The following is a 57671-nucleotide window of genomic DNA, read 5'->3' as shown; positions in this document are numbered from 1 at the left end:
CGACTCCGTCCTCATGCTCGACCTGCGCCAGGCCCGCTCCGGTGTGCCGCGGCTCAGGGAACGACGCGCCACGCCCCTGCTCCGCGTGCCCGCGCCGCGCCACGGACTGCTGCTGGTGCCGTGGCGGGACCTCACGTGTCTGCTGCGTCATCCTCACCGCCTGGGGTGGGCCCTGGTCTGGAGCGCGCTCGCGGTGGTCCTGACCTCGGCGGCCCCCGCCCTCACCTCGGCCGAGCAGCAGCTCGTCGTCGTGCTGTCCCTGGCCGCCGAGTACCTGGCGGCCGCTCAGCTCACCGAGCCGGCGCGGCTGGAGAGCGATGACCCGCGTCGCTCGACGAACCTGCCCTGGACGTTCACGTCGCTGGCCGTACGGCACTCGTTGGTGCCAGGAGCCCTCCTGCTCGCGATCACCGGGGGCGGCGCGGCGGTGTGCGCGCTCGGCGGTGGCGGGACGGCGGGCCTCCTGCCGCTCCTGGCGTCCGTGCCGGCACTCGTCGCGGCCGCCCTGGTCAGCTCCTATCGCGGCGTCATGCCCATGCACCTGATGATCGGTGTCAACACCCCCATGGGGAACACCGGGCCGTGGCAGGCGATGGCGTGGTACCTGCGCGGCCCGCTGGCGGCCGTCGCCTTCCTGTTCCCCGTCGTGCTGTCGGCGGCCCGGGGCCACGCGTACGGGCCGGCGCAGCTCGTCTGGAGCCTGGCGGTCGGCGCGGCAGGTCTGTGGTGGGTCCGCCACACGGCTCGCCGGCTCCACGGTGCGTAGCGAAGCGCCCGCGTCGGCCGTGTCCTTCCGACCCGCCGGAGAAGGGAGCGAGGAGGGGAACGCTGGCCGGATCGACGGCCTGGAGGGTCCGCTCCGCGTGCTGCCTGCCGTTGGTCTGCGTCCGCGGAGCGGCGGTCGGCGGTCAGCGGCGGCGGATGGCGGCCGGGCGGCGTGTCAGCCGGGTTCGGCCGGCGCGAGCGCCCGCCACTCGCGGGGCGAGACGCCGTAGGCGGCGCGGAAGCTCCGGCTGAAGTGCGCCGGGTTGACGAAGCCCCACCGCTGGGCGACGGCCGACACCGTCGGGGCGGTACGGCCGCGGCGGCCGAGTTCGCGGGCGCAGGCCTCCAGGCGGCGCCGCTGGATGAGCCGGCTCACCGTCACCCCCTCGTGCTCGAAGATCCGGTGCAGGTACCGCACCGAGATGTGGTGGGCCCGCGCGATGCGCTCGGGAGACAGCTCCGGGTCGCCCAGCCGGTCGTCGATGTACTCCCGCACCCGCCGGACCAGGTGCCCGTGGGGGTCGTCCGGCCCGTCCGCCGCCCGTCCGCCGGCCAGTTGGGCGACCAGTGCGCTCACCAGGTCGGCGACGCTGCCGGCCAGGCGGTCGCCGACCGCCGCGGGGAACGAGTGCGCGGACGCGGCCAGGACGCCGAGGAAGGGCGCGAGCACCGGCCCGCAGCCGTCCAGGGCGCTGACGGTCGCCCCGGCCGCGTGCCGCAGGTCGCGCTCCGGCACGCCCAGCAGCCGGCGCGGCACGTGGAACAGGTGGGTGCGGAAGCGCTCCGGGTAGTCGACGGCGTAGGGCCGTGCCGTGTCGTACAGCACCAGCCCTCCCGGCAGCGCCTCCGCGCGGCGCCCGTCCTGTTCCAGTACGGCCCGGCCCGACACCTGCACCCCCACCCCGACCAGCGGCTCGGCGCCCGGGGCCCGCGCGATCAGGTCGGCCGTACAGGAGAGGCGGGCGGCGTCCGCCTCCAGGGTGGAGATCCTCACGTGCCCGAGCCGGTGCGACTCCACGAGCCCGTCGAACGGCCGCCCGGTGAGCGGGAGTGCCTCCACCGGCGTCAGGGTGCGCGACACCGCCCCGCTCCAGTACGCCGCCTTCTCCTCGTCCGCCACCGCCTCGGTCGTGACCCGCACGCCCATCTGACCGCCCTTCCGCCGAAGTCCTGCGATTCCAGCGTGGACCGCGCCGTCGCCCGGCCGTTAGGTCATCTGACTGCCCTGTCCGGCGGGGCGGGCCGAGGGCCGCCGCGGCGGGTCAACCGCCGTCGAGGGCGTGGGCGAGCGCGGCCCGGGAGGTGATCCCGAGCTTGGGGAAGATCCTGTAGAGGTGGGCCGCGACGGTGCGGGGCGACAGCTGGAGCTGCCGGCCGATCTCCTTGTTGGTCAGACCGGTCGCCGCCAGCCGGGCGATGCGCAGCTCCTGCCCGGTCAGGCCGGCGGGCTCCGCGGCGGATCCGCCCGGCGGCAGGGCCACGGAGTCGCCCGCGGCCCGTAGCTCCGCCTCGCACTGCCGGGCCCAGGGGTCCGCCTGGAGGCGGCGGAACACGTGGTGGGCCGCGCGCAGCGCCTCCCGGGCCCCGGGCCGGTGGCGGCGGCGCAGCCACGCGCCGTGGGCCAGGCGCAGCCGGGCGAGGTCGAAGGCCCATCGCTCGGCGCCCGGGACGGCGTAGGCGGCCCGGTAGGCGGCGTCGGCTTCGTCGTTGGCCGTCAGGGCTGCGGCGGCCACGGCGTCGGCGGCCGCGAGCAGGAAGGCGTGGCGGCCGGAGATCTCCGCGGACCGCGCGGACCGCGCCGCCTCCAGGTGGGCCCGGGCCTCGTCGAGGCGGCCGGTGTGCACGGCGGCCGTCACCAGGTCCAGGACCAGCGTGTGGTGCCACGGCGGGCCGCCGGGCAGGTGCCCGGGCGGGGTGAGTTCGCACAGGTGCGCGTAGGCCTCCTCGTAGCGCCGGTGGGCGAGCGCGGCCAGGCCGCGCAGGTGGGTCAGGCGGTCGAGGACGTGGCGCATGCGGGCGCGGGTGGCGGCCGGACGGATGGCCTGTTCGACCTCCCGCAGTCCGGCCTCGTCGCCCCGGCCGGCCAGGAAGTGGGCGTGGTACTGGCGGAACATCAGGGCGTTGGTGTGGTAGCCGAGTTCGTCGGCTATCTCGGCCTCGCGCAGGCAGACGGCCGACCGGTCCCAGTGCCCGAGCAGGAAGTCCTGGTGGCACTTGGCCTTCGCCACCGAACCGTGGGTGGCGTAGCCGTGCAGCCCGGTGAAGCGCCGCCACAGGTCGTCCTCGGGGCAGTCGAGCGCCGACGCGGTCCACAGCAGGAGCCAGGCCGCGCCGGCTCCCTGTTCCTCGGTCATGGTCTCGGCCGCCGTCCGCAGCGCGTCGGCGGCGTGCGGGCCGGGGTCGGTCCAGGCCCGCAGGCAGAGTCGCCCCACCTCCGAGACGTGGTCCCGGTGCCGTTCCAGAGCGCGCCACGCCCAGGGGTCGCCGGTGTAGCTGGCGGCCAGCAAGAGCTTGAAGTAGGCCTGCTCGACCAGCCCGCCGAAGGTCTCGGCGCCGGGGGCGGTGAGCGCGTCGAGGGCCGCGGGCAGCAGCGCGGCGGAGGACTCGAAGTCGACGTGGTGGCTCTGGTCGACGTAGACGGCCGCGTACGCGAACAGCGGGGCGATGTCCTGCGGCACCGTGCTGGTCCTCAGCTGCGCCACGAGGTCGGCGGCGCGGCGCAGCTGTCCGCCGCGCGCCGACATCACCGCGGCCCAGGTGAGCCGGCGGGTCCGGTCGCAGGATACGGGGCTGAGGGCGGCGGCGCGTTCGAGCAGGAGCGCGCCCTCCGCGTCGCCGCCGCGGCGGGCCAGGTCGCGCCCCGCCTCCTGGAGCCGGTGCGCGAGGTCCTCGTCGGGCAGCAGGGCGGCCGAGGCTTCGTGGACCAGCCTGCGGGGGTCCTCCGGTGCGAGGACGGCGGACAGGGCCTGATGGGCCTCGCGGCGCTGGCTGTCGGAGGCGGTGGAGACCACGGCGGTGCGGACCAGGGGGTGGCGGAACACCAGCTGTCCGGCCTGGTCGAGCCAGGCCAGGCCGTCCGTCTCGATCCGGTCCAGGATCTCCCGCGCGTTCTCGTCCGCGACGGCGCGCAGCCACGCCCCGCCGGCGGACTCCGTGCCGGTGGCCAGGGCTCCCAGCAGGAGGAGGCGGCCGGCCTCGGGCGTCACCGCGCCCAGCCGGTCGGCGAACATCCGCTCCAACTTCCGTCCCAACGGCAGCCGTTCGGGCAGCGGCGCGGCCCCGCGCTGCTGGGCGGCCGCGAGCTGGCGGGGCAGTTCCACCAGGGCCAGCGGGTTGCCGGCCGCCTCGGTCAGGAGCCGGTCCCGGGCGGGTGCGGCGAGGTCGGGGTAGCGGGCGCCCAGCAGCAGGGCCGCGTCCGTCCGGGGCAGGGCCCGTACGTCGAGGGTCTCGGCCGACCAGGTCTGCGCGGACGGCCCGTCCGGCCGGACGGCGGCGGCGATCACCACCGGCAGGTCGGCGCAGCGCCGGTGCAGGAAGGCGAAGACGGTCGCGCTGGAGGAGTCGATCCAGTGCAGGTCGTCCAGGAGGAGCAGCACCGGGGCGGTCCGTGTCGCCTCCTCCAGCAGCGCCAGCGCGGCGGCGCCGACGGCGAACCCGCTCGGGGTGCCGGCCCGGACGCCGAGCGCGCTCTCCAGGGCGTCCCGCTGGTGCGCGGAGAGGGCGCCCGAGTGCTGGAGCATCAGCCGGAAGGCCTGGTGGAGGGCGCCGAACGCGAGGTCCGTCTCCGCCTCCGTGCCGAGCGCCCGCAGGACGGTGAACCCCCGCTCGCGCGCCGCGCGCTCCACCCAGGCCAGCAGGGTGCTCTTGCCCACGCCCGCCTCGCCGCGGAGCACCACCGTGGAACCGCTCGCGCCGTCCACGGCCTGGACCAGCGCCGCGGTCAGCAGCTCGGTCTCCCGCTGCCGCCCCACCAGGACCGGAACACGCCCGTCCTCCGCCACCTCGCTCGCCCTCCTCGGGTCCTGTCGGCCCGTTTCTCCGGGCGCCCAAGGTTACCGTCCGTCAAAACCGTCCGACACTGTGTGGACGGGACGGCCCCGGGCCCGGCGGGACCGGGGCCGGCGAACGGGGCGGCCGGTTCGTGCCGCCGTCGCTGTCCGCCTCACCGAGACGGCGGCCACCACGCTCGCCTGGCTCTTCCACGAACTCGCGCGGCGCCCCCGCCTCCAGGAGGAGCTCAGCCGGGAGGTGCGCGCCCTCGCCGAGGACGGTGCCGTCGCCCCGGACAACCTGCCGCGCCTGGAGCGCACGGGGCACGCGATCAGCGAGACCCTGCGGCTCCACACCCCCAACTGGATCCTGATGCGCCGGGCGGTGGCGCCGCTCCACTACGGCGGAGCCCTCCTGCCCCCGGGGGCGGAGGTGCTGTTCAGTCCGGCCGCGCTACACCGCTCCCCGCGGCTGCACCCCGACCCGTTGCGGTTCGACCCCGCGCGCTGGCGCCGCCCCGGCAACCGCGCCCACCCGGGGCTGTTCCTCCCCTTCGGCGCGGGCCTCCACAAGTGCGTCGGCGAGTCCTTCGCCTGGACCGAGATGCTCGTCGTCGCCGCAGCCGTCCTGGCCCGCCTGCGGCTGAGGCCGGCCACGGCCGCCCCGCTGCGGGAGACCGCCACCGCCGCCACCGTCCGCCCGCGCGGCCCGCTGCTCGTCGCCGAACGGCGGTGAACGCCGGTGAACGGGGTGAACGGCGGTGAACGCCGGTGAACGGGGTGAACGGCGGTGAACGCCGGTGAACGGGGTGAACGGCGGTGAACGGCCGGGGACGACACCGCGTCCAGGCCGGACCGGTCCGGGAGTTCACGACCGCACCCCGTCCTCGTCCTCGGTCTTCGCGGGCTCCGGGGCCACCGACCCGGTCCACGCGGCGTTGACGTTCTCCGGCGTCACCGGCGGGTAGCGGGAGGCGGCGAAGAAGGCGATCGCCGCCAGCACCAGCGCGACGAGGACCACCACCACCCCGGCCGTCCCGCCGATCCCGTTCGCGGCCCAGTAGGCCACCGCACCGGCCAGCGCGGCGGACGGGAGGGTGAGCAGCCAGGCCGTGGCCATCCGGCGGGCGAGCCGCCAGCGCACCTCGGCCCCCTCCCGCCCGAGCCCCGAGCCGAGGATCGACCCGGTGGCCACGTGGGTCGTGGAGAGCGAGTAGCCGAAGTCGGCGGAGCAGAGGATCACGGCGGCGGAGGCCGACTCGGCGGCCATGCCCTGTGGCGGTTCGATCTCCACCAGTCCCTTGCCCAGCGCCCTGATCACCCGCCAGCCGCCGACGTAGGTGCCCAGGGCGATCGCCAGCGCACAGGAGACGATCACCCAGTCCGGTGCCTTCGCTCCGGCCGGCAGGGTGCCGTTGGCGATCAGGGCCAGGGTGATGACGCCCATGGTCTTCTGGGCGTCGTTGGTGCCGTGGGCGAGCGAGACCATGCAGGCCGAGCCGACCTGGCCCAGCCGGAACCCGCGGGTGCGCGCGTCCTCGGCGACCTCGCGGGTGAGGCGGTAGACCAGGAGGGTGCCGAGCGCGGCGACCGACCCGGCGATGAACGGCGACAGCGCGGCGGGCACGATCACCTTGGCCACCAGTCCCTGCCACTTGACGGCCGAGGCGCCGGCCGCCGCCATCGTCGCCCCGACCACCCCGCCGATCAGCGCGTGCGAGGAGCTGGACGGGATCCCCAGGAACCAGGTCGCCAGGTTCCACAGGATGCTGCCGGTCAGGCCGGCCACGACCACCGTCAGGGTCACCTCGCCACTGGCGACCAGGCCGTTGGCGATGGTCGCCGCCACCGCGGTCGACAGGAACGCGCCGACCAGGTTCAGCACCGCCGAGACCGCCACCGCGACGCGCGGCGGGAGGGCCCCGGTGGCGACCGAGGTCGCCATCGCATTGCCGGTGTCGTGGAAGCCGTTGGTGAAGTCGAAACCCAGCGCCGTGACGACCATCAACGCCAGGACCGCGTCGTTGCCGGTCACGGCCCGAACCTAGCCCGCGCCCCCGGACGCGCCCGGTTCGGCGACGGCCCGGCACGCCGGACCGGGAGGAGCCGCCATCCGGTAGGACCAGCACCGGGACACCGCGGCACGGAGCACCATGGGCCCGCCCGCTCGCCTGCGATCGCACAGACCGTCGGCCGCTGAACGTCAGGTCGGGTACGGGCGCTGGACATCACCCGGGAGAGCGCACACGCTCACCGGCGGCGCCCCGGTCGTCCTGTTGCGGGGCGCCCGGAGACGGTGCTGTCCTGCTGGTGTCAGGCAGTGCGAGGATCGGAGCCGATGTGCCCTCCCCCGATGCCGTCGGGCCCCAGGAGGCCGCCGACCGGCTGGCCATCCGCCAACTGGTCGACGCCTACGCGCACCGCGCGGACCGCCGGGACGCCGAGGGCCAGATGGCCCTGTTCACCGAGGACTGCCGCTTCCTGGTCCACCGCCTCCGCCGAACCGACCCAGGAGTTGCGCGGACGCGCCGCCCTCGCGCCGGTCCTCGCCGATCTCAACCGCTACCGGGCCACCACCCACTTCAACGGCCAGAGCACCGTCACCCTCGACGGTGACCGGGCCGAAGGCGAGACCTACTGCCTGGCCCACCACGTCTCGTCCGGTACGGACGACGAGCGCACGATCATGGTCGCGTCCATCCGCTACCTGGATCGGTTCGTCAGGCACGACGGCGCCTGGCTCTTCGCCGAACGCCGGCTGCTGGTCGACTGGACCGAGACCCGCCCCTGCAAGCCCTGACGCCCCGACCCGGCGGCGAAAGCGATGGCACCCATGGCTGAGCGATCCACCGTCCGCACCGTGACCTACGACCTGCTGCGCGCGCTCGGGCTCACCACCGTCTTCGGGAACCCGGGCTCCACCGAGGAGCCCTTCCTCCAGGACTTCCCCCCGGACTTCCGCTACGTCCTGGCCCTCCAGGAGGCCTCCGCCATCACCATGGCCGACGCCTTCGCCCAGGTCACCGGGCGCCCCGCGCTGGTCAACCTGCACACCTCGGCCGGCACCGGCAACGCCATGGGCAACCTCGTGGCCGCGTACCAGGCGCACACGCCCCTGATCGTCACCGCCGGCCAGCAGCACCGGGAGCTGCTGATCGGCGAGCCGTACCTCGCCAACCGCGAGGCCACCCTGCTGCCGCGGCCCTGGGTCAAGTGGTCCTACGAGCCGGCCCGCGCCGAGGACGTCCCCGAGGCCTTGATGCGCGCCCACGCGCACGCGCTCCAACCGCCCGCCGGGCCGGTCTACCTGTCGGTCCCGATGGACGACTGGCAGCGGCCGCTGCCCGGCTTCAACCGGGTGCGGACGGCGAGCCCCCGGGTGGCCCCCGACCCGGAGCGGCTGCGGGCCTTCGCCGGACGCGTGTCCGCCGCCCGCCGGCCCGCGCTGGTCTTCGGGCCCGAGGTCGACCGCAGCGGCGGCTGGGACGTGGCCGTCGCCCTCGCCGAGAAGCTGCGCGCCGCCGTCTACGGCGCCCCGCTGGCCGAACGCGCCTCCTTCCCCGAGGACCACCCGCTCTACGCCGGCCCCCTGGGCCTGTCGGTGAAGGCCGTCGGCGAGCGGCTGGCCGGGCACGACCTGGCCGTCGTGATCGGCGCGGAGGTGTTCCGCTACTACCCCTACGTGCCCGGCGACCACCTGCCCGCGGGCACCGCCCTGCTGCAGATCACCGCCGACCCCCGGGCCGCCGCCGCGGCGCGGGTCGGCGACAGCCTGCTCGGCGATCCCCGGCTCGCGATCGAAGGGCTGCTGGACCTGGTCGAGGAGGGCTCGGCCCGCACCGCCCCGGACCCGATGCCGCGGCCCCGGGTGCTGCCGTCCTCGCCGACCCTTCCGCTCCCCCCGCCCGTGGTCCACGCCGCGCTGAGCCGGGTCCGCCCGCCGGACGCGGTCATCGTCAACGAGTCCACCTCGACCATGGCCGAGCTGCTCGAATGGCTGCCCGCCACCCGCCCCGGCTCCTTCTTCGCCACCGCCAGCGGAGGAATCGGCTGGGCCGTACCGGCCGCCGTCGGCATCGCGCTGGCCGACCGGGAACGCGGGGTCCGGCGCCCGGTGGTCGGGCTGATCGGCGACGGCTCCTTCCAGTACTCCGTCCAGGCCCTCTACACCGCGGCCCGGCACCGCCTCCCGATCGTCTACGTGGTCATGCGCAACCACGAGTACGCGATCCTCAAGTCCTTCGCCCGGCTGGAGGACACCCCGGGCGTCCCCGGACTCGACCTGCCCGGCCTGGACATCGCCTCGCTCGCCCGCGGCTTCGGCTGCCGTGCCGTCGACGTGCGGACGGCCGAGGACCTGGAACGGGAGTTCACGGCGGCGCTGGAGGCCGGCACCACCACCGTCATCGTCGTCCCCACCCGGCCCCAGCCGGCCGTGCTGTAGGCGGCGCGGCGGGGCCCCGACCGTTGGCGCCGAAGACCTCAAGCAGTCGCTTGACAACCGGCGCGGGCCCCTGCTTGGGTCCGGACCGTGGAACGGGACGAGAAGACGGACCAGCGCCGGGAGACCGGCCGCCGCACCCGGGACGGCCTGCTGGCCGCCGCCCTGGAGCTGCTGGCGGAGCGCGGCCAGGACGGCGTGAAGCTGCGCGACGTCACCGACCGCGCGGGCGCCAACGTCGCCGCCGTCAGCTACCACTTCGGATCGCTGCGATCGCTCTGCGACGCCGCGATCGAACACGCGCTGGAGCAGTACCTGGACGCCCAGATCCGGGCGCTCGACCCGCTCGGTCCCGACGCGACCCTCCAGGAGCTGGCTGCGGCGTTCGCCCGGCCGATGATCAGAGCACTGGCCGCCGGCGGGCGGGACCTGGCCGTGATGCGCACCGTGGCCCGGGTCGCGATCGACCCGCCGCAGGGCTGGGAGCGCCTGACCGGCAAGTTCGAACGGGCCCGCCAGGACGCCGTCCGCGTGCTGGCGGCGAACCTGCCCGGCGTCGACGAGCAGGACCTGGTCCTGCGCATCCGCTGCGCCGCCGGCCTGCTCAACTGGCTCGCCCTGGCGCCCGTCGGCGCCGAGCTGGCCACGGAGCCCGCCGAGCGGATCGAGCGGCGGCTGCTGCCTGTCCTGGCCGGTGCCTTCCACGGGCAGCCGTACCCCGGCTGACCTGCGCGGACTCCCTGCCGCCCAGGGCCTTCGGACGACCACTTGACCGGCCCACCGCCGGGTTCCCATAATTTCAAGCAAGCATTTGATTTCCTTCGTGGAAGGGGAAGTGCGATGACCATCGACGCGGAGGCCACGGTCCGGGCCGCCTATCACGCGGCCGAGGGCCACGTCCTCGACGTGCGGGGCTTCATCGACCTGTTCGCCGAGGACGGGGTGTTCAACAACGTCGTCGCGGGCGAGAGCTACCGCGGCGAACACCTCGGCGACCAGGTCGCCTCCATGGCGGCCCTGGCACCCGACATCCACCGCGAACTGCACCGGTTCCACGTCATCGGCGACGTGGTGGCCGTCGAGCTGACGATCGAGGGCACCGTCACCGGGCCGTTCGAGACGCCCGCCGGGACCGTCCGGGCCACCGGCGCCCGGCTCGGCATCCCCACCGCCGACTTCTGGTACGTCCAGAACGGGAGGATCAAGGAGTTCAACTGCTACGTCGGGCTCAGCGTCATGCTCGACCAGCTCGGCGTGCACCCCGACTTCGCCTCCGCCGTCACGGCGTCACCGGTCGCGGCCTCCTGACCTCCGGCCGGGCCCGGCCGGAGGAGGTCCCCTGTCGGCGTGGCGATGAGTCCTGCCGCCGTTCGGGGTCTACATCTCTGGAGGACGACCAGACGACCGGGAGTACAGACATGGGCCTCATCCACATCGAGCTGTTCGCGACCCTCGACCTCGTCGGGCAGGCACCCGGCGGGCCGGACGAGGACCCGGCGGGGTTCCCGTTCGGCGGCTGGCAGGCGCCGCTGCTGAACGAGGTCACCGGGGCGCAGATCCTCGCCGCGTACGAGGGGACGGACGCCCTGCTGCTCGGGCGGCGCACCTACGACATCTTCGCGGCCTACTGGCCGCGCCAGACGGACGGTGCGATCGCCGAGCTCTTCAACAGCGTCCCGAAGTACGTGGCCTCCCGGGGTACGCCCGACCTCCCCTGGGCCGGGTCCACGCTGCTGGGCCCGGACCTGGCCGGCGCGGTGCGGGAGATCCGCGAGCGGCACGAGCACGTGAAGGTGGTCGGGAGCCTGGACCTGGTGCAGACCCTCCTGCGGGAGCGGCTCTTCGACCGGCTGGACCTGTGGGTGCACCCGATCGTGCTCGGCGTCGGGAAGAAGGTGTTCGACGGCGGGGCGGTGCCGATGAACGTCGCGCTCCTCGAACCGCCGGTGGCCGCCCCGCAGGGCACCGTCTACCTGCGCTACGGGCTCGCCGAGGGCACCCCCAGGACGGGCGACATGAGCCTGCCCGACCGCGGCCTCGGGCCCGACGGGGACCGGTGATCCGGTGATCCGGTGGCTACGGTGAAACGCCGGCGGAGTCACCCCGGGTGCCGAGCCGTTCGTGCGGACGGCGCGGCGCCCGGGGGCCTGGGTGCCTGCTACCCCAGGGCGTGAGGGGTGGCCCGGGTGGTGGTCTCACACGGCGAGGGCGCCGCCGACGAAAGTTCGTTCCGGCGGTGACGCCACGAGTTCGACCATCGTGCCCGCGCGGAGGTCGTCGCCGGCGACCCGCGCGATCGCGTCGGTGAGCGCGGCGCCGAGGCGCGCGGTGATCCGGGCGGCGTCGGGGCGCTCGAAGACTCCCGCGCGGACGCCCATGACCACCGAGGCGATCGTGTCCACTGCCGCGCCTCCCTTGGCGAAGCGGCCTGCGGGGACTCCGGCCAGCCGGATGCTCACCAGGTCGCGGGCCCATTCGCCGTAGACGCCGGCGATCGCGTCCGTCAGCGCGACGACCAGCGCGGGTTCGTGGCCCGCCAGCCTGTTCTCTGGAAGGTGGACGGTCAGATGCGGCACAGTGGACCCCGTTCCCTTTGAATTCAAAGCCTTTGCTTTCAAAGCTATCTGGGAGAGGTCGCCGATGTCCACGGAATCGGACGGTCCGGCCGTCGACGAGGCCGTCCGCACCCTGCTGTTGCTCATGCCACGGCTGGTCGGCCGCGCCAAGCGTCTGCCCCTCCCCGCGGCGCTCCAGGGCCTGGACCTGGCACCCCGGCACCTCGCCCTGCTCGCCCACCTGGAGTACGACGGCCCCACCAGCGTCAACGAGCTGGCCACCCGGCTGGAGGTGGCCCCGACGACCGTCAGCCTCATGGTCAGCGAGCTGTCACGGCCGGGCGTCCTGCGACGCACCGCCGATCCCACCGACCGCCGCCGCCGCATCGTCGCCATCACCCCCGCCTACGCCGCACCGATCCGCGAGTGGCTCTCCGGCAGCGCCTCCGCCTGGGAAGACGTCATGCGCGGTCTCACCCCTGCGGAACGCGCCACGGTCATCACCGCGCTGCACGCCTACGAAGCCGCCCTGGAGCAGCCGGGCGACAAGCCCCGGAACGCGCCGCCACGTTAGCGGCATCGAGTGGCCATTCCGGTGGAAGCCTCCCGGGGACCCTGGCGGCCGGGCCGACACGCCGGGCCGGCGGTGGTCGTCGGCGCCGATTCGCCGGTCGCGGCGGCGAGTTGGCGGCGCCACGACATTGGCGGCCCGAGGGGCACGGCCCCGCTCCGGCCGCGAACCGATACTGGGCATGCCGCATCCACCCCACCGCGACCGGCCCCGGGCCCGGTTCCGGCGCGGCGGGCCGGGGTCCCGGGTGGCGCGAAGGGAGCGGGCGTGTCGTTTCTCGGGAACGGTCGCCGACGGGAGTTCAGCCGACGGGGGTTCGTCGGGGCCGCGGCCCTCGCGGGTGCCGGCGCCGCGTTCGGCCCCGTCGCGGTGGCCGCCGGCCCCGAGGGGGCGCGGGCGCAGGCCGGTCCGCGGTCGAGGACGCTGGAGTTCACCGCGGGCACCAACGCCGGCATCGCGCTCTCGCCCGACGGCGAGCGGCTGATCATCGAGGTCCAGGGCGTGCTGTGGGGGCTGCCCCGGGCCGGCGGCACGGCGACCGCCCTGACCGCCCCCGAGCTGGAGCCGACCCGCCCGGTGTGGTCGCCGGACGGGTCGACCGTCGCCTTCTGCGCGTACCGGGGCGGGGGCTTCCACCTGTGGGCCATGGCGCCGGACGGCTCGGACCTGCGGCAGCTGACCTCGGGGCCGTGGGACGACCGGGGCGCGTCCTGGTCCCCGGACGGGCGGCACCTCGCGTTCTCCTCCGAGCGCGCGGGCGACGCGGTGTCCGGCAGCTCGTACGACGTGTGGACGGTGGAGGTCGCCACCGGCCGGCTGACCCGGCTGACCGAGCAGGCGGGGGCCGAGGACTACGACCCCTCGTGGCACCCGGCCGGCGACCGGGTCCTCTTCGTCCGGGCCGACGCCGCCGGCGGGCGGACCATCGCCTCCGTACCGGCCACCGGCGGGCCGGTGACCGTCGAACGCACCGTCACCACCGGCACGGTGGTCTGCCCCGTGGCGTCCCGGGACGGCCGGCTGGCCTACGTGTGGGTCGGCGACGCGTCCGCCGAGACCTCCTACCGGGCGGCCACCTCCTCGCTGGCCGTCGACGGCGAGGTGGTCTCCGGCGACGAGGACGTCTCCCCCCTGCCGCCGTGCTGGACCCCCGACGGCGGGATCCTCTACTTCGCCGACGGCCGGATCACCGACCGCTCCCCCGCGCTGAGCACCGCGAAGCAGGTCCCGTTCACCGCGCGCACCCAGGTGCCGAGGCCGCAATACCGGCGCAAGGCAAGGGACTTCGACTCCACCGCCGAGCGGGACGTACGCGGTGTCCACCTGCCCGCCCTCTCGCCGGACGGGCGCTCCGTCGTCTTCTGCGCGCTCAACGCGCTGTGGCTGATGCCCATCGGAGGGCAGCCGCGCGAACTCTTCCGGGCGGCCCCCGCCCACTACGTGCAGATGCCGTCCTGGAGCCGGGACGGGCGCGACGTCCTGTACGTGTACGACGGGGACGCGGACGGTGACGGCCTGGGCGCCGTGCACCGCCTGACGCTCCGGGACCGCGGCGACACGGTCCTCGCCCGCGGTGGCCGGTTCAACCCGGCGCTCTCCCCCGACGGCACCCGGCTGGCCTGCCAGGACGTCCTGGGCAACCTCCTCCTCGTCGACCCCGCCACGGGGACCGAGAGCGTGATCGCGGCACCCATCGGAGGCAACGGCCTTCCCGGACGGCCGAGTTGGTCCCCCGACGGCCGCTACGTCGCGCTGTGCGACCGCAACCGTCTCAACCACCGCTTCCGCGAGGGCTACAACGTCATCCGGGTGATCGACACCCGCGACGGCTCCGCACGCTCCTTCCTGCCGCTGCCGGACACCTCGGTGGCCGACCGCTGCGACAGCGGTCCGGTCTGGTCGCCCGACGGAGCGTGGCTGGCGCTCGTCGTGGAGTCCGCGCTGTGGGTGCTGCCCGTCGCCCCGGACGGCACGCCCACCGGCGAGGCGCGGCGGATCACCGACGGACCGGCCGACCACCCGTCCTGGTCCGGCGACTCCGCCCGGCTGCTCCACCTCGCCAACGGGCGGCTGCGGCTGATCGGCCGCGACGGCGCCGACCCGCGCACCGTCCCCGTCCGGCTGCGCACCGCCCGCGCCCTGCCGCCGCGCTCCGACGTCACCCGCATCCACGCCGCCTGCCTGTGGGACGGCACCGGCGAGAGCCTCCGCGAGGACGTCGACATCGTCGTCTCCGGCAACCGCGTCACCGCCGTCGAACCGCACCGCTCGGGCGCCCGTCGCGCGGGCGAGCGACTGGTCGACGCCACGGACCACACGGTCCTGCCCGGTCTGTGGGACGCCCACACCCACCCGTACCTGGACACCTACGGCGGCCGCGAACCCCGGCTGCTGCTCGCCTACGGGATCACCGGCACCGCCTCGATGGGCGGCTTCGCCTACGAGCAGGCGCGCCTGCGCGAGTCCGTCGACGCCGGGCTGGTGGACGGGCCCCGCTTCCTGGCGACCGGCGAACTGCTCGACGGCAGCCGCGTCGCGTACAGCATGGGCCGCGCCCACCGCACCGACGACGGGATGCGGCGCAGCCTGGAGCGCGCGGTGGCGCTGGACCACGACTTCGTCAAGACCTACGTGAGGGCGCCCGCCCGGTTCATGGCGCAGGCCGCGCGGACGGCCCACGAGCACCTCGGGGTGCCCTCCGGCAGCCACCTGCTGACACCCGGGGTGCAGGTGGGGCAGGACCTGACGGCCCACCTGTCGGCGACGCAGCGGCAGGAGTACGGCCGGGTGGTCTCCCCCACCGGGCACAGCTACCAGGACGTCCACGAGATCTACCGCGGCGGGGACTTCGCGATCATCATCACCCCCTTCTCCGCCTACCACCTGCTCGGCGACTACCCGGAGCTGGCCCAGGACCCCCGGGTGACCGCGCTGATGCCGCCCTGGGACGCCGCCGGCGTGCGGCGGCGGGCGGGGACGCCGACCACCCAGGCCCAGCGGCAGGCCGTACGGATCGAGATGGACGTCTACCGCAGGATCATCGCCGACGGCGGAGCGCTGACCCTGGGCACCGACTCCCCGCTCGTCCCCGTCGGCCTCCAACTGCACCTCGCCCTGCGCGCCCTGCACCGCTACGCGGGCCTGACCCCGGCCCAGGCCCTGCACACGGCCACGGTGGCCCCGGCCCGGCTGTTCGGCCTGGCGGACGACCTGGGCACGGTGGAGCCGGGCAAGCTGGCGGACCTGACGGTGGTCGAAGGCGACCCGTTCCACGACTTCGCCGACCTGGTGCGCACCTCCTGGGTGATGCGCGACGGTGTGGTCCACCGGAGCGCTGACCTGACGGGCGACGGCGGGCGGGCCCCGGCGGAGCGGCCGCCGGGGTGGGACGAGGAGTGGTACGCGATCGGCGAGGCGCTGCGCCGCGACGGCTGCTGCGCCCCGTACTGAGTTCCCGCACCGGGCTCCCGTGCCCAGTTCCGGTACCGGGCCCATGGTGCGCGTCCCGGGCCGGTGCGCGTCCCCGACCGGCTTGCCCCGGTGCCGTCGTGGGTCCGGCGGCGGGGGCCCCGCGCCGTACGACATGCTCCCGGATACTCCCGGCGGATGACTCCGGGTACCTCACGGGGGCTACGAACGGCACCAGCGCGTTTACATCCGCGGGCCGATTCCGCCACGGAGCCGCGGAACCTAGCGTCGGTCCCATGAAACGCAATCGCCGTATCAGCGCTGTCGCGGTGCTGGCGCTCGCCGCGCTCGTCACCGGAACCGGCGCCGGGTTCGCCGCCACGACCGCACCGCCGGCCACACCGGTGGCCACGCACGCGTTCGAAACCGCACCGGCCGCTGCCACCGCGCCCACGGGGTCCTTCCACGGCACGCTCCCCGCGCCGACCGGCCCCTACGCCGCCGGCGAGGAGGTCATCCACCTCACCGACGCGAGCCGTCCCGATCCATGGGTGCCGTCGTCCGGCCCCCGCCAGCTGACCGTCACGATGGTCTACCCGGCCGTCCCCGGGACCGGGACCCCGGCCCCTTACACGACCCTCGCCGAGGCAGCCGGAATCATCGAGCACGGGAAGATACCGGCGAGCTCCGGCGTCACCCCGCAGACCCTTTCCGGCGTCACCACCCACGCCTTCGACGGCGCGCGGCCGCAGAGCGGCAAGCATCCGCTGGTGGTCCTCTCACCCGCGTACGAGGACCCGCGCATGGTGCTCACCTCGCTCGCGACCGACCTGGCCAGCCACGGCTACGTCGTCGCGCTCGTCGGCCACACCTACGAGGACAACGGCGAGACGCTGGCGGACGGCCGGACGCCGCCGTGCGCGATCTGCGATGCCCCGGCGTGGCTCGACTTCGACGCCGTCGCCGCCGGCCGCGCGCTGGACGTGTCCTTCGTGATCGACCAGTTGACGCACGGCAATACCGCGTGGCCCCTGGCCCACCTCATCGACAAGCACGAGATCGGCATGGCCGGACACTCCCTCGGCGGAGCGGCGGCCGCCGCCACGATGATCGCCGACCCGCGCGTACGGGCCGGAGTGAACATGGACGGCAGCTTCCACCCGGACCCGATGCCCGGCCAGATCAACCGGCCGTTCCTCATGCTGGGTACGGCGGAGAACAACCCGGTCGGCGGCCACGACACCTCGTGGGGGCGGACCTGGGCCGCCCTCGGCGGCTACAAGAAGTGGCTGACGGTCACCGGCGCCGACCACTTCAGCTTCAGCGACCTGGAACTGCTTCATGAGCAGGCCGGGTTCCCGACGCCGCCCCTCGCCCCGGAGCGCGGGGTGGCGATCACCCGCGAGTACGTGACGGCGTTCTTCGACCAGACGCTGAAGGGGATCCACAGTCCGCTGCTGGACGGCCCCTCGCCGGACAATCCGGAAGTACTCTTCCAGCACTAGCGCCACATTGATCCTCCGGGAGTACGTGCGGCTTTGAGCGGGCTGCCGTCGTACGTCCAGCGGTAGGGCCCGGTGTCCTGTTGGTCGTAGGACAAGACGAAGGTGTCGACGGCCGCGGCGCAGTGGATCAGGGTGGTGCACCGTGGTCCGGTGGGGCCGGTCCCGCGTTAGCGCAGGATGCCCGTGAGACCGTCTCCTCCCTTCCGGCACGCGAACGTGCCCGCGCAGCACCGCTCCCATCCGGTGGGCGCGCCCAGCAAGGTCAGTCGTGACCACCGGTCACCGGGCCGCGGGTTCCGGCGCAGCCACAGGCCCACCTGTGGAGCCGTCACGTCGTCAGCGCCTGGAGCGGACGGGCGGATGCGGCCCGGCAGCACGGCGGCGACGTCCTGGGCCGGGTGCCCGAAGAGGTCGACGCCGTCCCACGCCACCGCGCGCGTCGCGGGCGCGCCGGGGGACGCGTCGGCCTCGATGGTGATCTGGGTGAGGCGCTCGGCGCGGTCGGGCCCTCCTGCGGCGATGGTCAGCACGATGTCGCCGAAGGTGGCGACGGTGTTCCAGCTCCGGTCGAAGAGGATGCCGCGCAGCCACGCGTCGTGGGCGTGCCGCAGGTGCCCGTAGTCGGCGCGGGTCAGCGTCATGCACTGTCGTGTCCGGTGGCTGCCGGGTGTCGCCGCGAGCACCGCGCAGGCCTCCTCGGAGGTCATTCCGAAGGTGAGCGTCCCGGCCGCGTCCGGCAGGACCACGCCGGTGCCCGGCAGCAACTCCAGCATCGAACCATTGTGCCCCTCGCGTCTCCTGGCCATGGCCACGGGCCGGACCTCGCGGTAAGCAAGGCCGGAGAGGCCGAGGAGGCCGGTCACCACGGCGGAGCGGGTGCGCGGGACGGCAGGTTCACCACCAGCAGGGCCAGGCCGGCCAGGGTGACGTTGCGGATCGCGGCGTCCAGGCCGTTCCAGGTCTTGGACTGCCACATCGCGAACCACTCCCCGCCGATGCCGATGAAGCCGGCGCCGAACAGTAGCAGCATCAGCAGCAGGCCGAGGGTGCTGAGGCGGCGGGCCAGGTGCGGCCGCAGCCACCAGGCGAGCGTGCCCGCGGTCAGGACCAGGGCGCTCAGCGCCTCCCAGACGATGATCGCGACGTAGGCCGCGTTCTGCAGGGCCGGCGAGGTGACGGAGCGCCACATCAGGTCCTGGTCCTGGAAGGTGGTGTCCATGGCCAGGACGTGCTGGACGAACTGCTGGTTGGTGGCGAAGTCGGTGATGTTCCCGAGGACGACGAGCAGCAGGTAGAGGGCGTTGGTGCCGGTGAGCACGGCCGCGGCGGCGGGCAGCGAGCCGAGGGCGAGCAGGCGGTCGCGGATGGCCCGTCGCGGGCCTTCGGTGCGGGGAGTGGTCGGCATGGCGAAGAGGCTAGGGCCTGTCTCCTTGACGAGCGGACAAGTAGTGGCGTTCCGCCTCTCGCTGATCGTCGTCTCGACCGCGAACGCATCGGCCCGCGCCTGCCGCGTCCAGTGGTCATCGATGCGGTTTCGGTCGCTCATTCGGGTGTCGGGGTGATGGCGTGGGCGAGTTGGACGCGGGAGCGGACGTCGAGTTTGCGGTAGACGCGGGTGAGCGTGGTTTCGACGGTTTTCACGCTCACGGTGAGAGCGGCGGCGATGTCGCGGTTGCTGGCGCCGGCGGCGGCGAGGCGGGCGCAGCGTTCTTCGGCGCCGGTGAGGTGGGGGCGGGCGCCTCCGTGCGCGGAGCTGGGTTCCAGGCGGCGGAGGGCCCGGGCGGCGGCGTCAGCCCAGGGGTGGGCTCCGTGGGCGGTGAAGAGGTCGGCGGCCCTCTGCGCGGCGGTGCGGGCGCTGGCGCGGCGGCGGGCGCGGCGTTCGGTGTGGCTGAGGGCCAGCAGGGTCCGGCCCCGTTCGAGGGGGAGGTGGCGCTGGCGCTCGGCCGCGTCGGTGAGGCGGCGGGCGGCGGTGTCGTGGTCGCCGCGGGCGGCGTCCAGCAGGGCCCGGGCGCGGTCGAGGACGGGCAGGACGGAGGTCCGGCCGAGGTCGGTGGCGGTGCGGTGGGTGTCGGCGAGCAGGTCGTCGGCCTCGTCGTGGCGGCCGACGGCGAGGAGGGCCTCGGCCAGGTCGGGGTGCCAGCGCAGGACGGACGGGTCGCGGACCTGCTGCCGCGTCTCCAGGGCGCGGACTTCCTCCAGCGGTTCCAGGGCTTCCTTCGGGCGGTCGGTGGCGAGCAGGAGGTGTCCGAGGGCGTGGAGGTTGCGGGAGAGGAAGACCTTGTTGTCCTCGTGCCGGGAGGCGTCGATGCCGCGGCGGGCGTGGGCCAGTGCGGCGCCGGTGTCCCGGGCGGCGCCCTCGACGAGGGCTGAGGTGTAACAGGCCGGGGCGGGTGACAGGGCGGTGCGGTCGGTCAGGGCCTGGGCGCGGTGGGCGTAGTCGAGGGCCTTGGCGCAGCGTCCGGTGCGCAGCTCGGCCTCGGCGAGGCTGCGCAGGAGGTCGACGGTGGCCTCGGTGTCCCCGGCCCGCTGGGCTTGGACGAGCAGGGGCAGCAGGGCGGCGCGGGCCTGTTCGGGGCGGTCGTCGAAGAGGGCGTGGCGGGCCGCGAGGTGTTCGGGGGTGGTGTTGACGGTGACGCGTTCGGTGCGCGGCAGTGACAGGGCACGCTCCAGTGTGGCTTCGGCTCCGGGGTGGCCGAGGATGCGCTGGATGCGGGCCTGCATGGTCAGGGCCAGGGCGGCGGTGGTGGTGTCGTCGGCTGTGCGGGCGAGGCCGGCGGACCGTTCGGCCAGGGTGGCGGCCCGATGGGGGTCGCCTTCGTTGACGTTGGCCCAGATGGCCTGGCGGAGCAGGACTTGTGCGGTCAGGTCCGGTCGGCCGGCTGCTTCGTGGAAGGCGGCGGCGAACAGTTCGTCCGCGCTGTGCAGGCGTTGTCCGCTGGCGTCGATCAGGGTCAGGAGGGCGTTGACCCGTGGGGCGGGGCTGGTGTCGTGTGCGAGGACGAGGCGGGTGGCGGCCCGGGCGCGGGGGAGGTCGCCGCAGTGCGAGGCGTCGCGCACCGCCGTCAGGGCCCGTTCGGTGAGGAGGCCGGTGTCCTCGCGCGGGGTGCGCTGGGCGGCGAGGAGGGAGAGTTCGGCGGCCAGCGGGTGTTCGCCGCGCAGCCGGGCGTGGCCGGCGGCGCGGGCGGCGTCACGCGCGGTGTGTCTGGCGGTGCGCGGGTCGGCGGTGTCGGCGGCCAAAGTGGTGTGGCGGTCGCGGCGGGCGGGGTCGTGGCTGGCTTCGGCCAGCCGGGCGTGCAGGAGGCGGCGTGCGGTGCCGGTGAGCCGGGTGGTGAGTTCGGTGCCGATCGCGGAGGCGGTGAAGCGCACCGGCCCGTCGCCGTGTCGAGGGTCGATCAGGGCTGCCGTCTCGGCCTGGGCCAGGAGGTGGTCGGCGGCCGGACCGGCGAGGCGGGCCAGCAGTTCGCGCTCGGGGCGGTCGTCGAGCGCGGCCAGGGTCAGCAGCTCCCGCACGTCCTCCGACACGGTTTCGAGCCATTCTCCGAGCAGCCGGCGGGCCGCCGGGGGCAGGGGTGGATCGTCCTGGGCGGTGCGGTCGTCGGCCTCGGCGAGTGCCAGGGCCAGGGCGGGGTTGCCGCCGCTGCGGGCGTGGATCCGGGCGACCGCGTTCGGATCGGGCCAGTGGGGGGAGAGCAGGGAGGAGACCTGACCCAGCGTCAGGGGCGGGACGCGCACCGCGTGCGCGTCCTCGCCGCACCAGTGGCCTCCGGCCTCCGGCCGCCAGGTGCGCTCGGCGACGATGACGGGCAGCTCCGGGGCCTGCCGCAGGGCCCAGCCCAGCACGGTGGCGCTGGCCGGATCCAGCCACTGGGTGTTGTCCACCACCAGCGTCACCGGCGGCGCCTCCCGCAGCACTGTGGCGGTCAGCCGCCGCAGCCGCAGGGCCAGGGTGTTGCCGTCCGGCGAGGTCGGTCCTGCGCCTGCCTTGTCCAGCGCGTCCGCCAACTCCCCGGCGGAGGGCAGTGTTTGGAGAGCGAGGGCGAGTTCGAGCAGCCCGGTGTGCGGGATGTCGGTGTCCCGCGGACCGGGGGCCAGCCGCAGCACGGGTCGGCCCAGCCTGCGCGCCAGCGCGCCGGCGGCGGTGGTCTTGCCGATGCCGGGCGGCCCGAACAGCACCACCCGGCGGATGCCGTGCATCTCGTCCGGCGCCACCGGCAGCACGGCGCCATGCGTTTCCCCAAGCCCGGTGAACCACGTCGCGAAGTCTTGCATCGGGCCATCGTGCGACCGTGACGCCCCTGCGGTCCAGGACAAGGGGTTGCCCTGATTTCGGCCGCGCTCGGCCTTCCCTAGCCTCATCGCCACAGCCGAGCTGTTCCTCCGGCCGCCGGAAAACCCCCACCCCTCAGACGACGTCCGGCTGCCCTTTTCCCCCTCAACCCAGCTCGGCGGGAGGAATGTGATGTCCCGCAAGAACGCCCTGGCTGCCGCCGTCGCGGCCGCCCTTGCCCTGGGCACCATGACCGTGGTGGCCACCCAGTCCACGGCGGCCCCCAGCGGCTCCGCCGCCCGGCCCGGCACCGGGTTCCAGGCGATGACCGCCGACGCCCGCGCCGAGGCGCTGCGCACCGCCGACCGGGAGGCCGCCGCCGTGGCGAAGTCGCTCGGCTTCGGCCCCGACGAGCGGCTGGTCGCCAAGGACGTACTGGTCGACACCGACGGGGCCCGGCACGTGCGCTACGACCGCACCTACCGCGGCCTGCCGGTCATCGGCGGCGACCTGGTCGTCCACTACGGCAAGGACGGCAGGGCCACCGGCTCCGACCAGGCCCACCAGGGCGCGATCAAGATGGCGGGGGTGACGCCGAAGCTCAGCGCCTCCGACGCCTCGGCCGCGGCCACCAAGCACGCCAAGCACGTCAAGAACGCCAAGTCCGACACCGCGGACGGCAGCACCCTGGTGGTGTACGCGGCCAGCAAGGTGCCGGTCCTGGCCTACCGCTCCACCGTCACCGGCGACGGCGAGAGCGGCCCCGCCTCGAAGGAGGCGGTGATCGTCGACGCGGCCAGCGGCGCGCCGCTGGACCAGTACGAACTGCACCAGGGCGCCACCGGCACCGGCAACGGAGTCACCGTCGGCCAGGTCTCCATCGAGACCACCCAGACCGCCGGCGGCTACACCCTCACCGACGCGGCGCACGGCGGCACCATCGTCTACGACGCCTACAACAGCCCGCAGTCCAACCCGAGGCAGAACGCCCGCGCCTTCTCCAGGACCACCAACACCTGGGGCAACGGCACCGCCTCCAGCCGGGAGAGCGCCGCCGTGGACGCCTCCTACGGCCTGGCGAAGACCTGGGACTACTACAAGAACGCTTTCAACCGCTCCGGCATCCGCAACGACGGCCGCGGCGCCCCCGCCTACGTGCACGTCGACAACCAGCTGGTGAACGCGTTCTACGACGACAACTGCTTCTGCATGTACTTCGGCGACGGCTCCTCGCAGAACGGCAACACCCCCGTCACCGCCGTCGACGTCGCCGGCCACGAGATGAGCCACGGCGTCACCGCCGCCACCGCCAACCTCACCTACTCCGGCGAGAGCGGCGGCCTCAACGAGGCCACCTCCGACATCTTCGGCACCATGGTCGAGTTCTACGCCGACAACCCCAACGACCCCGGCGACTACTACATCGGCGAGAAGCTCAACATGCCCAACGGCTCCCTGCGCCGGATGGACAACCCCGCCTCCGACGGCAACAGCCTCGGCTGCTGGAACTCCGGCGCCGGCCAGGTGGACGTGCACTACTCCTCCGGCATCGCCAACCACTTCTTCTACCTCGCGGCCGAGGGCACCGGCGCCAAGACCATCGGCGGCCGCTCGCACAACGGCACCACCTGCAACAACGACACCTTCGCCGGCATAGGCCGCGACAAGGCCGCCGCCGTCTGGTACCGCGCCCTGACCACCTACATGACCTCCACCACCAACTACGCCTCGGCCCGCACCGCCACCCTGAACGCCGCCTCCGACCTGTACGGCGCCAACTCCCGGGAGCGGTACCTCGTCTCCAAGGCGTGGGCCGCCGTCAGCGTCGGCACCGCGCTGCCCGACCCCGGCAACGGCACCCCGACCCCCACCCCGACTCCCACCTCCTCACCCACCTCCTCGCCCACCGGCAACCCCAACCCCGGCAACGCCCTGACCAACGGCGGCTTCGAACAGGGCACCGCCGGCTGGACCCAGAGCGCCGACGACATCACCAACTCCACCCTGCAGCCCGCCCACGGCGGCTCCTGGTACGCCGCGATGATGGGCTACGGCACCAACGCCACCGAGTCCCTCTCCCAGTCGAACATCGCCGTCCCCTCCAGCGGCAGCCCCAAGCTCACCTTCTGGCTGAAGGTCTCCACCCAGGAGTCCGGCTACACCGCCTACGACACCCTCAAGGTCAAGGTCAACGGCACCACCCTGGCCACCTACTCCAACGCCGACGCCTCGGCCGGGTACGTCCAGAGGAGCGTCGACCTGTCCGCCTATCGCGGCCAGAACGTGAAGCTGGAGTTCGCCGGCACCGAGGACCAGTACCTGACGACGATCTTCCTCGTCGACGACGTCGCCATCGGCTGACCGGCCCTCAGTCCCCCGTGGCCGGCCCCCGTTGTGGGGCGGCGCCGGCCACGGGATCGCCGCGTTCCCTCGGGGCAGCAGCGAACGCGGCAGCCTGCGGCCGACCGTGGGGACGGTCGGCCGCAGGGACCGTCCCACCACCCCGCGGCCCCGGGTCCCGCCGGCCACGGCACGTCCCGCCACCCGATCGACCGGCCGCAGCACACCGGCACCGCCCGCCATCGCCGGCACCAGCACTCAAGCCGGCGCCCCCGAACCCGCTGCCGAAACCCGGCTGCGCACCAGCGCCGGGCTCCGCCACGCACCAGCAGCCGACACCCGGCCGCTGCGCGCGCTCCGGCAGGTCCCCACCGGACCCGCACCGGCTGGAGCCCGGCGCTCCCCTGCGGGGCGGCTCACACGGAACGAACCGGACGGAAAGGCAGACGTCATGCGCACAGCGCCGCAGGCCGTCACGGACCTGTCCCTCAGCAAGCCCAGGCCGGCACCGCGGGCAACAGTCCGGCCGGTCGCCACGGAACCGCCAGAGCAGACGTACCGCAGCGGCCCCCGGCCTGCGAACGCGACTGGGGCAGCCGATCACTGACCGCCGTTCATCGCCGGACCCGGATGAGGATCGCGGCGAGGTGGAGGACGGCCCGGTAAGCGACTGCGAGCTTGTTCACGCCGCAGGGCCAGGCCGCGCCACTGCTTCAGCCGGGCGGTGCACCGCTCAACGGTGTCGCGTCCCTTGTACGCCTCCGGGTCGGACATCGGAGGTCTCCGGGAGTTGAGTAGGCGTCGGCGTCCGGGCCCCGAGGCGTTCCTGGACTCTCCTCGGGTCGGCCTGTCCGACCCTGCGGGCATACTGACGTCGTGCCGACCCCCGAGGAACCCCATCAGCCCCGTTCCGGCGAGCCGGAGCCGGTCTCGCCGGACCCGACGACACCCGACCCGTTCGAGGGACTCGTCCTGGACGAACGTTTCATCAGGGACGCCGCCGTCAAGGAGCCGACCGCCCGGACCCGGATGCTCGCCGCGCGGTGGCGGCACGAGCCGCCGGTGGACCCGGGAGGCCGCCGGTGGGCACCCGGGACGGCCTCCGGCACGGCCCGCCCACGGCGAGCCCGGACCGGACGCCGGCGCACCGTGCTGATCACGGTCACCGCTTTCGCGGCGCTGGTGGCCGTCGCGGTCGGGACAGACCCGGCCGGGCTGCTGGGCGGGGACGGCCTGCCCGCGCGTGGCCTTCGGGCCGTACCCGCCTCGCCCCGGCCGGCCGTGGACGTCGCGCTGCCCGGCGGCGGGGTGTCCGACGGCACCAGGTGCGGCGCCAAGGGCTTCCACCACTTCGAGCCGGCGCCCGGTTCCTTCACCTTCGCCCTCGGGCCGGAGCAGCAAACCCCACCCCCGGGGCCGCAACTCGTCCTCGGCTCCTACGGGTTCGAACGGACCTCGGCGACGGACCCCGGGCACTTCACCATCGGTCTCCGGCTCGCCCCGGGCACCGGCGACCGCGCGCTGGACCTCTCCGCGCCCCTCGGTCCGCAGGGCGTGGCGGTGGAGATCGAGGGCCCGGACGGCCTGGTCGGCGAGGCCCACGGCCTCCCGGTCAGCCGCGACGACGACACCCCCGTCGGCGCCGGCGGCACCGTCCACGTCGGGCCCGAGCGCGGCGCCTCCGTCCAGGTGGACCTCCCGGCCGAGGCCCTGTGCCCGGGCTTCGACGGCTTCGCCGTCCAGCAGCGCCTGCTGGAGCCGACCGACTCGAACAACACCGTCACCGGCGAGCCGCCCTACCGGCTCACGGTCTCCGTCTCCGATCCGGCGATCGGCGCGCTGCGGCGCCAGGCGGGTTCGACGGTGCCGGGCGACGTGCTGGCCACCGACAACCGCCGGCACCGCTGACCGCAGCCGCCCAGGCGGCCGGTTCCGCAGGAAAGCCGCCGACACCGCCAACGCGGTGGCCCGACGCGGGTCAGCTCGCCGACCCCGCTGCTGCCGCCACCCGGACCGCGTCCGACGCGGTGGCGGGGGCACTGAAGCTCGACCGGGACCTCGCTAGGGTGTGGGTGATCGGCCGTGCTCGAAGGGCTGTGACGGCACAGCGCTGTGGGGGCCGCCTTCGTCGCTGGCCCCACGGCCGGGACAGGGGGGTGTGCGGTGTATCCGTTGGGACTCGGTGTCGTGTCGTGGTGGTGGCTCGCGATCCTGGCGACGGCAGTGTTCTTGGCGGTCCTGGTGCCGGGGATGCCCACCCGCACCTACCGGATCCGGATGGCATTGGCGCCGCTCGCGATGATGCTCTTCGGCCTCGGCAGTTACTACGGGAAGCACATGGAAGCGGCCACGGTCCTCGCCATGTACTCGTTCGCGGTGGTGTCCATCCCGGCGGGCATGATCGGCCACCGCAGGAAGCTGGCACGGCGGTTGATGGAGGCGCTGGAGAAGGGGGAGTCGGAGGACGAGGCGGCTCCGCCCGCCATGTTCGCGCAACTCCTCGTGTCGTTCGTCGTGTTCGGCGGCCTGGCGTTGTGGGTGATTCGTTAGCTCGGTCCGTCCGAGGTTCGGGGCCGGTGCGCGGCGACTCCTGCCCGCGGTTTCCCTCCCTGCTTCCCGTGGCGGGACGGCGGGCGGTACTGCGGCGGGCAGGTCCGGGGGTCCCGTGGGAGGGCGCCCCACGGGATGAAGGGCGGGCGGCGGGCGGCGGTCATCGCCCCTCGGGGCGCGGCTCGTTGAACCGCCGGCCGGCGCGGTCGCCGAGCGTGGTGACCCAGGCCGGGAGCCGCGCGGATCCGGCGGCCCGGCTGCCGGCCACCCCGTGGGCGGGGTCGGCGCCGGAGTCCGGGAGGGCTCGGGCCACCAGGCCCAGCAGCCGGGTGGTCGTCGCCGGAGCCAGGCCCTGCACCCGGGCGCCGATCTTGGCCGCCGGGGTGAGGACGAGTTCCGCGCGGCCCCGGTCGGCCGCGCGCACGATCGCGCGGGCGGCGCGCTCGGCGTCCATGGACAGCAGCGGCAGGCTGGCCGTGGCGGCGAACCACGAGTACTCGGCGCCGGCGCGGCCGTGGAACCGGGCCGCCGTGTGCGAGCCCGTGCGCATCAGGCCGGGGACCACCGTGGTCACCCGTACGCCCTCGGCCGCGAGTTCGGCCCGCAGTCCCTGGGAGAGCCCGGTGGCGGCGAACTTCGCGGCGACGTACGGGAGCAGGTGGGGGGCCGGGACGCGGCCGCCGACCGAGGTGATGTTCACCAGCGTGCCGCCGTGGGCCCGCAGATCGGGCAGGGCGGCGGTCGTCAGCCGCAGCGGGGCGAACAGCATGGTCTCCATGGCCTCGCGGAAGTCCTCCTCGCGCAGGGCGCGGAAGGGGCCGACCTGGATGACGCCGGCGTTGTTGACGAGGACCTCCACAGGCCCGAAGCGCTCGTGCGTGGCAGCCAGCAGGCGCCGGGGCGTGTCAGGGTCGTCGAGGTCGCAGACGCAGGAGGCGACCTCGGCTCCCTCGTCACGCAGGTGCCGTTCGGCTCGGGCCAGTTCGTCCGGGTCGCGGGCGCAGAGCATGACCCGGCAGCCGCGCCGGGCCAGTTCGCGCGCGATGAGCAGGCCCAGGCCCCGGGAGGCGCCGGTGACGACGGCGGTGCGGCCCGTCGCGGCGCCGCCGCGTCCGCGCCCCCGCAGGCCGCGGTCGTGTTCCCGCTGGTGGTGGTCGGTCTCGCGTGGGCGGTGGTCCACGATGGGACTCCTTCCGGTTGACGAGCGCGTGGCACGCTCGGGGCGCTCCCGGGTCGGTGCTGGTCAGGGCCGTGGCCGGCCCGAACCAGGCCAGGGACTGGTCAGGGCCGGAAGACCACCTTCACCGCACCGTCCCGCTTCTGCTGGAACATCTCGTAGGCCTGCGGCGCCTCGGCCAGCGGCAGGTGGTGGGTGGCGAAGCCGTCGACGCCGAGCGGATCGCCGTCCAGGAGCAGGGGGAGGATCTCGGGGGCCCAGCGGTGGACGTTGGCCTGGCCCATGCGCAGCTGGATCTGCTTGTCGAACATCGTCAGGAGCGGCAGCGGGTCGGTCATGCCGCCGTAGACGCCGGACAGGGAGACGGTGCCCCCGCGCCGGACGATGTCGATCGCCAGGTGCAGCGCGTGCAGGCGGTCGACGCCGACGTGTTCCATCAGGGCGGCGGCGAGCCGGTTCGGGAGCAGCGTGGTCATCCGCTGGGCGAGTCCGGCCGCGGGCGAGCCGTGCGCCTCCATGCCGACGGCGTCGATCACCGCGTGGGGGCCGCGGCCGTCGGTGCGTTCGCGGATGACGTCGACGAGGTCCTTGCCGTGTTCCTTGAGGTCGAGCGCGGTGAATCCGCGGGCGCGGACGCGTTCCAGGCGTTCGGGCACCAGGTCGACGCCGATCACCTGGGCCGCGCCGAGGTGGGCGGCGACCCGGGTGGCCATGTCGCCGATCGGTCCGAGGCCGAGGACGACGAGGCTGCCGCCCTCGGGGACGTCGGCGTACTGCACGGCCTGCCACGCGGTGGGGAGGACGTCGGAGAGGAAGACGAAGCGGTCGTCCGGCGGCCCGTCGGGCACCTTGATCGGCAGGGTGTTGCCGAACGGCACCCGGAGCAGCTCGGCCTGTCCGCCGGGGACCTGACCGTAGAGCTTCGTGTAGCCGAACAGCGCCGCGCCGGTGCCGAATTCACGGACCTGGGTCGTCTCGCACTGGGAGTGCAGGCCCTGCTCGCAGGTGAAGCAGGTGCCGCAGGAGACGTTGAAGGGCACGACGACCCGGTCCCCCGGGGCGAGCGCCGTCACCTCGCGGCCGACGTCGCGCACCACGCCCATGGGTTCGTGACCGAGGATGTCGCCCTCGCTCAGGAACGGTCCCAGCACCTCGTACAGGTGCAGATCGGAACCGCACAGGCCGCTGGAGGTCACCTCCACGATCACGTCGGTCGGGTCCTCCAGCACCGGATCCGGCACCGTGTCGATGCGCACGTCCCGTTTGCCGTGCCAGGTCAGGGCCTTCATCACGTCACCTCGTCTTGATCGCGTCGTACCGGACCGGCACCCGTGCCGCGACGCCCGTGACGCGGCGCCGCAGCGGATCGGATCTCCGGCGCCGGCGTCCCGCGACGCCGTCCACGGGCGGGTGCCCCGTCCGCGACCGGGGAAACGGCGGGCCACCGAGCGGGCCACCGAGCGGGCCACCGGGCAGGCCACCGAGCGGCTGTCGCGGACGGGGAGAGCCGCCGTCGCCTACGGGGTCGTCGGATCCTGCGGCAGATCGCCCGCACGGCCGCCGGGCGCCGGGGCGCCGCCGGCCCCGCTTCCCGCGTCGGCCGGGAGGGCGGCGGCGCCCTCGTCGGCGCCTCCGAGGGCGTCCCCGGCCGCGCGCACCGGGGTGTCCGCGGCGGAGGCGCCACCATCCGTGCCTCCAGCCGCGCCGCCGGCGGTGCCCGCCGGGGCCAGGCGGGCCGCGAGCAGCTTCTTGCCCAGCTCGGCGCCCTTGCGGCTGTCGGCCTGCGCCTTGCGGAAGAGCTCCGCCAGCTCGCCGTCCCCGTCCCGTTCGGCGTCCTTCAGGTAGGTCTCCAGGCGCAGTGCGTTCTTCAGGCACGCCTCGACGTACCAGATCAGGTTGTAGTCCTTGTCCTTGGTCCCGGTGATGTGACCGGTCTCCTCGCCCATGGTTCCGGCGCTCCTTCCGCGCCCCGGCCGGCCCCGGCGGGGTGCCGGGGCCCTCGGGCACGCCCTGCGCCTACCCGAGCCCACGGACGTAATCGCGGTGCGGCGGTCCCGGGGCGGCCGGAGTCACACCCGGGCGGCCCGGCCCGCGACGCCCGGGGAGCCGGTGACCGGGGAACCGGGAGCCGGGACGCGCGGGACGCGCAGCGCCAGGAGCGCGACGTCGTCGTCGTTGTCCGCGGGCCGGACCCGCTCCAGGAGGCGCTCGCTGAAGGCGTCGAGGTCGTGGTGGGCGAGGGCCGCGGCGTGGCGGCGCAGCTGGGCGAGGCCGGAGTCGACCCCCCGGGAGCGGGATTCGACGAGGCCGTCGGTGTACAGCAGGAGGGTGGAGCCGGGCGGTAGCACCACGGAGGCATCTCCGCGGGTGGCGGTGACACCGCTGCCGAGGAGCAGACTGCGCGGCGCCTCGATGTAGTCGGCGCGGCCGTCGGGGGTGACGAGCAGCGGCGGCGGGTGTCCCGCGTTGGTCCAGGTCCACGTCCAGTCGGCTCCCGCGCCCCGGGCCAGGTGGCCGAGGACCAGGGTGGCCATCAGCGGGTCGGTCACCCGTCCCATCGCGTGGTCGAGCCGGTCGACCACGCCGCCGGGCGGGCTCTCGTGGGACCACGCGAGGGCCCGCAGCATGTTGCGCAGCTGGGCCATGCCGGCGGCGGCCTCCAGGTCGTGGCCGACGACGTCGCCGATGACCAGGGCGGTGGCGCCGCCGGGCAGGGTGAAGGCGTCGTACCAGTCACCGCCGACCTGGGAGGCGTCCGGCGCGGACAGGTAGGCCACGTGCAGCTCCACGCCGGGCACCTCGGGCAGGCGGGGCAGCAGGTGGCGCTGCATCGTCTCGGAGACCCGGCGCTGACGCTGGTAGAGGCGGGAGTTGGAGAGCGCCAGTCCGGCGCGGCGGGTGATGTCCTCCAGCAGGGACAGATCACGGGTGGCGAACGGTACCGGGTTGTCGCTGCGGCCCAGTGTCAGGGCGCCCAGGACCTCCCGGGGCCCGCGGATCGGGGCGATGGCGGCCGAGTGCATGCCGGTGGCGGCGAACAGTTCCCGCTGGACGACGGCGATGCCGGAGTCGGGCTCGCCCTGGTACACCTCGGGGCCGGCGAGGGAGGCGGCGGTGCCGCGCAGGGCGCGGGACAGCGGAAGCGGGGACTGGGCGGTCACGGCGGGAATCGGGCCCTCCAGCTCGGGGCACCGGACCGGACGGCCGTCCCGCTGCTCGACCACCCTGGTCCGCCAGGTGTCGCCGATGTCGTCGACGAGGTCGACCACCAGCCAGTCCGCCAGACGCGGCAGCACCAGGCCGGCCAGCCGGTCGACCATCTCCTCCTCGTTCAGGGTCGACGTCAGCGAGGTCGTGGTCTCGGCCAGCAGTTCGAGACGTTCGAGCTCCGACAGGGTCCCGAGGACGGGTGCCTCCGGGAGCGCCGCGCCGGGGTGGAACAGGACCAGGGTCACCGAGCCCTCGGTCGAGGGGTAGGGGGTGGCGGTCCAGTGCACGGGCAGCAGCAGGCCGTCACCGCGCTGGAAGCACAGGCCCGTCCCGCTGCACGCGGCGCGGGAGACGACGGCGTCCATCAGCGGACACTGCGCCAGCGGGAAGGTGCTCCCGTCCGGGCCGCGGTGCAGCGCCTCGTGGTGGTCGAGCCCCACCAGATCGCCGCGGTCCAGGTGCAGCAGCCGAAGCCCCTGCTCGTTGACGGCCAGGATCCGCCCGCTCTCGTCGACCACGTAACCACCGAGCTCACCGATCTCGGGAAGTGGGTTCTCCGGCGACCCCGGCGCCGGTTCCTGCCCTCGCATGGACGCACCCTTCACTCGTCGGACGGAAAGGTTGGAACGGGTCGCACCAGTAGACCACGTCTCCGCGAAGGCCCGGGTCACGGCCCGGGGAGCCGGCGGGCGTCGCCGACGGCGATCTTCCGCTTGTCCGCCTCCGGGATGCGGGTGCGTTCGGGCGCGGCGACGGCCGGACCGGTCTTCTCGTGGGGGCGACGGCGGACGGCATGCTGTCCGGAGCCTCGCGGGCCCGAGCAGGAGTGGCGGGCGGGCTTCGCGGGAGCCGATTCGGCCGGCGGACCGCCCTCCGGGGTGAGCGGCCCCGCCCCCGGTCACCGGTGTGACCGAACCCACGAGGCGAACGAACCGGCACAGGACGGCGGCGCCCAACGAGGCGAAGGATTCCGGCCGTTGGGGATGCCTCCGGCCGACGGACCACCGGTGGACGGACGGACACCCCGACGGGCCGGCACCCGACGGAACATCAGCTCGCGGCCCCGGCACGCGCTCCGGGCGGGCGCTGCGCCCCGGGGCTCCGGCGCCCCCGGCCGGCGGGCGGTGCGAGGATGGGCCCATGGAGTTCCAGGACGCGGCCGCGATGGCCCGGGTGTGCGAACAGCGGCTCGGCCCCGAGGCCGGGCGGCAGTTCGCCTCGATGGCCCGGCGGGGCTTCCGGCTGGTCGCGGCCACCGAGGAGTCACCCGCCGCCGGCCGGTCGCGGCTGGGCGGGCCCGCGCTGCTCGAACCGGGCACGCCGTGGCCGGAGTCGGCGGGTGTCCCGCTGTCCCTGCACGCCGTGCTCGACACCGACGCGCTCGCCGGGTGGCTCGGGAGCCAACTGCCCGTCCGGCCGGGCCTGCTGAACTTCTTCTACCTCGATCCCGACGTGCCGTACGAGGAGTACCACGAGCTGGACTCCTCCAGTCCCGACGCGTGGCGGGTGATTCCCGCCGATCCCCTGCGGGCGGTCACCGCGACCGCCCCCGGGCCCGCCCGCCGCTACCCGGCCCGTGCGGTGCACGCGGTCGAGGTGACGATGCTCCCGGACTGCTGGGACGTCCGGGACGACGACCTCGTCTACGACGAGGACCGGCACTGGGGCGCGGCCTCGCTGATCCTGGAGGAGATGTCCGACCTCGACGGGAACACCGCCGGCCACCACTGCGCGTTCGGCTGGCCCGACACCTCGTACACCGTGCCGATGACCTCCCGCGACGGTGACGGCCCCGCCGTCCATCTGCTCCAGCTCGCCGAAGACCCCGACCTGGGGTGGGGATGGGGCGACGCCGGGACGCTGTACTTCACCATGGCGGCCGGGGCGTTCGCGGCCGGCGACTTCCGCAGGGCCGAAGCGTCCGCCCACTGCTGCTGAGCCCACCCCGGGCCCGGGGTTCCGGCCGGGGAGGGCAGGGGGGAGGATGGCGGGCGTGATCATCGCAGCTGCGCAGTTCGCCCCGGCCGCCGGCGACGTCGAGGCCAACGTCCGTACGGTGTCCGCCCTGATCCGCCGGGCCGGGGCCGAGGGCGCGCGCGTCGTCGTCTTCCCCGAGCTGTCCCTCACCGGCTACGAACCGGCCCTCGTCCGCGCGACCCCGGGCGTCTGCCTCACCGAGGCGGACGCCCGGCTCGATCCCGTGCGGGAGGCCTGCCGCGCGGCGGGGGCCGCGGCCGTCGTCAACGCGCCGGTGCTCATGCCCGGGGCGCAGGGCCGGCCGGGCATCACCTCGCTGGTCGTCGGCCCGGACGGCGCTCTCCTCGCCCGCTACGACAAGAGGCACCTGTACGGCGAGGAGGCCGAGGTCTTCGCCCCGGGCGGCGCCGACGGGCGCTTCACCCTCGACGGCGTCCGGTTCGCGCTCGCCACCTGCTACGACAACCGCTTCCCCGACCTCGCCGGGCGGGCCGCCGCGGACGGCTGCACCGTCTATCTGGCGAGTTCGGCGCTGGACCCGGACAACGACTCCTTCGAGAAGGTCTATCCGGTCCGGGCCCGGGAGTTCGGGCTGTACGTGGTCCTGTCGAACCTCGTCGGCCCGAGCGAGGTGGGCCCGTGCGCGGGCCGCAGCGGCGCGTGGGGCCCGGACGGCGAGCGGATCGCCGACGCGGGCCCCGACCGGGAGGGCTTCGCCCTCGCCGAGGTTCGCTGAAGAACCCTCCGGCCGGGCCCGGCGCCACGCGGGAGGGTCCGGGCCCGGCCCTCGCCGGTGGCCCGCGGGTCAGCCGCGGGCCACCGGCGGCCCGTCAGGGTTCCAGGCGGTAGGCGCGCAGCACGCTCTGTTCGACGGTGGAGCCGTCGGCGGCGCGGGCGGCGGCCTTGAGCGAGACGAAGCCGGCGCCGCCCGGCGGCGGCTCGACGGTGACGCGGTAGCCGCCGTCGGCGGGGGCCACCGGGGCGTCGTGCCAGGTGGCGCCGTCGTCGAAGGAGACCTGCACGCCCAGGTGCTCGGTGGCCGAGGCCGGGGCACCGCTCTGCCGTTCGACGGCGGCGAGCAGGGTGTGCTGCCGGCGCGGCACCCGGTTGTCCGGGTCGACGGGCGCGGTGAAGCGGACGGTGTCGAGCGGCAGCGCCGTGCTGCGGGTGCGGCCGTCGGGCCCGGGGGCGACGGCGGCCGAGCGGAAGGTCCAGGCCGCCTCGACGGTGCCCGACAGCATCGCCCAGGGTTCGGAGCGCACGGCCTTGGCGGTCAGCCGGTAGGCGGCGTCGCCGGCCGGCACGGCGAAGCGGGCCTGCTCCCGGTCGCTTCCGCCGACGCGCTGCCCGTCGCGTTCCAGTTCCAGGTGGACGGTGTCCTCCAGCAGCAGCGGCCACGGGGAGCCGTGGTGGCCGGCGGAGGCGTCGCTGAACAGCTGCGGGGCCACGGTGAGGTAGCCGTCGCTGCTGCGGGCCATGGTGGCACCGTCCTTGCCCGGGGCCAGGCCCGGGCCGATCACGGCGGCGTTCCAGCGTTCCGCGCAGGTCGCGCCGGCGGCGCAGCGCACGGCGCCGACCTGGGTGATGGCGGTGGGGATCATCTCGCCGCCGGATCCGGCCAGCTGACCGAAGGTCGTCTCGCGGTACTGGTCCTTCACGGTGAAGTACTCGGTGCGGGTGGCCGGCAGCGCGAAGGAGGGCTCGCCGATGCTGAAGAGGCCGATGCCGCCGGCGGACGCGAAGCTGCTGAACTCGCCCGCGGTGCCCGGCCCCTGGGCGAAGTAGCGGGTGTTGGACGTGGCGAGTTCGCCGGCCTCGACGGTCAGGGCCGGGTCGGGCAGCCCGCCGGTGGTGTGCACCAGCAGGTCGTAGCGGTCGGGCAGGCGGCCGTTCTGGGCGGCCGGGCCCTCCAGGATGCTCTGGGCGGCGAAGTCGACCCGGCCGGCGGTGGGCCGGGCTCCGGGGACGACGTACAGGCTGCCGGGCCGGGTCAGGGAGGCGAGGGAGTCCGTGCAGCCGCTGCCCTCGGCGCTCCCGGCGGGGCGGTAGCAGTAGCCCGCGGCGAGTGACCAGCCGGTGGTGGCGCGGCCGGGGACGGTGACGGTCAGCTGCCGGCCCTCGCGGGCGTCGACGGCGAGCCGGGTGTCGGCGCGCACCTCCAGCTCGGGTTGCAGGAACAGGGTCGCGGTGCGGGGCGCGGCACCCGAGGCGGGGGTGACCAGTTCTCCGCCGAGGTTGTAGCGGCCCTCGGGCACGTGGGCGGTGGCGGTGCCGCCGGTGAACTCCAGCGCGTAGGCCTGGTGGGTGTCCAGGTCGACCAGCCCGATCGTCGACCGGGTGTTCCAGCCGCCCGGCCCGAGCGGCGCCCCGTTGCGGTCGACGGCCGTCACGGTGACGTCGTGCCGTACGGCCTCGCGGGTGAGCGCGTAGGCGGTGGTGAGGGCGGCCCCGCCGGGCCCGCTCGCGCGCACCCGGCCGGTCAGCGAGGCGCCGGAGGGGATCCGGGCCGGATCGACGGTCACGGTGGCCGACGCCGTGCCGCCGGCGGGCACGGTCAGGCGGGCGGGGGCGACGGTGAACGCGCCGGCCGCCCCGGTGCTCTCGGCGGCCAGCTCCAGCGTGACGGGGTCCCCGCCGTCGTTGTGGTACTCGACGGTGCGGGTGAGCGGCGCGCCGGCGGGCGGGCCCTCCAGGTGGATCCCGGTGCCCTCGGCGGTGGCGTACACCTGCTGGGCGGTGGCCCGGGCGAGGTCGACGCGCCCGGCGCCCTGCTCGTACGCGCCCTGGCCGGAGGCCGGCGACGCGGAGGAGGTGAGCGCGGCCTTGAGCTGCGGGCCCTTCCACTGCGGGTGCTGCTGGGCGAGCAGGGCGGCGGCCCCGGCCACGTGCGGGGCCGCCATGGAGGTGCCGGAGATGGCCGTGTACCGCTCGCCGACCGGCTCCTGACCGTCGGTTCCGGCGGCCCGGGCGGCGACGATGGCGACGCCGGGCGCGGTGAGGTCCGGCTTGACGGCCTGGTCGCCGACGCGCGGACCCCGGCTGGAGTTCCGGGCGAGGGTGCCGTCCCGGTCGACGGAGCCCACCGTCAGCGCGGCGTCGGCCGAGCCGGGGGTGCCGACGGTGCCGGGGGCGCCGCTGTTTCCGGCGGCGGCGACGAACAGGGTGCCGTAGCGGGCGGAGAGCGTGTTGACGGCCTGGGCCATCGGGTCGGTGCCGTCGGTCGGGGGGCCGGTGAGGCTCAGGTTGACGATCGGCGCGCGGGCCGCGGCCCACTCCATGCCCTGGAGCACCCAGGACTCCTGGCCGTTGCCGTCGTCGTCGAGGACCCTGCCGACCAGCAGCTCGGCGTCCGGGGCGACGCCCTTGAACCGGCCGTCGGAGGCCGCCCCGGTGCCGGCGACGATCGAGGCGACGTGGGTGCCGTGGCCGTCCGGGTCGGCGTTCACCGGCGCGGCGGCGGGCCCGGTGAAGTCGGAGGTCTCGCCGAGGGAGCCGGCCACGTCGGGGTGGCCCCGGTCGATGCCGCTGTCGAGCACCGCGACCTTGACGCCCTTGCCGGTCCAGCCGGACTTCCAGGCCTGCGGGGCGCCGATCTGGGCGGTCGAGCGGTCGAGCGCCGCGGTGACCTTGCCGTCCAGCCAGACCTTGTCCACGCCGCCCGCCGGTCCCGCGGCGAGTCCGGCGCCCGGGCGCGCGACCAGCTGCCACAGCTCGCCCGCCCGCGCCTTCGGGGCGCGCAGGGCCGCGCCGTGCACGCTCTCCAGCGCCCTCACGGAGGTGGCGCCGGCGGGCGGCGCGGCGGCGGCCAGGCCCGGGGCGCCGGCGTGCTCCGAGCCCAGGATCAGCGGCAGTTCGGTGGTGTGCGCGTCGTCGTAGCCCTGGGCGATCAGCCCGGCGACGTCGAAAAGCCGGGGGTCCAGCCGTCCGGAGTCCAGCGGTGCGGTCGCGTCCGAGGGGACGAGGTTCAGCGAGCCGGGCGCGCCGGAGCGCCGGACGAAGGTCACGTCCTCGCGGCCCGGGCCGGGCCGCACCCCGACCAGCGCCACGGCGCCGTCGGCACCGACCCGGGCCGTGACGGTGTCGCCGGTGACCAGGGTGACCTGGACCGGGCGGCCCGGCGCCGGATCGTCCGCCGCCGTGCCGGGTGCCGCGCCGGGCGCGGCGGTGGCCCAGCCGGCCGGAGCGGCCAGGGAGGCGACCAGCGCCGCGCCCAGCACGGCGGCCCGCCACCGCCGGGCCGTCCGTGGGCCTCGCCCAGGGACGTCGTTCCTGTGGGTTGCTCGCACAGGGGTCCTCTCGATCGGAACGGCACCTCGGTTCCCGGGGCCGCTCACCGGTTCTGTCGAGGAATCGACGGAACGGAGGGCAGCGGAGGATGTCATCCGATGATCAGAAAAGCAGCGGACCTTTCCGCCCTCCGCGACCGGCGGCACCTCCCGCCCCGGACGACCGGCGAATCTTTTTCGCCACCCGTGACATCCCGGCACCGGGTGCGCTCCGTCGAGTGGTCAGAGACGAACGGAGGCACGCCCTGTGCGTAGCGCAGACCTGGAGGAGTTCCGCGGCTTCGCCGAGGACCGGTTGCCGCACCTGCGGCGGACCGCGTACCTGATGTGCGGCGACTGGCACCACGCCGAGGACATCGCGCAGACCGCATTGACCAAGCTGTACGCGGCCTGGGGAAGACGGCACCGGATCGCCAACCTGGAGGCCTACGCCCACCGCGTGCTGACCCGCACCTGCATCGACCACACCCGGCGCCGCTGGCGTCGGGAGGACCCGACGCCCGTGCTGCCCGACCGGCCCGGCCCGGGCACCGACCCCTCGCTCGGCCTCCAGGTCCGCGCCGCGCTCGCCGCCCTGCCGGCGCGTCAACGGGCCGTGGTGGTCCTGCGGTTCTGGGCCGACCTGGACATCGCGGACACCGCGAAGGCTCTCGGCTGCACCGCCGGGACCGTCAAGAGCCACACCTCCCGCGCGCTCACCCGGCTGCGCACCCTGCTCGGCGACACCGACCCGTTCGACGAACTCGCCGCCCACCCCACTCCCCTGAAGGAACTGCTGTGACCCACGACCACGCCCTCGACCCGCAGGACGACCTGCGCACCCTCCTCGCCACCGGGCTCGGCGCCGAGCCCCCCCTGCGCCCCGGCACGGTGGACGCGGCGGTCGCGGCCGGACGCCGCAGCCGCGGCACCCGCCTGGCCGTCCGCGCCGGCGCGGCGGTGGCCGCCACCGCCGCGCTGGCCGCCCTGGTGGCCACCGCGCCCGGCACCGCCACCCCCGCCCCGGGCACCCCGGTGGCGGCGGCCGACCCGCTGACCGGCCCGCTCACCCTCGCCGGCTCGGCGGGCGCGAGCGCCGAAGCGCTGCGCCCGGACTCCTTCGGCCCCGGCAGCGGCCACGCCACCGACTGGACCAGCGAGCACCTGGCGACCACCCTGGCCGGCCTGCTCCCGGCCGGGACCACGACCGTGCGCGCCGGCGACATCCCGGGCCGCAGCTTCCGGGTCGCCTGGCAGTCCCCGGCCGGCCCGGTGGACTTCGTCGGCGGCGCGGACCGCACCGCCGACGCGCCGAAGGTCCCGTTCTGCGCCACCATCGCCCTGCCCGTCGTCACCCCCCGCCCCGGGGTGCCCAGCCCGCAGGAGGCCGCCCCGCGCACCAGCTGCCACCTGGTGGACCTCCCCTCCGGCGCGCACGGCGAGGCCCTGACGCTGACCCACCCGCAGAGCGGCCGCACCTCCCAGTACGTCCGCCTCCAGCGCGCCGACGGCCGCACGGTGACCCTCCAGCAGTGGACCGACCACCCGGACGCCGCGCTGGCCGAGGCCACCCTCCTGGCGATCGCCGACGACCCCGCCTGGCAGTTCTGACCCGGTCCTGCCCTGCCCGCCCGGTCGCGGCGCCCCGGCCCAGGAGCCGGGGTGCCGGCCGGTCGGCGCTCCTGGGAACACGCGTGCGCAAGCCGCCGTGCCCCTACAATGCGTCCATGACCGGCTTACTGCGCCCACGAGTTGCGCGATTCGCCCGAGGCGCTTCCGTTCCCGGTGGCACGCCTCGACGGCTGGGAACCATGGCGGCCGTGGCACTCGTGCTGCTGGCGTCGGACTTCCTCACCAAACAGCTGGCGCTGACGCACTTCTCGGGGACCGGTCCGACCGAGGCACTCGGCGGCCTGCTGAAGTTCACGCTGGTCTTCAACTCGGGCGGAGCGTTCTCCTTCGGCGAGGGGGAGACCTGGTTCTTCACCACGGTGAAGACGGTGGTCGTCGTCCTCCTGCTGGTGCTGGCGCCCCGGATCCGTACCCCCGTGTGGGCGGTCTCCTTCGGGCTGGTCATCGCCGGGGCGGCCGGAAACCTCGTCGACCGGCTGTTCCGGGCCCCCTCTCCGGGGCGGGGACTCGTCGTGGACTGGATCCAGCTGCCGCACTGGCCGGTCTTCAACCTCGCCGACTGCGCGGTGGTGTGCGGCAGCGCCCTGGTGATGTGGGCCTCGACCCGCGGCATCCGCCTGGACGGCACGCTCGCCTCCGAGACGCCGGCCGAGCCGGGCGGGCCGACCGAGCCGGGCGCGGCGGAGCGGACCGCCGGGGGGACGGGCCGATAGGACAGCGGTGGGCCGGTAGGGCGACGGGCCGGTGCCTACCGGCTGGGAAGCGGCCCGTCCGGCGGCTGCGCCGGGCCCGCCGCCTCGCACGCGAGGCCGGCCCCCCGGCGCCGGGCGCTGAGCGCGACGGTGCCGAGCCATCCGGGTCCAAGTCGGCCAGTGCCGTTCGTCGTACAGATCCCTCGCTACAGGGCGCTGGAGGCGAAGTCGGCGATCAGGGCGTGCAGGGGCGCGGCGGCCTGCCGTGGCGGCAGGCGGGTGTCGAGACCAAGGACTTCGATGACGCCGAGGAGGCCGCGGGGGCCCTGGATGCGCAGGGTGCGGTGGGACGAGCCATTGTGGGCGGGGTGAACGATCACGGCTGTCGGGGCTGCGGGCGTGGTGTATCCGGCTATGTAGGTCAAGAGTTGGTGGCGGTCGGCCGCGCCGACGTCGCCGGCCTGGAGGGCTTTGTGTTTCGCGTCGATGGTGAGGAACCGGGTCATTGGGATGTTGTCGAAGGCGAGAAGGGTGTCGGGCCGGAACGAAGGGTCGCGGCGGCCCAGTCCGCCGAAGGTCTGGATGCGGCCCTCTTCGGGTCGGGCGAGGCGTCCGCCCACGGTGTGGGCGGCATCGGCGGCCATCCGCCGGACGACCAGTTCCCAGAGTCGGTCAAGGTGCAGCAGCACGCTCCCGGCGTGGGTGCCGCGGTGAGCCAGCAGGTCACTCACGCCGCCACCGCCGAGGACCAGCGCCGACCAGACGTGCGCCGCCCGGTAGTGCTGGTTCAGCCGGGTGTAGCGCGCCCGGCGCAGCAGGCGGGTCACAGTGGCTCCGAGTTGGGGGCGGGGGAACTGCCCGGCGGCGAGCTTGAGCTCGTCGGCCAGGGCCGGCCTGCCGGTCGCTAGGGGGACGGCCGCGGCCAGGGCGGCCCCGCAGATCTGGTTCTCCCAGATCGCCAGGTCCCGTTCGAAGGTCCGTACGTGCAGGCGGTCGACCGCGCCGTAGCGGCGGACGATCTGCCGGTGGATGTCCAGCCGTCCGCGTAGGGTCTGTTCTACGCGCTCGGTCTGCTGGTAGCCGCGGTTGAGTCCGCGGCGCAGGAGCGTCTGGCACTCCGCCAGGAGGGCGGGCAGCACGACGTCGGCGTAGCCGGTGCTGCTGGTGCGCCAGCGGCGGAGTGTCTGTTCGTGCGGCACGGGCACGCCGTTGGCGTAGCAGAGCCAGGTGATGAGTTGCTCACCGGCGATGGGGAGTTTGGGACGCAGAGTGAGCCGGATGCGGTCGAGGAGCAGCACGCCGGTGACCGAGTGGGTTTTCAGCCGCCATCCTCCTCGGGTGCGTTGGAGGGTGAGTCTGCCTTTGCTCTGCAGGTGTTCCAGCAGGTGGACGTCTGTGTCGGTGAGCTGGTCCTCCCGCAGAAAAACGGTGCCGTGTTCCTCGACCTCCACCTCGGGCGGGTCGGTGCGCGGTTCAGTCATCGAGGTGTTCGTCGGGGTCGGCGCCGGTGAATTCGGTCGCCAGCAGTTGAGGCAGGTCCGCGGGGCTGCTCCAGGCGATCCGGCCGGTGGCGGGGTCGACGAGGGCGCCGAGGATCTCCTGCAGCAGTTCGGGGCGGCCCAGGCAGTGGTCGTCCACCAGCGGGACGATGTCGTGGCGGAACGCGGTGGCGAGCTGCTCCGGTGTGGCCAGCGGGCGGTCGTCGCGCAGCAGAGCCGCCTGGCCTATCACCTGGTCCGGGCCGAAAACGCGGTGCAGACGGGCGTTGAGGCTCTGAAGGAATTCGGCGAGGTCGAGGCCGCCGACTTCGCCGTCGACGGCTTCGAGGTCGGGCGGCACGTCGATGGTCGCGAATCGGCGCCGGATCGCGGCGTCGAGATGGCCGATGCTGCGGTCAGCGGTGTTCATGGTGCCGATGATGCGGACGTTCTTCGGGACGGCCTGCTGTTTCCCGCTGATCGGGAGGGTGACGGGAATGCCCCGCTTGTCGAGTTCCAGCAGGGTGATCAGTTCACCGAGGATCCGGGGGAGGTCGCCGCGGTTGATCTCGTCGATGACCAGGAGGAAGGTCTCCTCGGGCGAGGCCTCCGCCGCATCGCACACTCTCCGGAACAGCCCCTTCCGGAGTTCCAGTTTCAGTCCGGCGCCGCTGGCGTCCGTGTCGGGTTTGAACCCTTCGACGAACTCCTCGTAACCGTACGAGGCGTGGAAGGTCACCATGGTCAACCGGCCGGGGTCGCCCTTGGCGGACACGGTCAGGAGTTCGGCGATCGCGGCGGCGCGCTCCGCCGGGTCCGCGTCGATCAGGTCGGCCCGGCCTGCCAGGGCCAGGGCGGTACTGAGGGCGAGCCTGGTCTTGCCGGTACCGGGTGGGCCCTGGAGGATCACCTGGCCCTTGTGTTCCAGCGCATCGATGACCTGACGCACTGCGGCAGGCGCCTCGGCGGTCGGTGTGCCGACGGGCCTGTCGGTGGTCGGCCGTCGAGAGCCGGCCGGTTCCCGGCCGGGGGCGCGGGCTGCGCGGATCTGGCGCAGCAACCGGTCGGGGACCTTGGCGAAGGTCTGCTGCCACGCCTGCACGGGGGCGTCGAGGTGTTGGGCGTAGGAGGTGTCCCAGTCGACGGCCACCAGATGGCGGAACATCGGGCGGGAGTGGTCGTAGGTGTAGCCGCCGGTAACAGTGCCGAGTGCGAGTACCTCGGATTTGCCGTTGTTGGCGATGATCTGCTCGCCGACCTCCAGGTCCCGGAAGCCGAGCAGGTGCCGGGCCAGGCGGAGGTTCCCCCCGCGCGGGTCGGGCCAGATCCGGTCCAAGGCGTACTTCAGTTCGCGGTCGCTCTCGTACCGCCCGAGGTCTCCGACCTCGTCCCAGGCCACGCAGATGTGACCGTTCTCGCGGCAGTCGTCCCAGAAACGGGCGCCGTCGGCAGGGGCGATCTTCCATACGTCTCCGTCGACGATCCGGGGATCGTATTCGGAGTAGAGGAAGTGCATGACCTCGTGCGGATGCCAGCCCTCGAACAGCCGGTTGCGGCGGATCAGGTCATGGAGGATGAGGTTGGCCCGCCAGGTCCGGATGCTGGAGACCTTGAGGAGCTCGGGCGCGCCCAGCAGAGCGGCGAAGTGCCGTACGTGCGAGGCGGAGAAGATCGGCAGGAAGTCGTCCGGGAAGTAGATCGACAGCGCCTTGGTCACCAGGGCCTGTCCGAAGGCCAGCACTCCCAGGTCGTCGATGCTCCGGTAGTCACGGGCACCAGCCAGCCGAAGAGCCTGGTCGAACTCCGATCGGATGACGTTCCACGCCTCGTGGTGGTCGAGGTGCCGCAAGCGCGAGGGGTAGCGCCATTGGCCGCTGTTGTGCATGTAGATGATGTGCTTGGCGGCGCTGCCGCCCCGGATGCTGCCGAGCACGTCGGTCCCGTACTCCAGCAGCCGGCAGAACGTCCCCTGGCTGCCGCTGAGGCCCAGGGCGTACTGCTCCAGCGGCAGGTCCGGCCACCGGGCGAGGGGGAACTCGTCACGCACGCGCTCCTGTTGCGCACGTACCTCGGGGAGCAGCTCCCGGATCGGCTCCCGTTCGAATTCGCGAGCTCTGCGGACGAGCTCCGCGTTCTCTCCCACCCCTGTGTTCATGTCTTCATGATCCCAAACAGCTGACGAACGCGGGCCCGAACGGTACCGAAAGGCACCTGAACCTCAACGCCGAGTGAAGTTCGTCCACCTGACACACCGCGATGGGCCTCCCCGTAGCGCGCCGACCTGGCGATACCGACAACCGGCCGGGCGGGTCCGGCGCTGCGGCTGCGTGAACCCGCGTGAACAGTTCGTGGCGGGGCCGCCGGAAACATTGCCCTTCCTCTCCGGGTAGGGAACGGTGCACATAGGAGACGATGCACATAGGGGAGACGGAGTTGCGCTTCGAGTACGTGTTGCTCGCGCTGTTGGCCGGCCGGCCGCTCAGTGGGTACGACCTGCTCAAATGGGTGGAGACCGAGGGCCAGTTCCTGCGGTCGCGGGCCCACCACAGCCAGATCTACCGGCTGTTGGGGCGGATGGTCGCGGACGGCTGGGTGGACTACCAGGTGGACCCCCGCGAGGGCCGCCCGGACGCGAAGGTCTACCGGCTGACCCCGGTCGGACGGGAGGCCCTGCTGGACTGGGTGCGCTCCCCGTACGACCCGCCGAGCCGCTTCCAGGACGCGGACTTCCTGGCCCGCTTCGCCTTCGCGGCGCCGCTGGACCGGGAGGCGGCGATCCGGCTGCTGCGCACCGAGCTGGACTTCCGGCGCGCCCAGATCGCCCGCAACCGCGGCCGGGACCGGAGCCTGCACTTCAGCGACCCGCTGCCCGAGCTCGACCAGCGGCTGGCCCGTGAGATCGCCGAGGAGCTGCACCGCTTCGGCGCCGCCTCGGTGGACCGCTGGGTCGACTGGCTGGAAGGAATGCTGACCAGGCTGGAGGAGCGGCGGGCCGGGGACGCGGCCCCCGCGACGGAGGGAGACGCCCGATGAAGGCGATCATGGTGATGTTCGACAGCCTCAACCGGCACCTGCTGCCGCCGTACGGAGGTGACTGGACGCACGCCCCCAACTTCCGCCGCCTCGCGGAGCGTTCGGTCACCTTCGACAACGCGTGGGCCGGCTCGCTGCCCTGCATGCCGGCCCGCCGCGAGATCCACACCGGCCGCCACAACTTCCTGCACCGCAGCTGGGGCCCGCTGGAGCCGTTCGACGACTCCATGCCCGAGCTGCTCAAGCAGCACGGCGTCCACACCCACCTGGTCAGCGACCACCCCCACTACTGGGAGGACGGCGGCGCCACCTACCACGGCCGGTACACCACCTGGGAGTTCTTCCGCGGCCAGGAGGGCGACCCGTGGAAGGGACAGGTGGCCGACCCCGAGATCCCCGAGGACCTGAAGCGGCTGCGGTTCGCGACCCACCGCCAGGACTGGATCAACCGGCAGTACCTGCCCACCGAGGCCGAGCACCCCCAGACGCTCACCTTCGACGCGGGCGTCGAGTTCGTCCGCACCAACCGGGACGCCGACCGCTGGTTCGTGCAGATCGAGACCTTCGACCCGCACGAACCCTTCTTCTCCCACCAGCGCTACAAGGACCTCTACCCGCACGACTACGACGGCCCGCACTTCGACTGGCCCGACTACAAGCGGGTGGTGGAGAGCGACGAGCAGGTCGCCCACGCCCGCAACGAGTACGCGGCGCTGCTGTCCATGTGCGACCACTCCCTCGGCCGGGTGCTCGACCTGATGGACGAACTCGCCCTGTGGGACGACACCCTGCTGATCGTCAACACCGACCACGGCCTGCTGCTCGGCGAGAAGGGCTGGTGGGGCAAGAACATCCAGCCCTGGTACAACGAACTCGTCCACCTCCCGCTGTTCGTCTGGGACCCGCGCGCCGGCCGCGCCGGCGAGCGCCGCGGCGCGCTGGTGCAGACGATCGACCTCGCGCCCACCCTGCTGGACTACTTCGGCGTGCCACGGCCCTCGGACATGCGGGGCCACCCGCTGCCCGTCGCGGCCGACACCCCGGTCCGCGAGGCCGGCCTGTTCGGCGCCCACGGCGGCCACATCAACGTCACCGACGGCCGCTGGGTCTACATGCGGGCACCCGTGAACCCGGACAACCGGCCCCTGCTGGAACACACCCTGATGCCCACCCACATGCGCGGCCGGTTCACCCCCGACGAACTGAAGGACCTCGAACTGGCCGAGCCCTTCACCTTCACCAAGGGCGTACGGACCCTGCGCACCCCGGGCCGGTCACTGCTCAACCCGTACCAGCACGGGACCCTCCTCTTCGACCTGGAGGCCGACCCCGACCAGCTCTCCCCCGTCGTCGACGACGCCGCCGAGCTGCGGATGGCCGGGCTTCTGGTCGACCTGATGCGCGCCGAGGACGCGCCGCCGAGCCAGTACGAACGCCTGGGGCTGCCCGCCCAGGGGCCGGTCACGGACGAGCACCTGCTGGTCCGCGCCCAGCGCGACCAGGCGCGCGACGCCGCCCGGCCGTTCCCGCGCGCCCAGGAGTTCCCCACCGGGCGACTCTCGGTGCACACGCCCGTCCTCGCGCTGATCTCCGACCCCGTCGCGGTCGAGGTCCTGCGCAAGCACCTGCCCGGCATCGTCGACTCGGAGTTCCTCCAGTTCCTCGGCGGACTCCCGCTGCTCGACCTGGCCGCCGTCGTGGGCGGGCAGTTCGACGCCCGGGCGCTGCACGCCGTCGCCCGCGAACTCGCCGACCTCTGACCCCCGCACGACTCCGGCCTCCGTCCGACGGGGACCGTGACACGACCGGTGGCGGGGCGGCCACCCCGCCACCGGTCCGCACTCCCCGGCGCGCCGTCCCTTCACACGAACCACGTGACCCGCAGGAGTGACCTGTGCCCGAGCATACCGACCTGAGACCGACCGCCCCGATCGCCGCCGGCGCCGGCGGCAGCAGTGGCAGCAGTGGCAGCGATACCGGAAGCCGGACCGACGCCGGCGGCGGCACCGGCACCGGCGCCGGACCGGACCCGCGATCCGACCGGCACGTGCGGGGGCGCTGGCGCCAACTCTCCCTCCTCGGCAGCGCGATGCTGGTCGACGGCTCCGAAGCCGGCCTGGTCAGCGGCCTGTTCCCGGTGATCCGGCAGTCCCTCGGCCTCACCCTCGGCTCCCTGGGCGTCCTCACCGCCACGGGCAAGCTCGTCGCCGTCGTCGCCGGGCCGCTGTGGGCCTGGGCCGCGCACCGCTGGTCCCGCAAGAGCGTCCTCGTCCTGGCCACCGGCTTCTGGGGAGTGTGGGGCATCGCCGCCGGCTTCGCCCGGGACTTCACCCAACTGCTGCTGCTCACCACGATCCTGGCCGCCGGTTACGCCGCCGCCCAGCCGCTGGTGCCGAGCATCCTCGGCGACCTGTTCCCCGGCCCCGCCCGGGGCCGGGCCACCGGCGTCCTCTACGCCGGACTCGCCCTGGCCGGGTCCGCCCTCGGCCCGCTCATCGGCCGGCTCTCGGGCTTCGAGGACGGCTGGCGCTGGGGCTTCTGGGCCATCGGCACCCTCAACGTGCTCTTCGGCCTGGCCCTCCTGCTGTTCTTCCGCGACCCCGGCCGCGGCGCCGCCGAACCGCAGCTCGCCGCACGCGCCGGCACGCCCGAGGCCGCCCTGCCGAAGCTCGACCGCGCCGCGCTGCTCTCCCTGCTGCGCATCCGGACCTTCGCCGTCCTGGTCGCCTCCCGACTGCTGTCCGGGCACCTCCTCCTCGGCTCCTTCGCGGTCGTCTACCTCGTCGACGTCTTCGGGTTCACCACCGCGAAGGCCGCCGTCGTCCTGCTGCCGCTCGGCCTGGGCTACGTCCTGGGCACCGGCCTCGGGGGCTTCCTCGCCGACTGGGCCGACCGCCGCAGCCCCCGCCACGGCCTGCCCGCCGCCCTCCAGAGCGCCCAGATCGCCTTCGCCGTCCTCGCCTACCTGGGCACCCAGATCGACTACGGCGGCATCGGCCCCCACGCCCTGTTCTTCCTGCTCATGGGCGCCACCCAGGGCGTCAACCCCAGCATCAACCGGCCGATGGTGCTGGCCGTCGTCCCGCCGGAACTGCGCGACGCCGCCTTCACCGTCTACGTCTCCGTCGTGGAGGCCCTCGCCTGGGCCGCCTTCACCCTCGGCGTAGGCCTGGCCGGCGAGGCCTTCGGGCTCCGCCCGGTCTTCCTCACCGTCCTCGTCGGCCTCATGCTCGCCAACGGACTGTTCCTCACCCTGCTGCACCGCCCCTGGGCCGACGACGTCCGCCGCCTCCAGCGGGAACTCGACCGCCGCGCCGCCCTGCGCTGAGCCCCTGCGCCGCCCCCAAGGAGACCACCGCGTGAAACCCGCCCCCGCCCGCCTGCTGGCCCTGCTGGCCGCCGCCACCGGCCTGCTCCTGCCCACCCCGGCCGCGGTCGCCTCGTCCGCAGCGATCGCCTCGTCCACCGCGGTCGCCTCGTCCACCGCGGTCGTCTCGTCGACCTCGTCCGACTTCCCCGGGCCCGGCAGCTACCTCCACCAGAGCTACGACTCCGCCGGCGACGCCTACGACTACAGCCTCTACGTCCCCTCCGGCTACGACCCCGGACGGCCGTCACCGCTCGTGGTCCTGCTCCACGGCTGCAACAGCACCGCCGACCAGCGCGCGCGGTCCAGCGAGTTCGACACCATCGCCGAACAGCAGCACGCCCTCGTCCTCTACCCCGGCGGCGACGCCTACGACCGCCTCCTCAACGGCCGCTGCTGGCGCGCCACCACCGATCCGCAAGGCGAGACCCGCGACCACGGCGACGCCGCGGCCATCGCCGGCATGACCCGCGCCGTGGCGTCCGCCTGGAACGTCGACACCAGCCGCACCTACGCCCTGGGCATGTCCGCCGGCGGCTTCGAGGTCTCCATGCTCGCGGCGGACTACCCCGACCTCTACGCCGCCGCCGGCGTCTACTCCGGCGCCGCCTACGCCCACGGACTCGCGGGCTGCGCCGGCCCGTACCTGCCGACCGCCGACACGACGGCCCTGGCCCGGCAGGCGTTCGCGCAGATGGGCCCGCGCCGCCGCGCCGTTCCGGTGATCCTCTTCCACGGCGACGCCGACCCCGTCGTCCCCTACCAGTGCGGCCTCCAAGCCCTGGAACAGTGGCGCCAGACCGACAACCTGGCCCTCGCCGCCCAGGGACTGCCCGCCGTCGCCTCCCAGCCCACCCGGACCACCGACGCCACCGTCCCCGGCGGCCGCGCCTACACCGTGACCGAGTACGGCTCCCTGCTGGAGTTCTGGACCGTCCACGGCATGGCCCACAAGTGGTCCGGCGGCTCCACCGACGCCGAGGTCGCCCAGTTCGGCGACCCCGCCGGTCCCGGCGCCTCCACCGCCGCCTGGGAGTTCTTCGACCGGCACCACCTGTGAGCCGCGGCGGGCGGGGCGGAGCGGAGCCGGTCGGCGCCGCGGCGGGCGGGGCGGGACTCCCGCGGCCGGCGCGGCCTCCGAACGGGGCATCAGGGCGGATGCCGTTGCCGGGTGCCGGAGCACGGCCCCCGGCACCCCGCGGGTGACGGTGCCGGCGATCGTGCGAATCAGTAGGCCGTCCGGAGGCATGTTTCCCGCGGATCGGGTCACCAGTATGAGCGTCCCAGTAGACAGACGAAGGAGATGACAGACCCATGGGTGCTCTTCTGCTCGTACTGCTGCTCGCCGTCGTGCTCTTCGGTCTCGGTTTCGCGCTGAAGGCGCTGTGGTGGGTCGCGCTGTTCGTCCTGGCGGTGTGGCTCCTCGGCTTCGTCGTGCGCACCGTCGACGATGCCGGCGGCCGGCGCCGCTGGTACCGCTGGTGACGTCGCCGCCGCCGTTCAGGAGGAACTGACGGCGCCGCGTCGGCCGCCCGGCCGGAAGGCCGCGGAAGGCCGTCGCCCCCGGGAGGACGCCGTGCCGGGAGCACCCGACGCAGCAGGTCAGGAGGAGGATCACCGTCAACCCTCCGGTTCCTGACCGGCAATCGGCCCCGAGTGCGCCTGCTGTGGTCCGAAGCCGTCATGGCTTCGGACCACAGCAGGCGCCGTTGCCGGTCGGCCGGTGCCCACCACCTGGGGCAGCCGCCCCGGCGCGCTCCACGCCCGTTCCCGAGGTGCCGCCGAGCGGACTCGACACGACCACGCCCCACCCGTACGACCAGAAGGACCGCTTCGCATGAGGAAAGCCCTGAACGACCTCGACGCCCGGCTGTTCGTCAGAGTGGCCTCCCGTCGCCTGCGCGGCACCGACCCGTGGCTTTCCCGCCTGACCCGCGCCGCCGACCACGGGAAGCTGTGGATGGCCGGCGCGGCACTGCTGGGCGCCAGCGGCAACCGGACCGCCCGGCGTGCCGCCCTGCGCGGAGCCGGCTCCCTGCTGCTCGCCTCCACCCTCGCCAACGTCGCCGCCAAGGGCCTCGCCCGCCGGCCCCGTCCCGCCCTCGACCCCGTGCCGATCGTGCGGCGCCTGCTCAAGCAGCCCGTCACCAGCTCCTTCCCCTCCGGGCACTCCGCCTCGGCCGCGGCCTTCGCCACCGCCCTGGCCATCGAGTCGCCGCTGCTGGGCGCCGTCGCCGCTCCGGTGGCCGCCGCGGTGATGGCCTCGCGCGTCTACGTCGGTGTCCACTACCCCGGCGACGTCCTGGCCGGGGCCGCCCTGGGAGCGGGGACGGCCGCGCTCACCCTGCGCTGGTGGCCGCGCCGCAACGACCGTCCGGCCGACACGGCCGCCCCCGTGGTGGAGGCGCCCGCCCTGCCCACCGGCGCGGGCCTGTACGTCGTGGTCAACGGCGCCTCGGGCTCCGGAGCCCTGACGAGGGCCGACAACCAGGAGCGGTCCGTCGAGGAACTGCGCCGGGAACTGCCCGACGCCCGGATCCGGGTGTGCGCGGAGGGCGATGACCTGGCCGCGCTGTTGGACCAGGCCGCGGCCCTCGCCGTCAAGTCGGACGGTGCGCTGGGCATCTGCGGCGGTGACGGCAGCGTCAACCTGGCCGCGTCCGTCGCCACCCGGGAAGGCCTGCCGCTGGCGGTGTTCCCCGGCGGCACCCTGAACCACTTCGCCGTCGACCTGGGCACCCACACCCTGCGCGCCACCGCCGACGCCGTCAAGGCCGGCAGCGCCTGCGCCGTCGACCTCGGGGTGGCCGCCGGCGAGCACGGAGACCGGCAGCTGTTCCTCAACACCTTCAGCATCGGGATCTACCCCGAACTCGTCCGGGCCCGCGAACAGTTGGAGAAGCGCCTGGGCAAGTGGCCCGCCCTCGCCGTCGCCCTCGTCCGCGTCCTGGCCGACGCCGAACCCGTGCGGCTGACCGTCTCCGGCGTCCCCCGGACCCTGTGGATGCTCTTCGCCGGCAACGGCACCTACGACCCGCCCGGCTTCGCCCCCACCCACCGCACCTCGCTGGACGGCGGCCGGCTCGACATCCGCGCCGTCGACGGCAGCCACCCCTTCGCCCGCACCCGCCTCCTGTTCGCCTTCCTCACCGGCACCCTGGCCACCTCCCGCGTCTACCGCGAGGCGCGCCTGGCCGCCCTCGACCTCACCGACCTCCACGAGGTCCGGCACCTCGCCGTCGACGGCGAGGCCGTCCCCGCCCCCGACCGGCTGCGCCTGTCCAAGACCACCGCGGCGCTGACCGTCTACCGGCCCGAACGCCCCGCCGTCCCCTGAGCCGCCCCTCTGCCGGGCGCGCCACCGGGCTTCTCGCGCGACGAAGTCCGGTGGCGCGCAGGGCTGTTCAACCCTGGAGGGAGGCGAGCCAGGACGTCAGCAGGCGGTTCACCTCCTCGGGGCGCTCCTGCTGGACCCAGTGCCCGCAGCCGTCCAGGACGTGGCTGGAGACCAGGCCGGGGATGGTGACGGGGTAGGCGGCGATCGCGTCGGCCATCCAGGTCGTGGAGGCGTCCAGGGCACCGCCGATGAACAGGGACGGCTGCTCGATCGGGGCGCCGTCGTAGCGGGCGAGGTCCTCCCAGTCGCGGTCCACGTTGCGGTAGCGGTTGAGGGCCCCGGTCATGCCGGTGCGCTCGAACTCCCCGGCGTACACGTCGAGGTCCTCCTCGGTCAGCCAGGCGGGCAGCCCGCCGCCGGGGAAGCGGTCGCGCAGCCGGCCGCCGGCGCGGGCCACGAAGTGGGGGTCGGGCTCGTCCGGGGCGGGCATGGTGTCGGCGGACATGGCCGCGTAGAAGCCCGCGAGCCAGCCCCGGACGTCGGGCTCCATCTCCGCTTCGGCCCGGCCGGGCTCCTGGAAGTACGAGACGTAGAACTCCTCGTCACCGCCCATCCGCGCGAAGGCCTCGGTGGGGCGGGGGCCGCCGGGCGGCGCGTAGGGGACGCTCAGCAGGCCGACGGCGCGGAAGACCTCGGGGTGGAGCAGCGCGGAGGCCGCCGCGATGCCGGAGCCCCAGTCGTGCCCGACGACCACCGTGCTCTCCTCGCCCAGGGCGCGCACCAGGGCGACGTTGTCCGCCACCAGGTCGAGCATCCGGTAGGCGTCCGTCGCGGCCGGCTTGGAGGAGCGGCCGTAGCCGCGCACGTCGAGCGCCACGGCCCGGTACCCGGCCGCCGCGAGGGCCGGGAGCTGGCGGCGCCAGGAGTACCAGGACTCGGGGAAGCCGTGGACGAGCAGGACCAGCGGTCCGGTGCCCTGCTCGACCAGGTGCAGGCGCCCGGCGGGTGCCTCGACGGTGCGGTGGCGCGGATCGGGGGACGGCGTGGGCAGGCGCATGGTTCTCCTCGGTTCACGGGCGGCCGTGGTTGCCCCCCGATCCTGCGGCGCGACGGCCGCCCGACGCGAACGCCCTTGTCATTCTGGCAAACTGCCAGGACAGGGCGGTCGAGACGGCATGGCCGGAGGGAGTGGGGCGGCAGTGACGGCGACGGCGACGGCGACGGCGACCGACGACGGCGACCGACGACGGCGTGGCCGACGCGCTGGCGGCCATGGGGCCCCGGCTGCGAGCCGCGCGCGAGCGGCGCGGGGTCACGCTCACCGGCGTCGGCCGGGCGACCGGCATCTCGCTCAGCACGCTGTCGCGGATCGAGACCGGCCGGCGCAAGCCGACCCTGGAGGTGCTGCTGCGGCTCGCGAAGGCGTACGACGTCTCCCTGGACGAGCTGGCCGGCACCGCGCCCGTCGCCTCGGCCGGACCGCGCGTCCCGGTTCCGCGGCATCGCGGCGACGACAAGGTGGTGCTGCCGCTGACCCGGTACGTGGGGGGCCTGCACGCCCACAAGCACGTCCTGCCCGCCGTCGACGCCCCGCCGCCCCGCCCGCGGCAGGTCTCCCACGACGGGTACGAATGGCTGTGCGTGCTGTACGGGCGGCTGTGGCTGGCGCTCGGCGAGCAGGACCTCGTCCTGGGCGCCGGCGAGGTGGCCGAGTTCGACACCCGCACCGCCCACGGGGTCGCCAACGCCGGGCCGGGCGGACCGGTCGAGTACCTGGTCATGTTCGGGCCCCAGGGAGAGCGCCTGCGACCGCGCACCCCGCCCCTCGGCCGCGGGGCCCCGTAGGACGGAGCGCAGCGGCCGGGACCACTCCCCCGCCGCGGTGGCCGCCGTGTCACGTCTCGGCGGCGCCGGCGTCGGCGCCGCGCGGCGGGCGGCGGGCGGCGGGCGGCGCCGACGCCAGCGGCGGGCATGACGGGGAGAGCCGGGCGACGACCTCGTCGCGGACGTCGAGGCCTGCGGCGCGGAGCCTGGTGACGGCGGTGTCCGAGCGGCGCGTGTCGACGAGCACCGTGGGGTGAGGAGCAGGGCCAGCCCCCCAAGCTCGGCCCGCGTCCTGAGCCGGCGCCGACAGCCACTCGTCCGCCGGGCGCAGCGGGCGGCGTCCGGCGGCAGCGGGGGCGGCGTGGCCGGCGGCCGGGCATCCCGGGTGCGGCGCCCGTGGGGGACGCCGCACCCGGGACGCCGTCGGGTCAGAGCACGACCTCCTTGAGGAGGCCGGTCGCGACGTCGAAGACGAAGCCGCGCAGGGCGTCCGTGTGCGGGACGAAGGGGCTGGTGCGGATCCGGGCGGCCGACTGGCGGACGTCCGTCTCCAGGTCGGTGAAGGCCTCGGCGGCCCACGGGGGCTTGATGCCGGTCTCCTCGCGGATCGACTCGCGGAAGGCGTCGTCCCCGAAGGTGAGCATGCCGCAGTCGGTGTGGTGGACGAGGACGATCTCCCGCGTCCCGAGCAGCCGCTGGCTGATCGCCAGCGAGCGGATGGCATCGTCGGTCGCCACCCCGCCCGCGTTGCGGATCACGTGCGAGTCGCCCTCGGCGAGACCGAGCGCGCCGTACACGTTGAGCCGGGCGTCCATGCAGGCCAGGACGGCCGTGTGACGGGCCGGCGGGAGCGGGAGCGGCCCCTCGAAGGCCGCGGCGTAGGCGGCGTTGTTGCGCAGGTAGTGGTCGGTGGCGGTGTCGGTCATGGTGGACGGCTGTCCCTTCGGTGCGGTCGGATCGTGGCCGGCCGGTACACGCGGGCGCCCTCCCTCCCCCCGCACGCGACGGGAACGTGCCGCGGACGCCGGGGGCGGGCGGCACAGGACGGGGCGGTGCACGGCGGCGATGTGGAGCGGAGAAGTGTCCGCGTGTCCCGGCGGATGTGTCCGGAGCACAGCGCGACGGGACCGCCGGTCGGAGCGACGGCGGGCCCGCGTGACGGCAGCGGACGACGGCCGCCACGGCGCGCCGGTCGGTACGGTACCGAGGCCGACGGCGGGGCCGGGCGGATCGGGTGATCAGACGATGACCGGACAGCCGGTGGAGTGGATGCGGCCGAAGTCGATGTGACGACGGCGGACGAGCACGGTCATGCGGGCACCGTACTGCCCGACGCCTTTGCCCCGCTCGGGAATCACCCATTCTCCACTCCGCCGGGTGACCGCGTTCGCGGGCCGGCGGCAGGACGGCAAGCCGCGACCCCGAGACCGCACATGACGAGGCATGAGACCTGGGCCGTAGGCCGGCCCGACGACGTACGCCGCAGGTCGGAGCGTGAGCCCATCCCCGCGCCGTACGTGATGCCGGTGCGGCGGAACGGAGACTGGAGGCGATTTCCGAAGCACTGGATCTGCACGGAGGACGGGCATGGTTCTGCGACACGGACGGCTGCACGACCGGGTGCACGGGCGAGTTCACGGACGGCTTCCGCGCTGACGGTCGGGGCGGTGGCGACCGTACTGGCGGCGCTCACCCCCGTGACGGCGTTCGCGGCGGGCGATCCGCTCCAGCGCTACGCCCAGCAGCGACTCCGGTGGGAGCGCTGCGCAGCGGACCAGCCGGCGACGTTCGAGTGCGCGAAGGTCACGGTGCCGCTGGACTACGCCGACCCCGGCGGCCGGACGATCGACATCGCGATCTCGCGGGTCAAGGCGGGCAGCGCGCAGCAGCGGCACGGCGCGCTGCTGATCAACCCCGGGGGCCCGGGCGGCCCGGGGTTGACCATGCCCGTGGAGATGGAGCCGCTGCTGGCGCCGCAGGTGCGGGAGCGATTCGACCTGATCGGGTTCGACCCACGCGGGGCCGGGCGGAGCTCACCGATCGGCTGCGACCTGACGCCCGACCAGCGCACCTATCAACACCCTTACTCCGCAGGGACGTTCGCGAAGGACGTGGCCTGGGCCCGGACGGTGGCCGACAAGTGCCGGGCCAAGGCGGGGGACCTGCTGCCGCACATCACCACCCGCAACACGGCGCGGGACATGGACGTCGTCCGGGCCGCGCTGGGCGAGCGGCGGATCTCCTACTTCGGCTACTCGTACGGCACCTACCTGGGTGCCGTGTACACCCAGATGTTCCCCCAGCGCTCCGACCGCTTCGTGCTCGACAGCGCGCTCGATCCTTCGCTCGTGTGGCGCGGGATCCTCCGGGAGATGTCGGCGGGGGCTGAACTCGCCTTCACCCGCTGGACGGAGTGGGCCGCGGCCCGCGACGCCGTCTACGGGCTGGGGGCGACGGCGGCGCAGGTCCGCAGGACGTACTGGGACCTGGTGGCCCGCGCCGACCGCGCGCCCGTCCCGACCGAAGGCGGGTCGCTCGACGGCGACGCCATCCGCTCCGGCTACGCCGGGTTCGTCCACCGGGAGTCCGCCGCCGCCTGGATCGTCGCACTGAAGGCCGCCGCCGAGGGCGGGCCGGCCGCGCCGGCGGTGCCGCCGGCCGTTCCGAGCGACAACACGGTCGCCGTCGCGTGGGCGATCTACTGCGGCGACGTCCGCGGCTGGCCGCGCGACCCCGAGCAGTACCGCCGGGACGCGGTCCGCGACCGGGCCCGCTACCCGCTGGCCGGGGACCTGGGGGCCAACATCCTCCCGTGCGCGTTCTGGAAGCCCGCGGGCGGCGAGCCGGCCACCGTGGTCAACAACGACGTCGGCGCGCTGATCGTGCAGAACGAGTGGGACCCGCAGGCGACGCTGACCATGGCCCAGGGCATGCGCCGGGCGCTGCACGGTGCGCGGATGGTCACGGTGGCCGGAGGTGAAGGCCACGGCGTGGTGGTGGCCGGCCCCTCCTGCGCGGACGACACCGTCACCCGCTACCTGACCACGGGCCGACTTCCCGCGAAGGACCTGACCTGCGGAGGTTCCGCCCCTCACCCGCCTCGCCTGCCGAGCGGCCGTAGCCACCTCGCGGCGGCGGCCACCACATGACGGTCGTGCGGGCGCGGGGCGCATCGGCCACGAAGCCCTTCACGGCGCAGTGGCCGTGGACGGTGGGAGCCTCCAGGCGAGAACGGCGTTGACGGCGTCAGCCGAGCCGAGGGCATGGCCCTGGTACTGGCGCAGCAGCTGCTCGGCCTCGGCGTGCAGGCGGCGGTCGACAGGTGGCGGGGCAACGAAGAAGCCCTACCCGGCGAGCGCGCCGAGGCGGGTGATGGCGTTGATGGCCTCGGTCTCGCCCGCTCGGCGGGTGAGGAGATGGTCGAGTTCCGTCATCACCATCGGGGAGACGACCAGGACCCGCACGAACGAGAGCGCCTCGGCGCCCTGGACGTGGAGGTCATCCTTGCGACCGAGACGCCGGGAGGGGCGGCGGTCACCGACCGGTGCCTTCGTGCAGCCAGTCGCCGGCATCGGCGGCCAGGTTCGGCGGGCCGTCGAACAGCGCCCAGTCCACGATCGGCTCGGAGGGGATCAGCAGAACGCCGGCCGCGTGCTCGATCGCCAGATCCTCCGGGGTGCGACCGAGTACTGCGGCCAGGTCCCGCAGGATCTGCGCTTCTGACTCAGAAGCCGGTTCGCCCTGATGGTGCATCAGTTCACTCCATCTGTGCGGTGGTCCTGCGGAGTCGACGGTATCGGCGCACACGTGGTCCCGGGGGCCGGTCTCGGTCGGCCGCCACTGCGGGCAGAAGCGGCCTGAGGCAGCCGGGAAGGTGCGGGCTGTCGGGCCTCCCGGCGTACCTCTCGACTTCGCACAAGCCGCCGCGTGATCTCCACCAAACGTGATCAGGACAACTGCCTGACGGCTCACAACCCTCGGATGGCGTCGTCCAGATCAGAGCCGTAGGAGGCCCAGCAGATTACTGAGCCGTCATCGTCGAGCTGACCCATGAACCAGTCGTCCTCGGCTCTCACGAGGCACAGGTCGTGGAAGGAGAGGATGACGTCAGGCTGGAGGGGGATGTAGTCAGCACGGCCGCACTCCTCGACAACGACGAGTCGTTCGAGGGACAGCAGGGCCGCTTCGGGGTCCCCTGATGCGGAGCGCACCCGCTCGATCGTCCACCCGTCGGGAAGTCCTGCGTTCACTGCCGCATGATCGCAGCGGATGGCGTCTCACAGCCACTCGCTTATGGCGGCGACCAGCACTTTGGCCTCGTAGCGGACCGCGAGCTTGTCGTATCGCGTGGCTACCGCGAAGTGGCGCTTGAGGCGGTCGATCCCGCACTCCACTGCGTGGCGCTCCTTGTAGTCGTCCTTGTCGAACCTCGGTGGCCGGCCCGTGGGAGCCGCGCTTCTTGCGGTTGGCGATCTGGTCGCGCTTCTCCGGGATCGCGCAGCCGACGCGGCGTCGGCGCAGGTAGACGCGGTTTGTGCGGGAGCCGTAGGCCTTGTCGGCGCGGACCTTGTCCGGCCGGGTGCGCGGCCGTCCCGGCCGAGACGCGGCACACGGATGCGGCCCAGGACGACCTGGAACTGCGGGGAGTCGCCGCGCCGTCCGGCGGTGATTACGAGCGACATCAGCTTCTGGGCCTGCTCGACCGCCAGGTTGGATCTTGGTGGTCAGTCCGCCGCGGGAGCGTCCGAGTCCGTGGTCGTCGGGCTCGGTGAAGAGCGCCGCCGGGCAGCTCGACCTACAGGTCCCACTTTTGCGCGCGCCGGCCGCGTGCTGATGTGCGCGGGCGATCGTGGAGTCCACGGAGATGTCCCAGGTGATCAGACCCTTCGCATCGGCCCGGGCCTGGAGCTGTTCGAGAATCCGGTGCCACGTGCCGTCGCGCTCCCAGCGGCGGAACAGCCTGTACACCGTCTCCCACGGCCCGTACCGCTCGGGCAGATCCCGCCACGGTCTGCCGGTGCGGGTACGGACCCGTATGCCGTTGATCAGCTGCCGCTTGGTGTGCACGGCGGCCGACCGGGCTTGATGCCCTGCGGCAGCAGCGGTTCCAGCACTGCCCCCTGGGCGCCCGCCAGGTCTCCGCAAGCCATAAAACGTGATCATCGCATGACCTTGATCCACTTCTGAAACACGCCCTAGTACTGCAACGGTGCTTAGCATGACGGGGCTTCAGCCGTCGGGCTGTGGCCTCGTCGCTTGTAGTGGCTGGTCCGGGCCTGGTGCTGGCG

The 57671-nt window shown here is 74.2% G+C and carries 46 protein-coding genes and 2 pseudogenes (1 of these 48 running past the window's edge); 27 read left to right on the top strand and 21 right to left on the bottom strand.

What is annotated here, in order from left to right:
- Positions 1-766, top strand: the 3' end of a protein-coding gene (locus ACZ55U_RS27505; RefSeq protein WP_465530070.1) for a hypothetical protein. Its footprint begins 896 nt before the window's first position; 766 of the gene's 1662 nt are visible here — the last part of the coding sequence; the start codon falls outside the window, past its left edge; it ends in the stop codon at positions 764-766.
- Positions 767-940: 174 nt separating this feature from the next.
- On the opposite strand, the gene ACZ55U_RS27500 is transcribed toward ACZ55U_RS27505, so the two are convergent.
- Both ACZ55U_RS27500 and ACZ55U_RS27495 read right to left on the bottom strand, forming a co-directional pair.
- Positions 941-1912, bottom strand: a complete 972-nt coding sequence (locus tag ACZ55U_RS27500) for an AraC-like ligand-binding domain-containing protein (RefSeq protein WP_465530068.1) — start codon at positions 1910-1912, stop codon at positions 941-943.
- Between the two features lie 115 nt (positions 1913-2027).
- Positions 2028-4766 carry a BREX system ATP-binding domain-containing protein gene (locus ACZ55U_RS27495; protein ID WP_465530066.1) on the bottom strand — a complete coding sequence of 913 codons (2739 nt, stop codon included), beginning with the start codon at positions 4764-4766 and terminating at the stop codon, positions 2028-2030.
- A 79-nt stretch (positions 4767-4845) separates the two neighbouring features.
- Here ACZ55U_RS27495 and ACZ55U_RS27490 point away from each other — a divergent pair, with 79 nt between their 5' ends.
- Positions 4846-5490, top strand: coding sequence for a cytochrome P450 (locus ACZ55U_RS27490; RefSeq protein ID WP_465530064.1), 645 nt, complete (start codon positions 4846-4848; stop codon positions 5488-5490).
- Between the two features lie 132 nt (positions 5491-5622).
- Here the strand turns inward: ACZ55U_RS27490 and ACZ55U_RS27485 are convergent, their stop codons facing one another.
- The gene (locus ACZ55U_RS27485) at positions 5623-6759 is read right to left on the bottom strand and encodes an inorganic phosphate transporter (RefSeq protein WP_465530090.1); all 1137 of its coding nucleotides are present in this window, start codon (positions 6757-6759) and stop codon (positions 5623-5625) included.
- Between the two features lie 305 nt (positions 6760-7064).
- On the opposite strand from ACZ55U_RS27485, the gene ACZ55U_RS27480 reads away from it, so the two are divergent.
- The 6 genes from ACZ55U_RS27480 (at position 7065) to ACZ55U_RS27455 (ending at position 11255) form a co-directional block, all read left to right on the top strand.
- Positions 7065-7370 carry a nuclear transport factor 2 family protein gene (locus ACZ55U_RS27480; RefSeq protein ID WP_465530062.1) on the top strand — a complete coding sequence of 102 codons (306 nt, stop codon included), beginning with the start codon at positions 7065-7067 and terminating at the stop codon, positions 7368-7370.
- The gene (locus ACZ55U_RS27475) at positions 7270-7554 is read left to right on the top strand and encodes a nuclear transport factor 2 family protein (protein ID WP_465530060.1); all 285 of its coding nucleotides are present in this window, start codon (positions 7270-7272) and stop codon (positions 7552-7554) included. Before ACZ55U_RS27480 ends, ACZ55U_RS27475 begins: the two co-directional genes overlap by 101 nt.
- Positions 7555-7587: 33 nt before the next feature.
- Positions 7588-9198: a benzoylformate decarboxylase gene (mdlC, locus tag ACZ55U_RS27470; RefSeq protein WP_465530058.1), complete on the top strand. Its 1611-nt coding sequence runs from the start codon at positions 7588-7590 to the stop codon at positions 9196-9198.
- Between the two features lie 87 nt (positions 9199-9285).
- Positions 9286-9921 (top strand): TetR/AcrR family transcriptional regulator, encoded by a 636-nt coding sequence (locus ACZ55U_RS27465; protein WP_465530057.1) that lies wholly within the window; start codon positions 9286-9288, stop codon positions 9919-9921.
- Between the two features lie 114 nt (positions 9922-10035).
- A complete protein-coding gene (locus tag ACZ55U_RS27460; protein WP_465530056.1) occupies positions 10036-10503 on the top strand; it encodes a nuclear transport factor 2 family protein in 468 nt (155 codons plus the stop codon).
- Between the two features lie 110 nt (positions 10504-10613).
- A complete protein-coding gene (locus ACZ55U_RS27455; protein WP_465530055.1) occupies positions 10614-11255 on the top strand; it encodes a dihydrofolate reductase family protein in 642 nt (213 codons plus the stop codon).
- A 135-nt stretch (positions 11256-11390) separates the two neighbouring features.
- On the opposite strand, the gene ACZ55U_RS27450 is transcribed toward ACZ55U_RS27455, so the two are convergent.
- Positions 11391-11843 carry a tautomerase family protein gene (locus ACZ55U_RS27450; RefSeq protein WP_465530054.1) on the bottom strand — a complete coding sequence of 151 codons (453 nt, stop codon included), beginning with the start codon at positions 11841-11843 and terminating at the stop codon, positions 11391-11393.
- On the opposite strand from ACZ55U_RS27450, the gene ACZ55U_RS27445 reads away from it, so the two are divergent.
- From ACZ55U_RS27445 to ACZ55U_RS27435, 3 genes are all read left to right on the top strand, one after another.
- Positions 11836-12324, top strand: coding sequence for a MarR family winged helix-turn-helix transcriptional regulator (locus tag ACZ55U_RS27445; RefSeq protein WP_465530053.1), 489 nt, complete (start codon positions 11836-11838; stop codon positions 12322-12324). The genes ACZ55U_RS27450 and ACZ55U_RS27445 overlap by 8 nt on opposite strands.
- Before the next feature lie 264 nt (positions 12325-12588).
- Entirely contained in the window at positions 12589-15771 is a 3183-nt protein-coding gene (locus ACZ55U_RS27440; RefSeq protein WP_465530052.1) for an amidohydrolase family protein, read from the top strand.
- A gap of 254 nt (positions 15772-16025) precedes the next feature.
- Positions 16026-17234: an alpha/beta hydrolase family protein gene (locus ACZ55U_RS27435; RefSeq protein WP_465530051.1), complete on the top strand. Its 1209-nt coding sequence runs from the start codon at positions 16026-16028 to the stop codon at positions 17232-17234.
- Between the two features lie 167 nt (positions 17235-17401).
- On the opposite strand, the gene ACZ55U_RS27430 is transcribed toward ACZ55U_RS27435, so the two are convergent.
- From ACZ55U_RS27430 to ACZ55U_RS27420, 3 genes are all read right to left on the bottom strand, one after another.
- On the bottom strand, positions 17402-18007 hold the full coding sequence (locus ACZ55U_RS27430; protein WP_465530050.1) for a hypothetical protein: 606 nt from the start codon (positions 18005-18007) through the stop codon (positions 17402-17404).
- A gap of 86 nt (positions 18008-18093) precedes the next feature.
- Entirely contained in the window at positions 18094-18639 is a 546-nt protein-coding gene (locus tag ACZ55U_RS27425; RefSeq protein ID WP_465530049.1) for a DUF2165 domain-containing protein, read from the bottom strand.
- Positions 18640-18776: 137 nt separating this feature from the next.
- On the bottom strand, positions 18777-21503 hold the full coding sequence (locus ACZ55U_RS27420) for a helix-turn-helix transcriptional regulator (RefSeq protein WP_465530047.1): 2727 nt from the start codon (positions 21501-21503) through the stop codon (positions 18777-18779).
- A gap of 190 nt (positions 21504-21693) precedes the next feature.
- Here ACZ55U_RS27420 and ACZ55U_RS27415 point away from each other — a divergent pair, with 190 nt between their 5' ends.
- The 3 genes from ACZ55U_RS27415 (at position 21694) to ACZ55U_RS27405 (ending at position 26391) form a co-directional block, all read left to right on the top strand.
- Positions 21694-23862: a M4 family metallopeptidase gene (locus ACZ55U_RS27415; protein ID WP_465530045.1), complete on the top strand. Its 2169-nt coding sequence runs from the start codon at positions 21694-21696 to the stop codon at positions 23860-23862.
- 855 nt (positions 23863-24717) lie between these two features.
- Positions 24718-25749: an SCO2583/SCO2584 N-terminal domain-containing protein gene (locus ACZ55U_RS27410; RefSeq protein ID WP_465530043.1), complete on the top strand. Its 1032-nt coding sequence runs from the start codon at positions 24718-24720 to the stop codon at positions 25747-25749.
- 255 nt (positions 25750-26004) lie between these two features.
- A complete protein-coding gene (locus tag ACZ55U_RS27405) occupies positions 26005-26391 on the top strand; it encodes a hypothetical protein (RefSeq protein WP_465530041.1) in 387 nt (128 codons plus the stop codon).
- 160 nt (positions 26392-26551) lie between these two features.
- On the opposite strand, the gene ACZ55U_RS27400 is transcribed toward ACZ55U_RS27405, so the two are convergent.
- The 4 genes and pseudogenes from ACZ55U_RS27400 to ACZ55U_RS27385 all read right to left on the bottom strand — a co-directional run bounded on the left by ACZ55U_RS27400 (position 26552) and on the right by ACZ55U_RS27385 (position 31368).
- Complete coding sequence (locus ACZ55U_RS27400) at positions 26552-27571, bottom strand: SDR family NAD(P)-dependent oxidoreductase (RefSeq protein WP_465530039.1); 1020 nt, start codon at positions 27569-27571, stop codon at positions 26552-26554.
- A gap of 101 nt (positions 27572-27672) precedes the next feature.
- On the bottom strand, positions 27673-28857 hold the full coding sequence (locus ACZ55U_RS27395; RefSeq protein WP_465530037.1) for an alcohol dehydrogenase catalytic domain-containing protein: 1185 nt from the start codon (positions 28855-28857) through the stop codon (positions 27673-27675).
- A gap of 438 nt (positions 28858-29295) precedes the next feature.
- Positions 29296-29514, bottom strand: a pseudogene (locus ACZ55U_RS27390) (hypothetical protein); the annotation flags it as partial.
- Between the two features lie 123 nt (positions 29515-29637).
- Positions 29638-31368 (bottom strand): SpoIIE family protein phosphatase, encoded by a 1731-nt coding sequence (locus ACZ55U_RS27385; protein WP_465530035.1) that lies wholly within the window; start codon positions 31366-31368, stop codon positions 29638-29640.
- 550 nt (positions 31369-31918) lie between these two features.
- On the opposite strand from ACZ55U_RS27385, the gene ACZ55U_RS27380 reads away from it, so the two are divergent.
- Positions 31919-32716 (top strand): DUF1963 domain-containing protein, encoded by a 798-nt coding sequence (locus ACZ55U_RS27380; protein WP_465530033.1) that lies wholly within the window; start codon positions 31919-31921, stop codon positions 32714-32716.
- A gap of 46 nt (positions 32717-32762) precedes the next feature.
- Positions 32763-33491, top strand: a complete 729-nt coding sequence (locus ACZ55U_RS27375) for a carbon-nitrogen hydrolase family protein (RefSeq protein WP_465530031.1) — start codon at positions 32763-32765, stop codon at positions 33489-33491.
- 94 nt (positions 33492-33585) lie between these two features.
- On the opposite strand, the gene ACZ55U_RS27370 is transcribed toward ACZ55U_RS27375, so the two are convergent.
- Entirely contained in the window at positions 33586-36972 is a 3387-nt protein-coding gene (locus ACZ55U_RS27370) for a S8 family serine peptidase (RefSeq protein WP_465530029.1), read from the bottom strand.
- Positions 36973-37288: 316 nt separating this feature from the next.
- On the opposite strand from ACZ55U_RS27370, the gene ACZ55U_RS27365 reads away from it, so the two are divergent.
- The 3 genes from ACZ55U_RS27365 to lspA all read left to right on the top strand — a co-directional run bounded on the left by ACZ55U_RS27365 (position 37289) and on the right by lspA (position 39365).
- A complete protein-coding gene (locus ACZ55U_RS27365; protein WP_465530027.1) occupies positions 37289-37822 on the top strand; it encodes a SigE family RNA polymerase sigma factor in 534 nt (177 codons plus the stop codon).
- Complete coding sequence (locus ACZ55U_RS27360; protein WP_465530025.1) at positions 37819-38631, top strand: hypothetical protein; 813 nt, start codon at positions 37819-37821, stop codon at positions 38629-38631. Before ACZ55U_RS27365 ends, ACZ55U_RS27360 begins: the two co-directional genes overlap by 4 nt.
- A gap of 200 nt (positions 38632-38831) precedes the next feature.
- The gene (gene lspA / locus ACZ55U_RS27355; RefSeq protein WP_465530023.1) at positions 38832-39365 is read left to right on the top strand and encodes a signal peptidase II; all 534 of its coding nucleotides are present in this window, start codon (positions 38832-38834) and stop codon (positions 39363-39365) included.
- A gap of 185 nt (positions 39366-39550) precedes the next feature.
- Here the strand turns inward: lspA and ACZ55U_RS27350 are convergent, their stop codons facing one another.
- Positions 39551-40825 carry a 5-methylcytosine restriction system specificity protein McrC gene (locus tag ACZ55U_RS27350; protein WP_465530020.1) on the bottom strand — a complete coding sequence of 425 codons (1275 nt, stop codon included), beginning with the start codon at positions 40823-40825 and terminating at the stop codon, positions 39551-39553.
- A complete protein-coding gene (locus ACZ55U_RS27345; RefSeq protein ID WP_465530018.1) occupies positions 40818-42869 on the bottom strand; it encodes an AAA family ATPase in 2052 nt (683 codons plus the stop codon). The genes ACZ55U_RS27350 and ACZ55U_RS27345 overlap by 8 nt, the downstream gene beginning before the upstream one ends.
- A 365-nt stretch (positions 42870-43234) precedes the next feature.
- Between ACZ55U_RS27345 and ACZ55U_RS27340 the strand changes: the two genes are divergently transcribed.
- The 6 genes from ACZ55U_RS27340 to ACZ55U_RS27315 all read left to right on the top strand — a co-directional run bounded on the left by ACZ55U_RS27340 (position 43235) and on the right by ACZ55U_RS27315 (position 50559).
- The gene (locus tag ACZ55U_RS27340) at positions 43235-43855 is read left to right on the top strand and encodes a PadR family transcriptional regulator (protein WP_465530016.1); all 621 of its coding nucleotides are present in this window, start codon (positions 43235-43237) and stop codon (positions 43853-43855) included.
- The gene (locus tag ACZ55U_RS27335; RefSeq protein WP_465530014.1) at positions 43852-45615 is read left to right on the top strand and encodes a sulfatase; all 1764 of its coding nucleotides are present in this window, start codon (positions 43852-43854) and stop codon (positions 45613-45615) included. Before ACZ55U_RS27340 ends, ACZ55U_RS27335 begins: the two co-directional genes overlap by 4 nt.
- Positions 45616-45749: 134 nt before the next feature.
- Positions 45750-47183, top strand: a complete 1434-nt coding sequence (locus tag ACZ55U_RS27330; protein WP_465530012.1) for an MFS transporter — start codon at positions 45750-45752, stop codon at positions 47181-47183.
- Positions 47184-47214: 31 nt separating this feature from the next.
- Entirely contained in the window at positions 47215-48282 is a 1068-nt protein-coding gene (locus ACZ55U_RS27325; RefSeq protein ID WP_465530010.1) for an extracellular catalytic domain type 1 short-chain-length polyhydroxyalkanoate depolymerase, read from the top strand.
- 254 nt (positions 48283-48536) lie between these two features.
- Positions 48537-48707: a hydrophobic protein gene (locus tag ACZ55U_RS27320; RefSeq protein ID WP_465530008.1), complete on the top strand. Its 171-nt coding sequence runs from the start codon at positions 48537-48539 to the stop codon at positions 48705-48707.
- A gap of 352 nt (positions 48708-49059) precedes the next feature.
- A complete protein-coding gene (locus ACZ55U_RS27315) occupies positions 49060-50559 on the top strand; it encodes a bifunctional phosphatase PAP2/diacylglycerol kinase family protein (protein WP_465530006.1) in 1500 nt (499 codons plus the stop codon).
- A 67-nt stretch (positions 50560-50626) separates the two neighbouring features.
- Here the strand turns inward: ACZ55U_RS27315 and ACZ55U_RS27310 are convergent, their stop codons facing one another.
- Positions 50627-51616: an alpha/beta fold hydrolase gene (locus ACZ55U_RS27310; protein ID WP_465530004.1), complete on the bottom strand. Its 990-nt coding sequence runs from the start codon at positions 51614-51616 to the stop codon at positions 50627-50629.
- Between the two features lie 215 nt (positions 51617-51831).
- Here ACZ55U_RS27310 and ACZ55U_RS27305 point away from each other — a divergent pair, with 215 nt between their 5' ends.
- Entirely contained in the window at positions 51832-52404 is a 573-nt protein-coding gene (locus ACZ55U_RS27305) for a helix-turn-helix domain-containing protein (protein WP_465530088.1), read from the top strand.
- Positions 52405-52453: 49 nt separating this feature from the next.
- Here ACZ55U_RS27305 and ACZ55U_RS27300 read toward each other — a convergent pair whose 3' ends face one another.
- Both ACZ55U_RS27300 and ACZ55U_RS27295 read right to left on the bottom strand, forming a co-directional pair.
- Complete coding sequence (locus ACZ55U_RS27300; RefSeq protein WP_465530002.1) at positions 52454-52630, bottom strand: hypothetical protein; 177 nt, start codon at positions 52628-52630, stop codon at positions 52454-52456.
- A gap of 181 nt (positions 52631-52811) precedes the next feature.
- Positions 52812-53309 carry a beta-class carbonic anhydrase gene (locus tag ACZ55U_RS27295; RefSeq protein WP_465530000.1) on the bottom strand — a complete coding sequence of 166 codons (498 nt, stop codon included), beginning with the start codon at positions 53307-53309 and terminating at the stop codon, positions 52812-52814.
- Positions 53310-54050: 741 nt separating this feature from the next.
- Between ACZ55U_RS27295 and ACZ55U_RS27290 the strand changes: the two genes are divergently transcribed.
- Positions 54051-55532, top strand: a complete 1482-nt coding sequence (locus ACZ55U_RS27290) for an alpha/beta hydrolase (protein WP_465529998.1) — start codon at positions 54051-54053, stop codon at positions 55530-55532.
- A 195-nt stretch (positions 55533-55727) separates the two neighbouring features.
- Here the strand turns inward: ACZ55U_RS27290 and ACZ55U_RS27285 are convergent, their stop codons facing one another.
- The 4 genes and pseudogenes from ACZ55U_RS27285 to ACZ55U_RS27270 form a co-directional block, all read right to left on the bottom strand.
- Positions 55728-55955, bottom strand: a complete 228-nt coding sequence (locus tag ACZ55U_RS27285) for a PIN domain-containing protein (RefSeq protein ID WP_465529996.1) — start codon at positions 55953-55955, stop codon at positions 55728-55730.
- The gene (locus ACZ55U_RS27280) at positions 55918-56136 is read right to left on the bottom strand and encodes a hypothetical protein (protein ID WP_465529994.1); all 219 of its coding nucleotides are present in this window, start codon (positions 56134-56136) and stop codon (positions 55918-55920) included. Before ACZ55U_RS27280 ends, ACZ55U_RS27285 begins: the two co-directional genes overlap by 38 nt.
- 215 nt (positions 56137-56351) lie before the next feature.
- The gene (locus tag ACZ55U_RS27275; protein ID WP_465529992.1) at positions 56352-56633 is read right to left on the bottom strand and encodes a hypothetical protein; all 282 of its coding nucleotides are present in this window, start codon (positions 56631-56633) and stop codon (positions 56352-56354) included.
- Positions 56634-56907: 274 nt separating this feature from the next.
- A pseudogene (locus ACZ55U_RS27270) lies at positions 56908-57546 on the bottom strand (transposase); the annotation flags it as partial.
- Positions 57547-57671: the final 125 nt, after the last annotated feature.

Source organism: Kitasatospora sp. NPDC034533 (genome assembly GCF_055575155.1).
Note: the sequence above shows the minus strand (reverse complement) of the source record. Positions and strands in the feature narration are given on the sequence as shown.

Bases quoted from the DNA above. Each gene is read 5' to 3' on its own strand.
- ACZ55U_RS27385 (WP_465530035.1), bottom strand. From the start codon at position 31,368: ATGCGAGGGCAGGAACCGGCGCCGGGGTCGCCGGAGAACCCACTTCCC.
- ACZ55U_RS27340 (WP_465530016.1), top strand. From the start codon at position 43,235: ATGCACATAGGGGAGACGGAGTTGCGCTTCGAGTACGTGTTGCTCGCG.
- ACZ55U_RS27415 (WP_465530045.1), top strand. From the start codon at position 21,694: ATGTCCCGCAAGAACGCCCTGGCTGCCGCCGTCGCGGCCGCCCTTGCC.
- ACZ55U_RS27500 (WP_465530068.1), bottom strand. From the start codon at position 1,912: ATGGGCGTGCGGGTCACGACCGAGGCGGTGGCGGACGAGGAGAAGGCG.
- ACZ55U_RS27435 (WP_465530051.1), top strand. From the start codon at position 16,026: ATGAAACGCAATCGCCGTATCAGCGCTGTCGCGGTGCTGGCGCTCGCC.
- ACZ55U_RS27375 (WP_465530031.1), top strand. From the start codon at position 32,763: ATGGCGGGCGTGATCATCGCAGCTGCGCAGTTCGCCCCGGCCGCCGGC.
- ACZ55U_RS27445 (WP_465530053.1), top strand. From the start codon at position 11,836: ATGTCCACGGAATCGGACGGTCCGGCCGTCGACGAGGCCGTCCGCACC.
- ACZ55U_RS27280 (WP_465529994.1), bottom strand. From the start codon at position 56,136: ATGCACCATCAGGGCGAACCGGCTTCTGAGTCAGAAGCGCAGATCCTG.
- ACZ55U_RS27380 (WP_465530033.1), top strand. From the start codon at position 31,919: ATGGAGTTCCAGGACGCGGCCGCGATGGCCCGGGTGTGCGAACAGCGG.
- ACZ55U_RS27295 (WP_465530000.1), bottom strand. From the start codon at position 53,309: ATGACCGACACCGCCACCGACCACTACCTGCGCAACAACGCCGCCTAC.
- ACZ55U_RS27315 (WP_465530006.1), top strand. From the start codon at position 49,060: ATGAGGAAAGCCCTGAACGACCTCGACGCCCGGCTGTTCGTCAGAGTG.
- ACZ55U_RS27420 (WP_465530047.1), bottom strand. From the start codon at position 21,503: ATGCAAGACTTCGCGACGTGGTTCACCGGGCTTGGGGAAACGCATGGC.
- mdlC (WP_465530058.1), top strand. From the start codon at position 7,588: ATGGCTGAGCGATCCACCGTCCGCACCGTGACCTACGACCTGCTGCGC.
- ACZ55U_RS27430 (WP_465530050.1), bottom strand. From the start codon at position 18,007: ATGCTGGAGTTGCTGCCGGGCACCGGCGTGGTCCTGCCGGACGCGGCC.
- ACZ55U_RS27455 (WP_465530055.1), top strand. From the start codon at position 10,614: ATGGGCCTCATCCACATCGAGCTGTTCGCGACCCTCGACCTCGTCGGG.
- ACZ55U_RS27425 (WP_465530049.1), bottom strand. From the start codon at position 18,639: ATGCCGACCACTCCCCGCACCGAAGGCCCGCGACGGGCCATCCGCGAC.
- ACZ55U_RS27305 (WP_465530088.1), top strand. From the start codon at position 51,832: ATGGGGCCCCGGCTGCGAGCCGCGCGCGAGCGGCGCGGGGTCACGCTC.
- ACZ55U_RS27285 (WP_465529996.1), bottom strand. From the start codon at position 55,955: ATGCCGGCGACTGGCTGCACGAAGGCACCGGTCGGTGACCGCCGCCCC.
- ACZ55U_RS27395 (WP_465530037.1), bottom strand. From the start codon at position 28,857: ATGAAGGCCCTGACCTGGCACGGCAAACGGGACGTGCGCATCGACACG.
- ACZ55U_RS27310 (WP_465530004.1), bottom strand. From the start codon at position 51,616: ATGCGCCTGCCCACGCCGTCCCCCGATCCGCGCCACCGCACCGTCGAG.
- ACZ55U_RS27335 (WP_465530014.1), top strand. From the start codon at position 43,852: ATGAAGGCGATCATGGTGATGTTCGACAGCCTCAACCGGCACCTGCTG.
- ACZ55U_RS27350 (WP_465530020.1), bottom strand. From the start codon at position 40,825: ATGACTGAACCGCGCACCGACCCGCCCGAGGTGGAGGTCGAGGAACAC.
- ACZ55U_RS27320 (WP_465530008.1), top strand. From the start codon at position 48,537: ATGGGTGCTCTTCTGCTCGTACTGCTGCTCGCCGTCGTGCTCTTCGGT.
- ACZ55U_RS27485 (WP_465530090.1), bottom strand. From the start codon at position 6,759: ATGGTCGTCACGGCGCTGGGTTTCGACTTCACCAACGGCTTCCACGAC.
- lspA (WP_465530023.1), top strand. From the start codon at position 38,832: ATGGCGGCCGTGGCACTCGTGCTGCTGGCGTCGGACTTCCTCACCAAA.
- ACZ55U_RS27460 (WP_465530056.1), top strand. From the start codon at position 10,036: ATGACCATCGACGCGGAGGCCACGGTCCGGGCCGCCTATCACGCGGCC.